This is a genomic window from Sodalis sp. RH16, assembly GCF_047324245.1.
Lineage (GTDB): Bacteria > Pseudomonadota > Gammaproteobacteria > Enterobacterales > Enterobacteriaceae > Acerihabitans > Acerihabitans ligni.
Genome location: NZ_CP178737.1, coordinates 4,424,672 through 4,482,054, shown reverse-complemented (window position 1 = coordinate 4,482,054; position 57,383 = coordinate 4,424,672). Strand labels below are relative to the sequence as shown.

Here is a 57,383-nt window from a genome sequence, read left to right as displayed (position 1 = left end):
TTAATCATGATAATGCCTGTCGCAATAAATCAGCTATGGGTTGCACAAATCTGGCTGGCCTGGATATTTTCCGGCGGCAGTTCATTGGCGGTATAACCATATTTTTGCAATATTTTTAATAGATCACCGGAAGCGCGCAGCTTCGCCAGCTGGACATTGAACGCGCTGATAAACTCCGGGTCGTTACGGGGCAAACCGAACGCATGGTAGTTATAGCTCGGCTTGCCCTGGGCATCGGGAATCTGTTGGAAAGGCAAAGCGCGTTCCACCGACGGATCCGGCTCTTTTTTCAGCAGGCTGATGATTTCCGCATCCGGAAAATACACGGCATCAATACGATTTGCCTTTAATGCCGCCAGCGCCTCGGTATCTTTATCGAATAACACTACGCTGCCGGCGTCTATGCCGCTGTCTTTGGCTTCCTGAATCTGGTTGGTGCCGTTTTGGGTGCCCAGACGAGCCCGTTTATTGGCCGCCACATCTTTTAAGCTGTGCAGATTAAGCGGATTGCCTTTTTTGACGATAAAGGCCCCGCCGGAGCGGGTGACCGGATTGGAGAAGCCAATGACCTGGCAGCGCGAGTGATTGATAAAAAGCCCGGCGCCGATGACATCAAACCGTTTGGCCGCCAGACCCGGCACCAGCGCGCCGAAGTCCACGATGGGCGTATCGATTTTGGTGATGCCCAGAGGCTTGAGCACTGCCCGCAGCACCTCGATATTGGCGCCGGTGGCTTTCCCGTCGGGCCCGATATAGCCGTAAGGCTGTTCATTGGCGATGCCGGCCACCAGCGGTTCCTGGCTCTTTGCCTTATCCAGCAGGCTTTGGGCCGATGCGGATAGGGAAAATGCGGCGCTGAGCAATAAAGCGAAGCTTACCCTTCCGGCGAGGGATAATGAGGTGGTCAATGTCATGGTTTTTCCTAAAAAAAGCGCGATAGCGTTAATTCGGCCATTGAAAGTTCAGGCGGGTGATGTTTTCTCATACAAGCCGGCATTCAATGCGGGTAAAAAATTAGAACACGGGACACCGACATTTTTTAAATAACAATTTCAGCATACTATATATAAAAACTGCGTAACATAATGGCTACATCACCGCCGTTACCCTATAGCTATTTCCCGTTCATCTATTACCGTTTAAATACGTTGTTATTTAGTGCCGTGCATTCCATTTTATTTTCCAATGGGTAGTTATTCATTGGAATAAGGCTGATGGCAACGGTTAAAAAGGGTGCGTCCTACCTGCACGGACAGCAGCGGGATTTTATTCACGGATTATCCCAATCATGGCTGTGGCGCAGCGAACTGCCCACCTGGATCCTGATTGTGACCATTTACAGCGGCTGGTTCGCCGCCCTGGCCTATTGGCGAATCCTTGGATTGGTTCCCACCACTCTTGTCCTTACCTGGTTCACCGCCTGGTATATGTCGTTGCAGCATGAACTGATCCACGGCCACCCCACCCGCAATCCCCGCGTCAATCAGCTGCTGGGACTGCTGCCGTTGGCCATCTGGTATCCCTACGGCCTATACCGCGACTTGCATCTACGGCACCATCGGGAAGAAGAGCTGACGCTGCCCGGCGAAGATCCGGAAACCTATTATTTCTCAGCAGAGCGCTGGGAACGATTGAGCCGCCGGCAGCGGGGCCTGATACGGCTGCACAATACCCTGCCGGGCCGGGTGCTGCTGGGGCCGGCGCTGGATATCGCCCAGGCCATGGTTTGCCTGATTGCCGCATTTCACCGCCGCGACCGCCGGGCCATGGGGATGTGGCTGGCGCACGGCGTGTTGTTGATGCTGGTTATCGCCTGGATACGCTATTGCGGCTTCCCGGTACTCTATTTTCTGCTGGCGGTCAGCTACCCGGCCCTGGGCTTGACCAAAATCCGCTCCTTTATGGAACATCAGGCGGCGGACGATCCCAAGGAGCGCTCGGTGATCAATGAAGCCGCCCTGCCCTGGCGCCTGCTGTTTCTCAATTTGAACTATCATTCGGTACACCATGATTTGCCGGGTGTCCCCTGGTATGCTCTGCGCTATATTTATCTGACCTATCGGCACAGCTACCAGCTGCAAAACCGGGGATTTGTCGTGCGAGGGTATTTCGAATGGTTAAGCCGTTTCCTGTTAAGACCTGTGGATGTCAATGTTCATCCGGCGTCGTTCACCGGTGAAAAAAAACCTGATGGCCCCGGCTGATAGCGTCTCCCTTCCCATGTATGCCATTAACCGGGCCGACGTCGACGCCCAGTGGCAACATCTGCGCCGGCTGCTGGCCGAACAGGGCGTAGCCGCCGCCGGTCTCGCCCTTAGCTGGCCGGCGGATCTGGCGGCCCATTGGCAAGATCCCCAACTGCTGCTCAGCCAGACCTGCGGCTATCCGTTCATGACCATGCTGCCGGACGTCCAGCCGGTGGGCTGTTTCCATTATGATGCCCCTGGCTGTGAAGGCATCGGCTACCGTAGCTTCCTGCTCGTCCGTCAGCGGGAGACAGGGGCTGAGCTCCGGGATTTCAGGCAGCGGCGGGCGGTCTGCAACAGCGCCGACTCCTATTCCGGCTACCATGCATTACGGGCCATGACGGCGCCGATGGCCGCGGGAGGTCATTTTTTCAGCCAGATCATTTTCAGCGGCGGCCATGAACAATCCCTGATAGCCCTGCAGCGGGAAGAGGCGGATATCGCCGCCGTCGACTGCGTCACCTATGCCCTGCTGCAACGCCATCGTCCCGAACGCATCCGCGGCCTGAAAACCATCGGACGCACCCCGCTGGCTCCCGGCCTGCCCTTGATTACGCAACGGCACACCTCCCCCGCGACGCTGGCGGCCTTACGGACGGCGCTGCTGGGGCTGGTGAGCGCGCCGGAACACCGCGAGGTTTGCCGCGCCGTGCTTATCAAGGGCTTCAGTCCCGTCAGCCGCCGGCAGTATGATGTTATCCTGCAAAGCCCCGGCAACGGCATCTAGCGGGCCGGGGACGCACCTACGCGCCGCCCCGGCCGGGCACAATATCAGTCCATGAATTTATAGGGCCGATAGAAGCCTTCGCCGAGCCATTGATAATAGGCATGGGTCTCCAGCAGCGGCCTGGGACTATAGGCCGGCGTTTCGGCCCGATCGCCTTTAGCGAGGCCGTACGCCGCATAATAGGGATACGGGAACACCGGCCGTGACGCCGCCTTCCCAGGGATGGTCTGCGTTCTCAGAACCGGCGGCGCCGGGTTTTCGTTCGCAACCGGCTGGCCAAAACCGCTTTTTTCGGTATCCGGCGCCTGCCAGGTGGCGACACCGTCCGGCGGGACGCCTTTTTCCACCCAGATCATCAGCGGCGTCAGAAAATCAACCAGGCTTGGCCCCTCCCCGCCGGCGCAATGATAAACGCCCGGCAGCAGATATAACCGCTCGAATCTGTCCCGCCTGGCCGTGCCCATGTATTGCGCCAGGGCATTGTGGTAGGCGATGGAATTCAGCGGGGAAATATGCGGGTCCGCCCAGCCATGCCAAATAATCAGTTTGCCTCCCGCCGCCGCAAACGCGCTCAGATCGGGATTGGTGGCATCATAAAGCGGATGAAGTTTCTGCAACGCCTGGAATGTTGCCCCGTTGAACTTCAGGTCTTTCAGACTGAAGGTCCCCGGCGGGTTGGTGGTAAAATTCAGGTACCTCAAGGAGGACAGTGCGATAAGCCGGCTGAAAATCGGGCCATCGGCGGTTTGCGGCACAAAGACGCCGGCCCAGGCCAGTTCCGAGCCATACTGCGGCCCGCCGACGGTCATTTTTTTACCGGTGTCGGCGTCTCGCGGCCCGTCGTATAGGCGACGCAGCGCGGTAAGCTGGATATCCGTCAGACATTGCCCGCCGCTGCCCGCCTTCACCCCATTGCATTTTAATACGCGCATATTGAAATGGCAGGCCTGGGGATCGGAGATCAGGCCGTCTTTCTGTCCGTCAATCCCATCACACTGCGCCAATACCGCCCGATGAATCAACGGAAGCTCGGCCGCGGTGATAATGGCCTTGCCATCCGGGCCGGTATTGCTGACGGCCTGCCAACTGTGATAAAGGGCATTCTGCGCCTGGAAATTCATCGCCGCCGCGCCGGCGATAATGCCGTCGAAATCCTTCGGGTACCGCTGCGCCTCCATCAAGGCTTCGCGACCGCCGTCAGAGCAGCCGTTAAAATAGGACCTGGCCGCGGGTCGCTGATAAAACGCCGCCACCAGCGCCTTGGACGCCAGCGCGGTAAGGTGCACCGAACGGTAGGCGAAATCCCTGCGCTTTTGCGGATCGTTGCCGAAATCCTGCTCCGACGCGGGATGCCCCATATCGGTGGCGGCCAGGGCAAACCCGCCGGCATTCAGCACGGCGCAGCCGGCCGCCGCTCCCACCTGAAGATTGACCTGGCCGCATAATCCTCCGCAGCCCAGCTGCATATAGCGCTGGTTCCAGCTGGCCGTGGGCAGCATAAGCGTAAAGTTGATTTCCGGCGCCAGCACCCCTTCCACGGCGCAAAACGCCGTGCCGCCGGCAGACACCTCTTTCGCCGACACCACCCGGCTGCCTTGGCCGCCGATAACAGCTAAATCCACCTGCATCAGTGCAGAACAGGCTATGGCCGGTTTAACCACCGCCAATACGGCCGGTTTGCCCGACTCGGCGTTTCGCGGCATGAGCCCAATGCCCGGTAATGCGCCCCGCCCGGTCCCTGGCGCCGCGAGCGACAGGGCGGAAAATAGCAGCAGAGCGGCATATAACAGCCTGCCGCAATAGAGGGGGCTAAGAATAGGCATGGAATCGTCCTTTGAAGGGTATTGGATGAATATCTTTTAGCTCCGTTCGATTTCTTTGGCGGCGTTATCCAGCGCATCGATAATGTTATAAAGCGTCTGTTGGGATATTTTCCCTTTGGCGAGGCGCAGATTCAAAGCCGTCCGGATATTATTAATCGCTCTTTGCATTTCAGGAATGCTTCGATTATTGGAGAGTATCGCCATGGAATACAAACGGTCGATAATCCCGTTCAGGTTGCCACGCTGGACATCGAGCAGCGATTGGCCCTCCTCCGTCAGCCGGTACTGTTTCTTCCCCGCCCCGTCATAGACTGGGGACGCCATCCCCTGCTCCTCCAAAAAGGTCAGGTTGGGATAAACGATGCTGGCGCTCGGCGTGTATTCGCCTTTGGACAACTCCTGTATCGCTTTGATCAATTCATAGCCATGGGCGGGCCCCTGCGCTAAAAAATGCATGATCAACAACCTGATGTCCGCGCTGTCGAACATGCGTTCGCGGCGATGCTTGCGCCCCCCGAGACAATGTTCTTTTCCCCCTATCGCCGCGGGGCGCTGTTTATCGCTATCTAACGGTTCCTGCTGCCTGTAGGGCGGCGTTTTTTTCATCGAAATCATCGTAGGGGGTTCATTATAGGATTTTTCAAATATATCGCTTTATAGCACGCCGTACAGCACATTATTTATCATGCCAATAGGCGACAGCCCTGACAAAATCCGGCTCAACGCCGCATTGTACGGTGAAAAAATCCCCGATGGCTTTCACCAGCCCACCTTCGCCGGTGGCCCAAATGAAGCAATCCTTACCGGAAAGGGGCAATGCTTTCACGCTTGCCAGCACAGCGTCATTGTCCGGCCGGCGGCCCGGGGCTTCGCCAATAATCCACTGGATATGCATATCATTATGGTCAGCGAGATACTCCCGGCATCGGGCATCCCGGGCACTCGCCAAAATCACCGCGTTCCCGGCCGTGCCGGCGGCGTTAAGCTCCCCGCAGCGCCGCTTGATGGCCGGCAAGCCCGTTTCATCGCAGAGATAGAGTTGCCTGGCATAATCCGTCGGTATCAAAAGCGATCCCCGCGGGCCCCCCATGGCGAGCATATCCCCCGGCTTCGCCTTGGCGGCCCACTCGCTTGCCACGCCGCCGTCATGCAAATAAAAATCCAGCGTCAGTTCATTTTTTTCCGCGTTGAAAGACAGCGGCGTATAATCGCGGCCAATGGGCCGTGCTCCCTCCGGCCATACTATGCCCTCCTCGGTGATGCGCGGCGGTGTGACGGACTTCCCCGGCGCCGACGGGAAAAAAACCTTGATATGATCGTCAAACCCCCGTGAAACGAACCCGCCGAGCTCTTCTCCGGTAAAAATAATGCGTTTGAAGCAGCCGAACAGGTCCTCACAGCGTTTGACAATGATTTCCCTGAATTTCAATTCATTTTTTACTCTCACCGGCCGTTTATTATTTACATTGTTCATGGGGTTATTCTCCATATTTCTCTCCAATTTCTTTTTTATTCTTCGATACATAGTGATGCAGACGTCTGCGCAGAGGAGGTATACCAGCGACATCAGCCGCGCATGATGCCGCCGCCCATGACATCCCCCGCCATGGACATCCCATGCTCAAACGGACCCCACTGATGGAAAAACGCCCCCAGGGCAGTGCGATCGCAAGCATCCAGCGCGACGGCGAGGACCAGGATTCTTTTATCAGATAAATTATCCATCACCCTTCCCGATGAAAATTTCGGGTGAGAAAACCTCAGGAGATTGACGTTTTAAAGATATATCTTAGAAATATTTTAAGCAACCACTGAAGGCGGCGCCGGCGAAGGATTTTACCGGTGCCCATGCCTTAAGAGGCAGCGCTTATAACCAGCGAGAAGCCTCTAATAAGCATAAGATTTTTCAGTTTCCGCTATGGCCGCTTATAATGGACTGTTTAAAATCGGATTATTATCATCTTATAAGGCAAGAAAAATGGATTTCAGGAAAACCTCTCTCGTAGTGCTTATGGCCGCCCTGCTGCCGGCCGGCGCGGCCTTGGCCGCCGACAACAGCGTTCTGGTCTACTGCTCCGAAGCCTCGCCGGAATCGTTTAACCCGCAAATCGCCAGCTCCGGCCCCTCATTTGTCGCCAGTTCCCAGGTGCTCTATAACCGGCTGGTGGCCTTCCGGGAAAGCGATAATTTGCCGATACCCTCCCTTGCCACCGCGTGGGAAATCAGTCCGGACGGCAAAACCTATACCTTTACTCTGCGCCAGGGCGTCAAATTCAACAGCAATAAATATTTCACTCCCAGCCGTGATTTTAATGCCGACGATGTGATTTTCTCCGTTTTGCGGCAGAAAGACGCTAATCACCCCTACCATAAGGTGTCCCAGGCCACCTATGAGTACTTCAATGACGTCGGCCTCGGTTCGCTTATTCAGGACGTGAAAAAAATCGATGACTATCACGTCCGGTTTACCCTGACAAAACCTGATGCCACCTTCCTGGCGGATTGGGGCATGGATTTTGCCTCCATTCTCTCCGCGGAATACGCCGACGCGATGTTAAAAGCCGGCACACCGGAACGGGTGGATACCGATCCCATCGGCACCGGCCCCTATAACCTGCAGGAATATAAAGTGGACTCCATTATCCGCTATCAGGCCAATCCCCATTATTGGCAGGGAGAGGTGCCCACCAAGCGACTTATCTTTTCGATTACCCCCAACGTCAGCACGCGCCTGGCCAAGCTTGAAAAAAATGAGTGCCAGATTATTCCCGCGCCGAGTCCGGTTAATTTTGACGAGATCAAAAATAACAAAGCGCTGGCCCTTCACAGCGTGGACGGCATGAATGTGGGTTACCTGGCGTTTAATACCGTCAAAAAACCGTTCGACAATGCCCTGGTGCGTCAGGCGTTGAATTATGCGGTGGATAAAAAAGCCATCGTCGATGCGGTATTCCTCGGCTCCGGATCGGTGGCGAAATCCCCCATTCCCCCCAATATGCTCGGCTTTGATAAAGATCTGGCGGACTACCCTTATGATCCGGCCAAGGCCAAGGCATTGCTGAAACAGGCGGGTTTTGAACAAGGCTTTACCACCGATTTATGGTCAATGCCGGTACAGCGCCCCTATAACCCGAACTCACGCCGCATTGCGGAGATGATCCAGAGCGATTGGGCCAAAGTCGGCGTCACGGCGAAAATCGTGAGCTATGAATGGGGCGAATACCTGGCCGGCATTCGCAAAGGCGAACACGCCACCGCGCTGTTCGGCTGGATGTCGGATAACGGCGATCCGGATAATTTCGCCAATACCCTGCTGGGCTGCGACAGCGTCAAAAGCGGTTCCAATGCCGCGTTCTGGTGCGATAAACAGTATGACTCGCTCATTCAGCAGGCCAGAATCATCAGCGACCCGGCCCAGCGCGCCGCCCTGTATAAACAGGCCCAGCAGGTGTTCCATCGGCAGGCCCCCTGGATACCCCTGGCCAACGGCAAAACCTTTTATGCCACCCGCAGTAACGTCAGCGGCTATAGCGTCAGCCTCAACGGCAGCGATTTTTCCAAGGTCAGGCTGAACTAAGGAGAGACGGCGGCCGGTGGGCAATACCTGCCATCGGCTGCTTATCTGCTATATTGTCTCGGCGGCAGATAAGCTAAACAATACGTATCGTTGAATAAGCATTAAACAGCGCATATCAACCGCATTTCCCATCGTAAATTAAACGTACTGCCGTAATATCATCCTTTGTCATCCGTTGTTAAACGATATCAATATAATCGTTGAATTTTTCGTGCACCCTTGATACAAAAAAACTTATTCACTGATGAAGATAATCACCACTCCACTCATAACTGGATTCATATAATGCGAAGAGTATTCCCTTATTGCCTGCTCAGCTTGGTATTTTCCTCTGCGTGCAGCACTCACGTCAGCCCCTTGCCAAACCCTCTACCCTCTCAAGTTTTTGCGCCGTTGGATGACAAGAAAATGCAATATGCCCAGGACATAAAATCAGCCGTTCAAATAAAATTCCATCCTGAGAAAGAGTTTAACGGAAAGCAATGTACCGTAAGCTTTAATATATCCAAAAAGGGCGCCACGCATGGCGAATTCAATACTGAAGGTTATAAACCGCTTTGTGCAGCGGCTGTTAAAGCCATTCAGGATGCGGATATACCGGCGCCGCCGGACAATGAAACCCACGAAATTTTCAAAAATTCGGCAATCGTTTTTAAACCATATTAATTTGGCACTTATTACAGCAAGCAATATTCCTGCGATTTAGTATGCACGCCAATCGACCTTTTTAAGATTACGGGAGGGACCAGCTTGAATCCCAGCAAAAAGGAAGAAAATCCTCCCCTCCAGAGAGGATACGAGAGCGTCCTGGATGTGCCAATTGATGCTTTAACCGTGGACGATATTTGCCGTGCTATCCGTCAGAAAATTTGCATTGATCAGCTGATGCCAAGAGCTCTTGCCTTAATGAAGGAAGATCCACTGGTAGGTGAGAATTATGGCGGCGAGCTTATAGCAGCCTTAGCGACGATAAAGGGTGAGGAGCTAAGCGAACATAAAGATATATTCATTGAAATAATGCATATCCTAAATAATCTGGATACTTCAAAAATGAGTAATAATGTAAAGATTGATATACTAAAACTTAACCAAATTATTGTATAAACAAATAAGCCATGCTCGGGTTCCGCTCGAGCATGCCGGGTTGCTGATAATCATTTACATCGAAATGAATCGATAATAATAGTACCTACAATTCCGTCCCCCAACCTAGATTGAATATTTCATTCCTAATTATATACTCACCTCATTAATTAGTTATCAATTGATGATATTTTTTTGTTTCGTTTAAGATTTTTTTAGTTTTTTTATGATTAATTACTTACCACCTTTTTATTTGTATTTTGCGTGTTCTTTTTATGCGGCTGGTTCTTATCTGAAACTATTTACCACATGCATATTAGTTAACCTCTTATCAATTAGTTTACGGAAATAATTTTAATGCTTAAAAAAAACGTTGCAGTCATGATTGCTGTTCTGGCCACCGCTCCATCCGCATTGGCGCACAAGGTTCGCTTCGATGCTGACAGCATAAAAGCCAGCGCAGCCATGGGCTGGCTGAACGGGGAATCGAATAAGTATTCTTATAATCCCTATGATGGCCATAAAATCAGTGAATTAATCTGGCAAATCAAAAACGCCGCCATCTTCAGAGGGGATATTGCCTGGGATGCCTCTGATTCTCTGACGCTGAACGTCAAGGGATGGACCACCCTGGCTTCCAGCGGGGCAGGAATGGATGACTACGACTGGAGAAATCCTGGTCAGTCCCACTGGACAGACTGGTCCACGCATCCGAATACCCGGCTCAAGCATGCCAATGAATTCGATGTGAATGTCAAAGGGTGGATGCTTAACACACCGGAGTATCGTCTGGGGACAGTGCTTGGCTACCAGCAGACGCGATTCAGTTGGACAAGTTTTGGCGGGAATTATAACTATGACAATGGAAATGACGTTGGCGAATTTTCCCGGGGCGGGCGCACCATCGGCTACCGACAGAAATTCGCCATGCCCTACCTCGGCATGGCCGGCATGTATCGTTATCAAAAGGCGGAATTCAACGCGTTGCTGAAATTCAGCCCCTGGGTTTCGGCCAAGGATAATGATGAACACTATCTGCGGCAAGCCACATTCCGTCATAAGGCGAACAACTCCCACTATTACTCCGCTGCCGTGGATGCGGGATACTATGTTACCCCTAACGCAAAGATATTTGTTGAACTGAGTTTTAATAAATATGAACAAAAAATTGGATATCTTACAAAGACAAGTACCAGTAGCGTAGAAAAAAACTATAGCGGGAATAACTCTGCCGGTATGAAAAACAGGCATTATACTGCCTCCGCCGGCGTGCAATACCAGTTCTAACGAGCGGTTACCCATACAATAAGTGACAGTCTCTGTTTATCTGCACTATGTCCCTTATTGCGGCGGATAAGGGCATAATAACGAGGATGTAGGCGCCCCCGCTTGTGGAGTGTTTTACTCCCAATCGCGCTAATTTCTAAATATGTCAATGTATTTCATATTTAACAGTTTTGCGTGATGATATATTACGTAAGCACATTATCTCGCAAAAAAAACGATAACGTTCTCGATTTCATAGCTTATATCAATCGTTGACCACAGGACAGGTAAAAAATGTTTTTTTCAGTAAAATCCTAGTCAGGATGTAAATCCACGCAGAATTTCGATAAATAATATTTAATTTCAATAGCTTAAATGCATGCTTATCAAGCCATGTCTACTGCTCGTAAAAAATGGTTCCTGAAGGAAAATATTGTATAAAAATACCAGCAATGACATTCTTGCTTGTACAATGATTCTGTAAATAAATACAGCCATTAATCCTTTAATATTAAAATGTATCTAATTATTTCACAACCTTGCACAGGTACACAACTTTACATTACTATCTTTTCAAGGATAATTTATATGAAGTTATAGCCGCGAATGATGACTGTATTTAATTCCAGGCATAGTAAAATTCCAAGTTCCCGACAATTTGTGTCAAAAGTTAATATAATTTATTGCTGTTTTTATTTAATGGCGAAAGAGGATTAATGATGCCGAATCGTCCGTTAACTAAAAATATAGTCATTCTTGGTATACCTCCTGTCGATTTGTTAAATATCGCCGGGCCGACGGAGGCATTTCGAATCGCCAACACCCTTGCGGATAAATATTATCCTTATCAGGTGGAACTGGTCTCCCCCGGCCCGGATAAGGAGATCAAAAGCGAATCGGGTATCAGCGTGCTGGGACAATCCGTGCTGGCGGATAAAAAATGGCGCACTCCCAATATCGATACGCTGATCGTGACGACCAATATCGCTTCTTTCGGTTTGTATCCGGCGATGGCCATTGAGTGGATGCGCACCCAGGCAAGCCGGGTTCGCCGCATCTGTACCGTATCGTCAGGCATTTTCGCACTGGCGCAAACGGGCATGCTGGAAGGCAAACGCGTGGCCACCCATTGGCGCGTGATGGAGGAGTTCAGCAAACTCCATCCGGGCGTACATGTGGAAGAACGGCCGATATGGGTCAAGGACGGGAAAATCTACTCCTCCGCCGGAATGTCCGCCGGGATCGATCTGGCTCTGAACCTGATTGCCGACGATCACGGCGAGGCATTGGCGGGAGAGGTGACCAAGGAACTGGTGCTTTTTTTACGGCGCCCCGCCGATCAGGCCCAACTGAGTTATTCGCTGCTGGCCCAGTACTCCGGCCAGCGGAGCATTAAAGCGCTTCAGCCCTGGATTCATGAACATCTCTCCCAGGAACTGTCGGTGGATGTACTGGCGGACCGGTTGGCCATGAGCCGCAGCACGCTGATACGGATTTTCAAGCATGAGCTGAACACCACGCCGGCAAAATACATTGAAAATATCCGCATGGAAGCGGCGCAGCGATTTCTGCAGATGACATCGATGAACCTGGACAAGATCGCGATGAAATGCGGCTTTACCAGCGCGGACGTTTTCCGGCGCGTATTCCAGCGTAATCTGGGCATAAGCCCCCTGGCCTACCGTGAGCAGCACAGCAAACAGGAGTAGCGCCGTTTCGTCTTGCTCCCCGGCCTGGTTGCGGGCGCGTTATGCCTTATCCGCGCCTTAGCGTACCGGGAGGTCGGCCCGCGCCAGCGGCAAGGAAGCGGCCGTGCGCTTAACCAGGCGCAGGTTTTCCGCTTGCCTGATTTGCGCTAAATCCTCTCCCTGCAACTCCTGGTTAATCCAGCCCGCGATATTCTGATAGGGAACAAAAATGCTTTGGTCCCTTTTCGGGTGAGTTGCGGTAAATACGCCGATAACGGCGCCGTCCACACCGTAAACCGGCCCGCCGCTCATGCCCTGTATGCCGCCGGCGTCGGTGAGCCCCACCAGGCAGCTGGTGTTGGGTTTATCCCACCAGCCGAATTCCTTTAATGTGCCCGATGATGAGGTGGGTAATGCGGTATAGGCATTATATCCATAAAGATTTACATGCTCACCCTTTATGGCGGATTCCACCTTGGGTAATACAGCGCCTTTATTATTATGATAGATAATGGCAACATCGCATAATGGATTATAGGCTTTCACTTTCACCATCATTATCTTGGCAACATGCCCGGCGGTCAGGCTGTAATGCTCCGTAAGGGGAAAACTGGAGCCCACAGCCCCCGCCAATACCGGAATACCAATGAAATGAAAATCCGCCTTGGCGCTTGCGGTTTTATCCACATTATAATGGCCCACCCCGCTGCAGCCACAGAGAGCCAGCGCCGATATTAACATCAATTTTTTCATTTTTGCCTACTTGTAAAATAAATGTTTTACCCTAAATAATTCGAGTTGCAGGAAAGCCAAAGCACCTGAAACTTGAAGTATGGCGGGTATTAATGAATAGCGTGATAGCAGCTATTACCTCTATGCCTTATTTCCCAATGCGTTATTCAGGAAATAGATATCGCAGAAGTACTTATTTATTTACAAGTACGCCTGGATTCCGCTCATGTCATTATTTCAACAGCAGAACAATGGCTTGATAACCGGCCTGTTCAGCGCATAATAGTCTCCGCCAGCCGTCATATTTGAAATGAACGCCATAATTTAGTCTTTTATATCAACAAGTTGATAGAATCAGACAGTACTGTTTTCTCTTTGATATACGATAATTCCATCAGGCCGCTTTGCTGATCCTTCCTCCTTGATGAATGGATGAAACAGGATTGCCGGCGTTATTCCCAACCGAATGCGGCGGCATAACCGATGTGAATAACTTGCCATGGCGATAGTGCGTTTTTCTATGTGAATGAACGGTTTTAGGCAATGTCCGGCTATTTATAAATTTTATATGCCGATAAAAACTATAAACCATCAACATGTTAAGAAATAGATACGAAATAATTAAATTCATTTTATAAAGACCACGCTACCTGATATTTTTTACACCGCGCTTTATGGCCGGCCTGTTTTCACATAGTGCCACCCCTTTAGCGCATATTATTTATATGAACATTCGAATTGGAATTGTCATTAAAAGACACCGAGATATTACTTCATCATAACCTCCCATTAACCGATGGTTTGTAAAAATAATGTTATTAATTTATTTCCAGTAATAATAAAATAACGATTTTCAGCCATTCAGCTGAAAATAATATTTCCTTTATGCGTGAGTATAATAATGAGCTAGGAAAATTCCTATGTACCATTCTTACGACGAAACAATCCTTTTTTGCTACTTTTTTAGACAGGACTGCCCGTTCCGATTCTTGACAAGATTCACGCTTTACCAGACCATAAACATCCATCTCCCTGCTCGAGTCCGCCTATGACCACGCTTCCGGCCGTCACCATTCGCTACTGTTCACAATGCAATTGGCTGTTGCGCGCCGCATGGATGGCGCAGGAATTATTGCAAACCTTCAATACCGATCTTGCCTCCGTCACGCTCGTTCCAGGCTCAGGGGGCATCTATGAAATCACGGTGGAGGGGGAAGTGCTGTGGGACAGGAAAACCGACGGCGGTTTTCCCGACGCGGCGCAGTTGAAACAGCGTTTACGTGACCGCTGTTTCCCTGAACGCGCATTAGGACATGCGGATAAAAATGCCGGTGGAAACCACTCCCGCAAGAATTGAGCAATCGGCGAACTCTCCGGGCGCATGCCGGCGCCCGGCCCGGTAAAATTGCGCCAAGCGCCGGCCCCGGCAAAGCGGCATTGCGGTCCGGCAGCGTACAGAGGTGCCCGAGCATGGGGCGGCGGCGTAAACATGCCCCATACCCATAGCCCCTAACGAGGGGTGATCTTCCGCGTCAACGCGTCCGCTGTACTGCATCAAATTTGGATCCGCGAATGCATAACTTGCCTTCGCCGGTTTTCCACAGCTGTTTGGATTCGTGCATGACCCCCAGGGCGCGGGCAATGGTGACAAAGCTGTACTGAGAGAACCGGCCCGCCACCTCCTGGTAATACAAGGGGGTTTTTTCAATAAGGGCATGTATGGCCGCCGCGGCTTCTTTCACCTTGGCCGGATCCGTCGCCACCGCGGGGTCCTGTTTGCCCGCCAGGTAATCGTCTATCTTTGCCGTGTCGGCATAAGCATAAGAGATGCGTTGGTAGCGTTCATGGGGGATCCCTTCCGGAATGGTGGCGTCGATACCGACCTTCGCCCCGGTGGGCACTTGCCCCGGCGCGGTAATTTGCAGGCTGGGATCGAGGGGTTTGGCGCGCGCGCCGGGAATTATCATCACATCCCTGTCGCCCTGCACCCGGGTGGCAATGGCCCATTCCACTTCTTCACCGTTGAAGACGTCGATGTCATCGTCCACCACCACCACATGTTTGATATCCATGACCGAAAGCGCCGCAAGCAGCGCATTCTTGCCCTCTCCCGCCTGTTTTTTGATGGAGACCACCGCATGCCAGAAGGCCCGCCCCCCCAGTGTCATATTGATATCCTTGACCTGCACGCCGGCGGTAAGCAAGGCGCGGCGAATGGCCTGGTAGCGGGTGGGGGCCGCAAGCCAGGTATTCTCCCAGGGCATGTGCAGCGCGTAGTACATGGCGTCGCGCCGGTGCATGATGGCCTTGATTCGCACGTTGGGATTCCAATGCAGGCCGCCCATGAGCGCGGTAAACTCGCCAAAGCGGCCTTCGGGTTCGGTCCAGCCCACCGGCAGGATTTCCGCTTCGATCACCAGTTCGGAATCGGCAAGATACGGCAGGTCCACCGTTTCGCACATGGCCAACTCCACCGGCGCGCCCAGGATTCCGCCGGCAATGGCCATTTCGTCGACGCCGATGGGGGCGCGATAACCGGCCCCCATGATTTCGATGGGATGATTGCCGATGGAAATGGAAATGGGCAAAGGTTCTCCCCGCTCCAGGGCCCGCTGGGCGAATAAGCGCATATTATTCGGCGTCACCAAATCGATGCCGGTCAGGCCCTTTTCTTTCACCATGAATCGGTATATGCCGGAATTAATGCCGTATTCCGGATCTTTCGCCATTACGATGCCGGCGGTAATCATCGGCCCTCCGTCATAAATAGACGACAGGGGAATGGGTATGCGAAACAGATCGATATCCTCACCGGTCAAGATGACTTCTTTGGTGGGGGACGTCTCTACATATTTCGGCGGGATGGGGTTGTCTATTCCCCGCTGCAGCTTTTTCTCGATTTGCGAATACTCGGTACAGCCCATGCCCATGATAGTCCGCTGCCGGGTACGGATAATGCCGGACAGCAGCGGCATGTCATAGCCGATAACATCGTGAAACAGCAAAGCCTTGTCGCTTTGATCCACCAGGGTGCTGATATGGCGGATGTCCACCGGCTGCCTGATATCCACCAATTCATCCGCGGCCCTTAATTCATCCAAAAAATTCCGGAATAATTCACTCATAAATCCACTCCTGAATAGGTCATTTATTTAAACGTCCCGGCATCTTCTTCTTGCCAATACACCGGCGCGGAGCATATGCCATAAGTAATTCTCTAGGTTAAATACATTAAAAATCGTATTGCACCGCCAGCCGGTTCTGCCAAAAATTCTTATCATAGCTGGAGGATGTCTGAACGCCGGCGGAATCGGTCAGACTGAGGCCTTTTAAAAGCCGTGTTAATTTCCAGGTGAAATACACCAAATATTCTGACTGATTGATGCTGGCGGCCTTGGCCGAGGGTTTGAGATCCATAAAGGAATAACGCGTCCCCACCAGCAGCTCTTCGCTGGCTCTATAGCTGAGGTTGGTGGAATAGGCGTTACCGCTGCCTAAATCTTCGGTGCTGGTAAAAAAGGGCTGGGCAAAATAGGACCCCGAGGAAGCGGAATGGGCATAAGGCGCCACCAGTGCGCCATTCTTCCAGGAGTTAGGGCTGGCGGCGATGTGATCGTAATTAAGTTTCCACTCCAGTCTGGGAATTATCGCCAGGCCGAATTGCAAACCATAGGAAGTATTGTCGACTTTGCCGGCAAGGGCCCGGCCCTCGCTGGTCCCCCGGATAAACTGCGCCCCGATTTCCGGCGCATGGGGCATGGCGGGGAATCGTAAATGGCCTTCGCTGTAGAAAATATTGGTATAATCATCATAGCTTTCATACCAAACCTGGCCCTGGAGTTTCTCCGCTCCCAGCTCCACGCCACGTCCCGCCCCCACCGCCCACATGCCGTTGGTGGGTTCAGTCACGTTGGTATAAGCGCTGGTGGCGATAAACTGATCCGTGGCCCAGGGTTTGTAGCGCCAGACTTTGGTTGCGTGCAGGAAATTGATTTTATCACCGTAATTGGTATCGATTCCGCGGAACAGAATAGGCGTCACGCGGAAATCATAATCAGAGGCAAAAGGAAGATTGATTCTCTGGTCGCCGGCGGTGATCTTGAAATTCTCATGCTGCCAGCTGAGATACGCTTCGCCGAAATTGGTTTGATTGTTGGCAAGGGCGCCGACGGTGCGCGACGGGTCCGGATGATCGATACCCCGCAGGAAAACCCCGCCCAGGGCGGCGCGAAAGCCATACAAGGGCGCGGTTTCATATTTTACGTTGCCGCCATAACTTACCGTATCCTGACTTTTTCCCGTGACGAATAAGGTATTGTGCGAAGAGTAATACAGGGTGCGTAAGCTGCCGCTCACCGTGCCGCATTGTAAAAAATCCGCGACATTATCCACTCCGCCGTCGCCATACGAACAGGATGACTTTATATTACTGACGGCGGCATGACTCACCAGGGGCATCGCTGTGATCACGACCGCAGCGAAAGGTGCCAATTTTTTCATTGTTCCCTCTGCAAAATTTTCAAAAAAAAACAATCATTACCAGTGAAAGCCATATCCAGGACGAAATAAATGTATTAGTCTGGGATGCTCACTGGAACCTCTGATAATAAATTTGCCGTTATGGAATGATTTGAGCATTGCCATAATAAGCAGGTACGGTGAGGCCGATGAACGATACGATGCCCATCTTATTCTGCATAAAATGTATTTTGTAATTCGGTTAATCTCCGGGGTTCAATAAACAAATTCTTTCCTATTGTTCTTAAGAGAACAATATTCATCTATACCCGTCATACTTCAAATTGCAGATACGTTGGCTTTCCTGCAACTCGAATTATTTAGGGTATAACTCATTATTGAATTAACCGGAAAAGCGTTAGCTATCGCATAATATTTTCTCCACCTGGCAAAAGTTAATAGAGCATGGTCCGTGTCGATCGTATGCCGACGGACAATCTGTTATTTCAAGGGCTATGCCAACGCCGACAGCCGGCCTCGCACCCGGGGCAGAACGTGCTCGCCAAAACGCAGCGCCTCCTCCAGATGGGGATTGGCGGCCAGTATAAATGTGCCGAACCCCGCTTCGATATACTCCAGCAGGCGATCCGCTACCTGATCATAGCTGCCGAAAATACCGATGGTGGGGCCGGGGCGGAAAAGGCCCAGCCCCGACCATAGATTCGGTCCGATGCAATGGTCTTCAAAACGACCGGATGCATTCTCGCGTATCGCCGCCTGCCGCCGCGCGCCGACGGAGTCTTCACCGCCGGAGCTGGTCATGGATTTTGCCTGCCGGGACTGATTCACCTCAACCGTCTCCCATAAACGGCGGGCTTCATCCCACGCCTGCGCTTCGGTTTCACGGGCGAATATATCCACGCGCAGTCCATAGCCCGGCCGGCGGCCATGGCATTCAGCCATCCGGTTCAGCCTGAGCATGACGGCCTGCATGTCCGCCAGGGGCTCAAGCCACATCAGGTAATGATCCGCATGTTTGGCGGCCACGCTCAACGCCGCGTCGGACGAGCCGGAAAAATAGATACCGGGCTTGCGGGTATAGACCAAAGGCGCCGCCAAACCGCCGTCGTGGATATCATATAGCGCCCCCTTATGGTTAAAAGGGGCGCCCCGCCAGTAACCCGCCGCCACGTCCAGCCACTCCAGGGTGCGGGCGTATCGGTCATCATGGGGTAAGCTATCGCCGTAAGCACGCTGGGCAAGGGCGCTGCCGCCGGTAATAATGTTCCATTCCAGCCGATCGTGGCTGATGCGCTGGAGGGTGGCACCCATTTTGGCCGCGTAGGCCGGAGTGATGAATGCCGGCTGAAAGGCCGTTATAAATCGCAGCGTGCGGGTTTCCCGCGCCAGCGCGGCGGCGATCATCAGGGGTTCTTCGCTGACAAAGGCGGTAGGCACCAGCACGCCGTCAAATCCCGCCAGTTCACAGGCTTTGGCCACCTGGGCCATATAATCAATATAACCGTAGCCATCCGGCCGGCCGTCAGGCGCTCCCGGCGCTATCACACCAGGCGCGGCCGGCTGCCAATCCCCGCGATTCCAGGACGAGGAAGAGACCGATCGACCGTCGCCCTGGGTGGGAATTCGCCAAAAAAACTCTGCGGTTTTACGTTCGCCCATTACTGTATCCCCTGGTATGCGTCGCCAACCCATCCAGTTGAAACGGAAGCATTGATTGCGAAATATCCACAGGCTGCTTTAACAGTCCGTGTTTAAACAATAAATCGGCCTCGGCCTGCTGTTCGGTAAAAAACTGCCGGTCGGGAGGCAAGATGCCCCAATCCCGGCTTTTCAAACCCTGCGTCCAACTGGCGGCGGATAAGCCATTGGCGATAACACTGGAGAACAGTTCCCCCGCCTGCCCGAGGTGGCCGCCAATCCAGGCATCCGTCGCCACCAGGGTGTTAAACAGCGTTTGGATCACCTTTGGTCCCGCGGCGACCACCTCGGACAGGACCCAGAACACCGAACGGTTGGCAATCAGATCGCCGCAATCCTGGATCTTTCGGATGTCGCCGCCTTCCAGGGCATCGCTCAGATAAGGATCCATCGCCACCCAGGCATCGATTCGCCCGGCCCGCAATGCCGCTAATGATTCACCGGGCTTCAAATTTATCCCGTGAATGGAAGTATAATTCAGACCCACCCGATCCAGGGCCGCCAGCAGAAAATAGGTCTGGAAGGAGCCCTCGATAAACCCGATGCGCTTGCCGTCGAGGTCCCCTGCGGCCACTATGTCCGACCGCGCCGGCACTACGATGGAGGACCAGCTCAGCCGGGGTTTGGAGGCGCCGATATAGGCCAGGATGACACCATCCGCCTGCGCGGTGATGGCGCGGGTGGTGCCGGTGCCGATGACGTTCACTTTCCCCGCCACCGCCAGCGCATGCATCATGCGCCCTTCGGGATACCAATAAAATTCTGGCGACAGCCCGGCATCCCTAAGTGGCTGCTGTAACGGTTGATAATGCGTCAGCGCGGTCAACGTCAAATTGGAAGGATGGGCGCCGATACTGATTTTCATGCTTCAAATCCTTATTCGTAAAGCCGATAACCGTTACAGACCGGTGCCTGACGGCGCTATCAGGTGCCTTCCGTCTCTTCGAGATCGGCCCAGATAGCGCCGCACAGGGCGGCGAAGTGCGCATCGCCGCGCAGCAGCCGGGGATCTCTGGGGCGCGGCAGATCTACCGGATATTCAGCGGTAATCCGCCCAGGCCGGGGGCTCATCACAATCACCCGGTCAGCCAGCGACACCGCTTCTTCAATATCATGGGTTACAAACACGATGCTGCGGCGCCGGGTTTCCCATATGCGCAACAGTTCGCGGCCCATGGAAATTTTGGTTTGGTAATCCAGGGCGCCGAACGGTTCATCCATGAGATACACGTCGGGTTCATAGGCCATTAACCGCGCCAGGGAGACGCGCTGCCGCATGCCGCCGGAAAGGGCTTTCGGGTAATGGGACGCGAATCCATTGAGCTTGATAAGATCGATAAGTTCGGCGATGCGCTGCCCGTGCAGTTTGCGGTCAAGTCCGGACAGCTCGCAGCCCACCGCGATATTTTCCGCCACCGTCGCCCAGGGCAGCAGGGTGTCCCGCTGGAACATAAAGCCGAGTCCTGGAGGGGGTTCCGTCACCGTCCGGCCATCAATGGCGACGCTGCCTTGTGCCGCCTTCATCAATCCGGCGATAACGCGCAGCAGAGTGGATTTTCCACAGCCGGACGGACCGACGATGGCGACAAACTCGCCGGCGGCGATATTCAGCGATACATCGTCAACGGCGGTAATTTGCCCGGACGCGCCGGCAAACCGCACCGACAGATGGTTAATGGTTATCTTTGACTCGGTTGATTCGCTCATTGCCGCCATTCCGTTAAACGATGGAAAATCCGCGTCACGATCAGATTCGCCACCATGGCCAATATCAATAAAATGATGATGCCGGTGAAAACCCCGGTGGAATCCAGCTGTCCCGCCGCGTTTTCGATATACCATCCCACGCCGCGGTTGGATCCGATAAGTTCCCCCACCACGGCGCCCACCATGGCCAGACCGACGGCGATACGCATCGCCGCCGCAATCCACGGAACGATGGCGGGCAGCAGTACCCTGCGCAGGATATAGGCGCGGCTGGCGCGCATGGTTCTCAGCAGGTCGATATGATCGCTCTCCAGCGAACGAATCCCCTCCAGGACATTCAGCATAAACACGAACAGCACCATGGAAAACGCCATCATGACCTTGGCCGACAGGCCGATGCCGAACCAGAGCACGAACAGCGGCGCCAGCGCCACGCGCGGCAGGCTGTAGAGTCCCATAAACAGCGGTTCCACCACCCGTGCGGTGCGGGTAAAACGCGACATCGCCAGCCCAAGTGAAATGCCCACCACCGCGCCGAGTATCAGCCCCAGGCCGGCTTCGGACACCGTGGCGTCCACATGGCGCAGTAAATCGCCGTTGCCCGCCATCTGCCAAAGACGGCGGCAGATATCGCTGGGCCGGCTGCTCCAGAAGGGATCGATAAGCCAGGTCCCCGCCGCTTCCCATAACAGCAGCAGTACGCAGATAAAGGCAAACTGCTGGATAAAGACCCGCGAGGACGCGCGGGAAAGCGGACCGGCCAGATGGGAAGCCTGCCGTTTCTTTCTCTTGGCGGTCTGCAAAATAAGATTCGTCACGTTATTTTTCGCCATGGTCAATAATGAGTTAGTGCACAATAATGCTGTTGTAATCAGGGGCAACCAGCGTCGGGTCGGTTACCTTGAGCATTTTCACCATCAATCCATAACCGGCCGCAGACATCGTGCCGTCGGTAGACAGCAGCTTGGGTGCCTCGGCCACCAGGACCTTGCGCAGATCGGGGCTGAGATTGGGGTACATTTGATCAATACCCGCCTGCACCGCCGCGGGATCGGTCTGGATGAGCCGTTCAGCCCTGACCACGGCCTTGATAAGCTTATGGGCGATATCGGGATTTTTGTTCAGCCAGCGGTCGATGACCACCAGGTCAAGGGCCGGGTATTGCAGATTGCGAAAATCCTGCACCAGTTTAAAACGCTGGTTATCCGCCAGGGCCGCCTGCACATCGGGGGTGGTTAACATGCCGGCGGCCACAGAGCCGGTTTCCAGGGCCGCGCGCATGGCTCCGCCGGTGCCGATGCCCACCAGTTTATAGTCCTGATCGGCGTTCAGGCCCTTTTCAGCAATGAAGTAGCGCAGGGTATTATCCGTCAGGCTGCCTGGCGAGGTGATGCCCACGTATTTGCCGCGGAGATCGTCTAGCGTGTTGACCGGCGATGAGGCAAGGGCCACCAAACCATAACCGTGATGTTCCGTTAGCGCCACTAATACACGCCCGCCCAGATGACGGCTGGACAGCCGCACCGCATGATCGGCGGCGCAAATACAGGCTTCCACGCTGCCGCCGGCCAGGGCCTGGACCGCCGGGGCGCCCCCTTTAAAGGAAATGGTTTCGATGGCGATGTTTTCATCGGCAAAGAAGCCCTTCTGCTGGGCAATGACCAGCGGCAGCGAACCCAGGGAGTTCTGGGCGGCGGCCAGCCTGACCGCCGTTTGGGCGGATACGGCGAATGATAGTGAAAACATCAGGAAAAACGTTACAATGTGGCCTCTGCATTTCGTCAAAACACCCATCCCAAACCGCCTCGAAAGTTTTATAAAATATATTTTGTATTTTGCTCAGAAAGTGCATAGTTAAACAACTCTGAATAGGCCGCATCAACATACAAATTTCTTATAAGGAAAGTTAATTTCATGCTTAAGAAACCCGTTGACATCTTTGCCCCCGCCACCCTGCTGGCAAAACGCATCAGGGAGGGAGAAATCACCTCCCTTGAACTGGTCACGGCCTGTCTGGAGCAGATAGAAAAACATAACGGGGTGGTGAACGCCGTGGTCATCCTGCTGGCGGAACAGGCATTGGCCCGTGCGCATTCCGCGGATAAGGCCCTGGCCGGCGGCGAAGTATGGGGCCCTCTGCACGGCGTGCCGTTAACCGTTAAGGAATCATGGGATGTCAAAGGGTTGCCCTCCACTTTCGGGCTGGTATCGCTGCGGGACAATATTGCCGGGGAAGATGCGCTTGCGGTCAGCCGCCTGAAAGCGGCCGGCGCGATTCTGGTGGGGAAAACCAACGTTCCGCCGCATTTGGGGGATTGGCAAACCATCCATCCGGACTATGGCACCACCCGCAATCCCTGGGATGTGGCGCGCACACCCGGCGGTTCGTCAGGCGGTTCGGCGGCCGCGCTGGCGTCCGGGTTTTCCGCCCTGGAGATCGGCAGCGATATCGGCGGGTCAATACGTATGCCGGCGCATTATTGCGGCGTCTACGGCCATAAGCCCAGCTATGGTCTGGTGCCCGGGCGCGGTCATGGACAGCCCGGCAAATCCGCGCCGGCGGATATCACCGTCTACGGACCGTTAAGCCGCAGCGCCGCCGATCTGGATCTGGCATTGGGCCTGCTGGCGCAACCCGATACGCAAGCCTGGCCGGCCTGGCGGGTAGAGTTGGACAGCCCGGCTCCCCGGATGGGGAAACATTTCCGCGTCGGCGTGTGGGCGAATGACAGCCGCTTTCCGGTGGACAATGAAATCAGCGCCGCGATACTGGAGGCGGCAGAGTCGCTGCGACGCGCCGGCGTCGAGGTGGAGCCCTTGGCCCGCCCCGATTTTACCAGCGGTGAATGCTACGAGGTCTATGTTCATTTATTACGCGGCGCCACCAGCGCACGGCAAAACGACAAAGAGTTTGCCGCCAACCGGGCCGCGGTGGCGCAGCTGGCCGCCGATGATAAAAGCTATCGGGCGTTGTCCCTGCGCGGCAATGTGCTTACGCACCGGGATTGGCTGGGGTATCAGCAGCGGCGTTATGGTCTTATCGAGGCGTGGCGCGCCTATTTCGCGCGTTTTGATTTTCTGCTTTGTCCGGCGGCCTCCACGACGGCATTTACCCTGTTCGACAACGTTCCCAAAGAGGCGCGCTACCTGGAGGTCAACGGACGGCGGCAGCCTTCGGCCAATGATTATTTCTGGCTGGGCCTCTCATCGGCGGCCTATCTTCCCGCCACCACCCTCCCCATTGCCCTTTCCTCGTCCGGGCTACCCATCGGCGCGCAGATTATCGGCCGATTCGGCGCTGACAGGGCCTGTATCGCCCTGGCGGATATAGTGGAGCGGGTCCACCACCGGTTTGCCACGCCGCCGATGTTCACTCAAACGGCGGAATAAAAACCCCATCGGCGTTGGTTGACAACGTGCCCGGTGGGACAGCACGTTTGTCAGCAGTCTGGTCAGGCATCTTTTTCCGGTTCAGAATCGCTTTGGCGCAGGCGGTCGAAATATTCCCGCGCCCGATCGGCGGCGTGCCCTACATGCCCCGCCATCAGCGCGGAGGCTTCATCGGGCTTGCCGTCCCGGATCGCCGTCAGGATATCCGCATGGGATTTAAGAATGGCGGGCGCGTTGTCATAGAGTTTCATCCCCTGCGCGGGCAGGGCTTTCCATAACGACGAAATGAACTCAATGAGAAAGGATGAACCGCTGGCTTCGGCGATTTTCAGATGGAAGAGTTCGTTATATTTGCTTAATTCCCGGGTATTCTGATTTTTTGCCGCGTCGAGGGACGCTTGGTAGGCCTCGGCGATTTCATCGATCTGGGCCGGGTTCGCATACATGGCGGCCAGCCTGACGGCTTCCGGCTCGAGGATGGCCCGCAGCAGCGAAACCTCTTCAGAGCGGCTGGGCTTTTTTTTGGCGATCACCGCCGCATGGTGGGGCGTGCGTTCGATAAGCCCCTGCTCCGCAAGCAGGGTGAAGGCATCCCGTACCGGCGTCAAACTCATTCCCAGGCGAGCCGCAAGCTCATTCAAGGTGACTTTCTGTCCTGGCTTCAGTTCACCTGATTGAATGGCACTCAGCAGCGTTTGGTATGCCAGTTCACTTTTGGTCAAGAACGTATGGACACGCTCAATCATATTGGTTCTCGTTAGCCTTTATAATAAAAAATTGCCAGGTCTTTAATTTATAATGAGCATCTCACTGTGAGCATCTTACGACATGGGGTACTTTCAGGCTAGTCTCTCGCAGAAATACACTGGCGAAGGCCGATCGGCCCGTGCGGGCGACGGGCCGCCGGATAACGTGCCGGAAGCGGGAGAAGCGGGAATAGAAAACATCGGGGCCGGCGGTGATTTGTTAAAGCCGGCAATGGGGTGGCTATCGGCCACTGCCGCCGGGATGATATTGCCGTACATGACTATCAACGCGGGGTTTGAGATGCCTCCCCCGCCGCTACCCCGCTATCCCTTTCGGGCAGGGCCGCGAGCAGCGTTTGCGTGTAGGGATGCGCCGGGGCGGTAAAAATCTGCTCCCGGCTGCCGGTTTCCACCAGGCGCCCCCGGTACATCACGGCAATGCGCGGCGCCATATAACGCACGACGCGCAAATCATGGGAAATAAACAGATAAGCCAGCCCGTATTCCTGCTGCAGCCTGCGCAATAAATTGAGGATCTGCGCCTGTATCGACACGTCCAGGGCCGATACAGGCTCGTCCAGGATAAGCAGGCGCGGGCTAAGGGCCAGCGCACGCGCAATGCCGACGCGCTGGCGCTGGCCGCCGGACAGCTCCGACGGATAACGGTGAGCCAGGCCCGGATTAAGCCCCACCAGGCTCATCAGCTCATGAATGCGCTCTTGCCGCCCGGCCCCGTTATGGACCCGATGCACAATCAGCGGCTCGGCGATAATATCAAATACCGTCATGCGCCGGTTAAGGGAGGCCATGGGGTTTTGGAACACGATCTGCAAATCGCGGCACAGCCGGGGATGGCGGCGACGCTTCAGGACGGTAATATCCTCGCCATCGAACCATATCCGCCCGGCGGAAGGCGACGCGAGCCCCATCAGCATCAGGCTGAGGGTGGATTTTCCGCAGCCCGACTCCCCCACCAGCCCTAATGTTTCGCCGGCGCCCAGCGTAAAGCTCACCCCATCCACCGCATTGACGCCGCCGCCGGAGCGGCCTAACCAGCCGGTGGCGCCGGGGTAGCGTTTCCCGAGTCCCTCCACCCGCAGCAGCGGCGTTAAGGCGCTTATCTCCTTGGCGGGTTCCGCGTTTACCGTCATGCTGATTCCTCCCCCGCGCCGCCCTGGTGATGGGTGGCATGCTGATGCCCGCGCCGCATCGGACCGGCGATCATCGGCATACGGATATCCTCCCCGCGCCGGCCGGCAAGGAGAGCTCATCGGCGAAATGGCAGGCGCTCACGTGCCCTGACGCCTGCCCATCCGCCCGCGGTAGCGGCACCTCGGTGGCGCAGGGGGTACGGTTACGGCACAGCGTGCAGCGCGGGCGGAAGGCGCACCCCGAGGGCAGCCTGGCAAAATCCGGCGGTTCGCCGGCAATGGCCTCAAGCTCCCGGTGGACGTCGGTATCCAGACCGGGAATACTGCCGAGCAAGGCGCGGGTATAAGGATGCCGCGGCGAGCGGAAAACGTCCTGAACGTCGCCCTGCTCCACAATGCGTCCGGCATACATGACCGCCACCCGATGGGCATATCGCGCCACCAGCTTCATATCATGGGTAATGAGCAGCAGCGCCGCGCCGGTTTGCTCGCAGGCGTCGCGCATGCTGCTCATCACCTGGGCCTGCACGGTGACATCCAGTGCGGTGGTGGGTTCGTCGGCAATGATAAGCCGAGGATGATTCGCCAGGGCGATGGCTATCAATACCCGCTGGCACAGGCCTCCCGACAGCTGGTGGGGATGGCGTCGCATAATGTCCGCGCCCCGGCTGATGCCCGCCAGCGCCAGCGCCTGTTCCGCCCGGCTCTCACGCTGGGCGCGGGTCAAAGACGGCTGGTGGCGGGAAATGCTTTCGGCTATCTGCCGGCCGACGGTCAGCACCGGATTGAGGGATGACATGGGATCCTGGAAAACCATGGCGATTTCGTCGCCGTTAAGCCGCTCGCGGCTCTCGGCGTCCAGGGTCAGCAGGTCGCGGCCATTGTACATTATCCCGCCGCCGGCCACGGAAATCCGGGGCGGCAGCAGCGACATCAGCGACAGCGCCGTCAGGGTCTTGCCGGATCCCGATTCGCCCACGATACACAGGGTTTCCCCGCGCGCCACGGTGAAAGACACATCGGTGACGACCCGCCGGCCGCCGCCTTTGACGGCGATCATCACGTTGAGCCCTTTCACCTCCAGCAGCGGCGGTGAAATATCATGATCAGGCATCATTATTCATCCCCCGCCGAATCCAGCGATTTTTGCATGGCGTCCCCAAGCAGGTTCAGGCCCAGCACCAGTAGCATTAACAGCAAACCCGGCACCACGGCATAGAGCGGCGCAACGGTGAGATAATCCCGGCTGCCGCTGAGCATGGTGCCCCAGGAGGCGGACGGCGGCCTGATGCCCAGGCCGATAAAAGAGAGGGACGCCTCCAGCAACACCCCGTGGCCGGCCGCCGAGGCCAGCTGCGAAATCACCACGCCGATACCGTTGGGCATGACGTGGCGCAGCATGATGCGCCACAGGCCGGTACCCTGCGCCACGGCCGCCTTGACATAGTCGAGTTCCCGTTCCCGCAAGACCGAGGCGCGCATCAGGCGGGCAAACAGAGGAAGATTGACAAAAGCTACCGCGATGCATATCTGTATCAGCCCGGGACCCAGGATGGCCACGGCAATCACCCCCAGCAGGATGCCGGGATAGGCGAGCAGAATATCGCAGGCGCGCATCAGCAGGGTATCCACAAACCGTCCCCCCATGCCGGAAATCAGTCCGACGATAATGCCGAGGCCGGCGCCGGCGGCGACGCTGACAAACCCCACCAGCAGTGAAATGCGCGCGCCGAACAGCACGCGGCTAAGCAGGTCACGAGACAGTTCGTCAGTACCCAGGGGATGGCCGGCCGTACCGGCCGCCGCCAGCCGCAGCCCGGCGAACTGGGTAGCGGGATCGCAGGGGGCCAGCCAGGGCGCCAGCACCGCCGCCAGGGTAATCAGCGCCACCACGGTGAAACCGAACAGGCCGGACGGCCTTGCCATCACGGCCTTTATCAGCCTGAAGCGCCGGCGCGGCGCACGGATGTCGTCGCGCTCCAGGGATGCCACACTCATCAGCGATGGCTCCCTGTCAGGCGGATGCGCGGATCGATGGCGCCGTACAGCAGATCCACCACCAGGTTCAGCGCCAGGAAAAACAGCACCAGGATAATCAATATTCCCTGCACCATGCCGTAATCGCGGTTGATAATGGACTGCACCAGCAGCCGGCCGATGCCCGGCCAGGCGAATACCGATTCTATCACCACGGCGCCGCCGAGCATGCGGCCAAGCAGTACGCCGGTCATGGTCACGATAGGCAGCATGGAATTACGCAAAACATGGTGGTAGACAAGGGTCCGGTGACGCAGTCCCTTGGCGCGGGCGGTACGGATGTAGCTCTCCCCCAAGGTCTCTATGACCGCATTGCGCGTGGAGCGCATCAGCACCGCCGCGCCGTGCAGCCCCAGAGTCAAGGTGGGCAGCACCAGCGAGCACAAAAAACCAAAGACCGACTCATCGGTGCTGGTCAGTCCGCCGGGCGGCAGCCAGCCGAGCTTTACCGCGAACAGCATGATTCCCAGCATGCCGAGCCAGAAGCCGGGGGTCGCCACCGCCAGGGAGGAAAAGAGCGACGCTCCCCAATCGATGATTTTACCCTCGCCAAGCCCGGCGGCCAGACCGAAAGGCACGCCGACGATCAGGGCGGTCAACAGCGACGTGGCGGCGATCAGCAGCGAAAACGGCAGGCGGCTGAAGATCAGCTCGCTGTTATCCCGGTGATAAATGTAGGACACGCCGAAATCGCCCCGGCCCATATGCCTGAGCCAGGCCATATACTGTACCGGCAGTGAACGGTCCAGGCCGTATTCCGCCCGGATGCGCTGCACGTCCGCCTGGGTGGCGTCCGGTCCGGCTATGATATCCGCCGGGTCTCCCGGCATGGCGCGGACTACCGCAAACACGATAATGCTTGAAATCAGCAATACCGGAATCCACTGGAGGATTCGGTTGATCAGATAGGCTGCCATCAAAGCGCCCTCCGGGTTAAGGGACGTTATTTATCCAGTTTCGCTTCCGTCAGGATGGGCATGCCGTCAAGGTTGAATCGCAGGCCGGCGAGACCCTTGGCGGAGGCCCATAACACCGGCAGCGTCGCCACCGGCAGCACCCAGTTCTCCTTGAGCATAAAGCTGTCGATGCGCTGCCATGCCTGGTCGGTATCCGGCCCGGACGGCCGGCTGGTGACCAGGGCGATGTCGTCGCTGTACTGCTGCGAGGAAATTTGCGCCGGGTTATCACTGGTGCGGAAGATTACCGCCGACAGCAGGATGGTGGACGGGCCGCGACCGGCACGGCCATAGACATGGGCCGCCAGTTGGAAATCTCCTTTACGGAAGCGGGAAATATAGGCGGCCTCGGACATCTCAACTATAGTGGCCTTCAGGCCGATATCCTGCAGCGCCCCTTGCACCACCTGCGCCATGGCGCCGATTTGCGGCTCCGACTGGCTGCGGGACATAATGGTAATCTCGGCGCCGGCGGCGCCCGCCCGGGCAATCAGGGCTTTGGCCCGGGCCGGATCGTAGGCGCAATCCTTCTCATGGCCGGCGGCTTCCCGCTGGCTGTACCGCGGCCAGGGCAGGCATTTCACCAGCGAGGAGGGACCGGCGATATCATGGGCGATACGCACGCGATCCAGCGCCAGGCCAATGGCCTGCCGCACGTCGGGTTTATCCAGGGGCGGGACCTTGGTATTAAAGGTGAGATCCAGCACCCGCCCTTCGGCGGTGGCGGCGCCGGTGGCAAAGCCCGCCCCGGCGAGCTGGCCCGCGGCCTCGCGATCGATGGAGGGGAGAAAATCCACCGCGCCGGCGCTCATTTGCATCACGCCGGACTGCTGGTCAGGGATGATTTTGATGATGACCTTTTTAAGCGCCGGCTTACCGCCCCAATACCCATCGTTGCGGACGAAAACCGCGTCCTGCCCCGGCTCGTAGCCGGCGAGCTTGAATGGGCCGGTACCGTTGCCGCCGGTTTTGACCTTTTTAGGCTGGCTGCCGTCGATGATAAAGGCCAAATCCAGCAAATCGAATACCGCATCGGATGCGCCGTCAAAATGCAGGATAACCGTATCCTCAGCCGGGGTGTCGATACTTTTGATCATCTTCGCCAGAGGCAGGATATTGGCGCCGTTGGCGGGATCTTTGGCATAGTTCAGGCTGAAGGCCACATCCTGGGCGGTCAGCGGCTTGCCGTTATGGAAGGTGACGCCTTTGCGAAGCGTGAAGGTCATGGTCTTGCCGTCGTCCGAACGCGTCCAGGATTGGGCCAGTTCGGCGTGGGGCTTACCGTCGGCATCCAGCGCGATGAGCGTATTATAGAGCAGGCGGTTCAGGACAAAGGTGCCCATGCGCAGTTCGGTGGGATCAAACGACGTGATATCGGCGCTTTGCCCGATGACCAGCGTATCGCGCTGGGCGGCGCAGACCTTCAGACTCCCCGGCCCCAGACTTATCAGCAACGGCAGGATAAACACAACGGCTAGGGCCCAGCGGCTGAACGGCTTCACTCTCATACATTCCCTCATGGCGCTTTATGGTGTTATGAACGTCAATCACGATATTTGATCAAATATTCTATCTGTTAGTTCGAATACTATTGAATAGTGGCGATATATAAAAGAAAATAACCCCACAAGTCATATATTTTGATCAAATATGGTTATGCGGAAATTAGATATAGAAAGTAAAGCCGGCGAAACCGAGATCACCGACCGGCTCCGGGACGCCATTATCAATCGCCAGGAATTCGATGCCGGCGCGCCGCTGCGTATCGATGCCCTGGCGACGCGTTTCGGCGTTTCCCATATGCCCATACGCGCGGCGCTGCACCGGCTGGAGAGCGAAGGACTGATTGTCGCGCAGCCGAACAAGGGCGCCCGGGTGGTGGCGGTGGATGAGATTTTTGTCGGCCAAATGCTGGATATCCGCATCGTCATTGAAAGCTATCTGGCCCGCCGCGCCGCCGAACGCATGACGGCGCAGGATTTATCCCATCTGGAAACCCTGCGGGCGCGGCATGAGGACGCGGTGGCCCAGGGAGATGCCGCCCTGGCTTTACTGGCAAACCGGGAATTTCATGCCGCCATCCATCACATCGCCGATAACCGCGATGCCAATCTTATTCTGGAGCGGCACTGGCGGCTGATAAGCGCGCTGTGGCGCCGCTACGGCTATGAATCCGATCGTTTTGCCGGCGTGGTGGCGGACCACCGCCTGTTGCTGGCGGCCTTCACCGCCGGCGACGGCGAATCGGCGGCGGCGGTGACCGCCGCCCATACCGCGCGGGCTAAGCTGGTGTTGCTTAACAGAATGCGTAAAGCCGCCCTTTCCTCCCACCCGCAACCTGCCGGGGAGCAGCATGACGATGTTTCACGATAATGGCCGCAATAATGACCGCATTGAGGCGCTGGAACTGCTGCACTGTCCGGTGACGGAAAAAACCACCTGGTCGTTTATCAAACTGCATATGTCCGACGGGGTGACGGGATGGGGGGAAGCCAGCTGGGTGCGCAATCCGGCGGCCCTCGACGCCTTTCACGCCCTCGCCGGGGAGCGGCTGCTGGGACAGGATTGGAACGGGTTGAAAAAGTACCTGTCCGCAGACGCCGGCACACTGCCGCAGGCGGCAATCCACAGCGCTCTTGACCAGGCGATGTGGGATATTCGCGGCAAACGGCGCGGCTGTCCCTCCTGGGCGCTGGCGGGCGCAGCGCATCGCGGGCGCATTCCCCTTTACGCCAACGTTAACCGCAGCATTACCGATCGTTCAGATACGGGATTTAGGCTTGCTGGGCAAAAGGCCGCCGCCGCCGGTTTTAACCGCATAAAAATCGCGCCGTTTGACGGCCTGACGCCGGAAAACGGCTCCTCCCCCCTGGGGAAGGCATTACTGGATCAGGGACTGGCACGGGTAGCCGCCGCCCGATCGGGCATCGGCGCCGCCGCTGATTTATATGTTGACTGCCACTGGCGATTCGATGAGCGCTCCGCCGCGGCGGTGATGAAAGAGCTATCGGCCCTGGGGGTGAGCTGGTTTGAGTGCCCGTTGCCGGAAACGCCGGAAAACATTCCCGCCCTGAAAAGGCTGCGCGGCCAGGCCAACGTGCTGGGCATGCGGCTTGCCGGCCTGGAAGAGCTTACCGGCCCGGCGCTGTTCATGCCCTGGCTGGCTGCCGGCGCCTATGACGTGGTGATGCCGGACGTCAAATATGCGCGGGGCATCAGCGGCGTGCTGGAGGTGGCGGCCCTGGCCGCCTCATACGGCATCGGCTGCGCGCCGCACAATCCCAGCGGGCCGATTTGCCATGCCGCCAGCCTTGCGGCCTGCGCCGCCGGGCAGACCATCGAGCTGTTGGAGCACCAGTTTGATGAAACGCCGGCCTTTTGGCGGATGATCGCGGATGATTTCCCTCGGCCCAGCAATGGCGAGAGCCTGTTGCCTTCCGCCTGGGGATTGGGAACAGCGCTGCGGCGGCTGTCTGATACACGTTTATGACAGGCAACTACGTTGCCAAGGGTTTCCGGTAAAGATTGGCTCCGTTTTAAACCAATTGCCTAATTTCCCGTATCGACATCCGGAAAAGGATAGCCTGTCTGCACGATATCCATCAGCTCCTTCATATAGGATGCCACCGACATTTTTACCACCGCCGGGAAAAAAATCTGTGGCGCCGAGAGAATATCAACAACATGGCAATTATCGAGCTTTGCGGGATCCACTTCAGAGGCCGGGAGCAACGCCGCGGCTTCAAGGCCGGATTGCAGCCAGTCAAGGATGACGCCGGGCTGGGAAATATTCATAATGATTTTTGGATTAACGCCCCCCTTGCGAAAATGATCGGTAATTAATTCGTAGGTTCCCGCATCCCTGGATCGGCGCAATAACACCAGCGGGAATTTCCCCAGGGATAAAAACGGTATGGGATTGGCGGGAATTTCCGCAGAGAGCTTTTTATTGATTACCGCCACCAGGTTTATGGGGGCAAAAGAAATACAATCATATCCCTCGCTGTGAGAAGGCTTTTGAATCAGGGCAATATCAACCAGGCCATTTTGCAGCAATGATTCCAGATTACTGGAATCGGAAACAGAAACGCTGATTTCTACATTTGGATTAAGCCGGTGCAATTTCAGGATCAATGGCTTGAAATAGGACTGGAATAAGTGGGTAAGACCAATGCGCAGCAGCCGGCTCTCCCGGTTCTTGATCAGGATGATTTCCCGTTTGGTATCCTCCACGTCGCGTAAAATGGCGCAGGCATTTTTATAAAGATGATAGCCTGACTCGGTAGGCTCAAGCCTTCTGCCGTTACGCAAAAATAACGGAACATTGAGTTCTTCTTCCAATTCCTGTATACGTTTACTCAGCGGCGGTTGCGCCATATTCAAAATACGGGCCGCCTGACTGATGGTCCCCTGCTCAAAGACAACGCAAAAATATTTCAACCTTTTAAGATCCATAAAACCCTCCTTGTTCAGGTTAAAATTAAGCCTGCCTCGGAATAGTGACGCATATCATTTTTTAGTCAAAGAAAAAAAACCGTTTTGGTATGAGATATAGTATCAAAATGGTATTCGTCGATTTTTTATAATAGGCGTATTTTCCTTACAAAATTCCATATACTCTGTAGGGAACATATATGTCTACTCAAAAAAATCATGCCGATGTTAATCCGGTGCACGATCTGCGTTCCGCCCTTGCGCTTTTAAAAACCCTGCCCAATGAACTGGTCACCACCGATGTGGAAGTCGATCCCAACGCCGAGCTGTCGGGGGTCTATCGTTATGTGGGCGCCGGCGGCACCTGCATGCGTCCGACCCGCAAAAACGGGCCGGCCATGGTATTCAACAAGATCAAGGGCTTTGACGATATCAGCGTCGCCATCGGCCTGGTGGGCTCCCGCAAGCGCGTGGGGCAATTTTTAGGCTGCGCGCCCGATAAGCTCGGCTTTTTATTGCGCGACTCGGTCCATACGCCTATTGCGCCCGTCACTATCGATGCCAAGGGCGCCCCGTGCCAGGAAGTGGTGCATTTAGCCACGGACGCCGGTTTCGATTTGCGCACGCTGCTGCCGGCGCCCACCAATACGGAAGAGGATGCCGGTCCCTATGTCACCATGGGCCTGTGTTACGCCTCCGACCCCGACACCGGCGAATCGGATATCACCATCCACCGTCTTTGCGTGCAAAGCCGCGACGAACTCTCCATGTGGCTGACGCCCGGCCGCCATATCGATGCCTTCCGGCAAAAAGCGGAAGCCGCGGGGAAACCGCTGGCGATTTCCATCAGTATCGGCGTGGACCCCGCTATTGAAATCGCCGCCTGCTTCGAGCCGCCGACAACGCCGCTGGGTTTTAACGAACTGAGCATCGCGGGCTCGCTCCGCGGCCGCGCGGTGGAAATGGTCCAGTGCAAAACCATCAATGAACGCTGCATCGCCCATGCCGAGATTGTTATTGAAGGCGAATTATTGCCGAACGTACGGCTGCGTGAAGACCAAAACACCGATACCGGCAAAGCGATGCCTGAATTTCCCGGCTATACCGGCGGCGCGAAAGCGGCCCTGCCGGTTATCAAGGTGAAAGCGGTCACCCATCGCCTGCACCCCATCTGGCGCACCACCATCGGCCCTGGGGAAGAACACGTGAATATGGCGGGTATCCCCACGGAAGCCAGTATCCTCGATTTGGTTAACCGCGCCATGCCGGGCAAATTGCTTAACGTCTTCGCGCACTCCGCGGGCGGCGGCAAACTGCTGGCCGTCATGCAGTTCAAAAAATCCGCCGCGGTGGACGAAGGGCGCCAGCGCCAGGCCGGCCTGCTGGCCTTTGCCGCCTTCCCGGAATTGAAGCATGTGATCCTGGTGGATGAAGATGTGGACATTTTTGACAGCGACGACGTGATGTGGGCCATGCAGACCCGCTATCAAGGCGATGTGGACACGGTCTTTATTCCCGGCGTACGCTGCCACCCCCTCGATCCGTCGCAGGTCCCGGCCTACAGCCCCAGCATTTTGCAGGAAGGCATGTCCTGCAAGACCATTTTTGACTGCACGGTTCCCTTCAGCATGAAGTCGCAGTTTGAACGTTCACGCTTTAAAGAAGTGGATGTTAAACGCTTCCTGCCGGATTTTGAGTAAGGGATAGCATGATTTCACGGCGCATTATCATCGGCATCAGCGGCGCTTCCGGTTTCCAGTATGGCGTCAAAGCCCTGGAACTGTTGAAGGGTCTGGATCTGGAGGTCCATCTGGTGGTCTCCCGGGGGGCGGAGAAGACCTGCCGACTGGAAACCGATTATCGGATGGACGAGGTTATTTCACTGGCGGATAAGGTTCACCCCATCGAGGATCTCGGCGCCTCTATCGCCAGCGGCTCCTTCCACACCCTCGGTATGCTGGTTGCGCCCTGTTCCATGCGCACTCTGGCCGCCATAGCCCACTGCCTGACGGACAATCTGCTGACCCGCGCCGCCGACGTTGTGTTGAAGGAGCGACGCCGTCTGGTGTTGATGGCGCGGGAAACCCCGCTGAATCTGGGGCATTTGCGGAATATGCAGCAAGTCACGGAAATGGGCGGGATTATATTCCCTCCCGTACCGGCGCTTTATCACCGGCCGCAAACCCCGGACGATATCATTACCCACAGCGTCGGACGCGCCCTCGATTTACTGGGGATCGAAATCAAGAATCTGCCTCGCTGGGGCGATGGCGACACCATAAAAACACCGCACGGCGAACCGGCGGATGATTCATTTTAAGGAATATAAATGTTAATTGGACCCTATGTTAACGGGATGGCGGTGGTGATCGGCGGCCTGGTGGGCGCTTTTCTCGGCACGCGTTTGCCTGAGCGCATCCGTTCGGCCTTGCCGCTGACCTTCGGCCTGTGCTCCATGGGCCTGGGCATCATGCTGATCGTCAAAGTGAAATATATGCCCGCGGTGGTGCTGGCCATGGTTATCGGCGCCATGCTGGGAGAGCTGTTCTTCGTGGAAAAAGGCATCGGCAAAGCGGCAGGTTATACACGTGGCATTGTGGATAAATTCCTGCCGCCGGCCCAGGGTTTGACCCATCAGGAATTCATGGATAAATTCGTGGCCATCGTGGTGCTGTTCTGCGCCAGCGGAACCGGTATCTTCGGCGCCATGCATGAAGGCATGACCGGCGATCCCTCTATCCTGTACATCAAGACCGTACTGGATCTGTTCACCTCGGCCATTTTCGCGACGATATTGGGCTATGCGGTAGTGGTCATCGCCATCCCGCAGTTGGCTATCCAGCTCGCGCTGGCTACGCTGGCCGCATTTATCCTGCCCATGACCACCCCTGATATGATGTTGGACTTTTCCGCCGCCGGCGGCCTTATCATGCTGGCCACCGGCCTGCGGATATGCGGTATCAAGCTGTTCCCGGTGGCCAATATGCTGCCAGGGCTGTTTCTTATCATGCCGTTCTCCTTTCTGTGGGCAACCTATATCGCCTGAAAAATCCAGTTCCGGCGGAACGCGTGTTAAAGGGAGACCGCGGCAGTGGGGCCGGAGCGGCCATAGTCGGCCGCGAAGCGCCCCATGCCACGGTAGGCCCGCTACCTCCGACGTACAGCGGGCCTGTCAATGGGAGACCGGGGCAAATCAGAAATCGATATTCATCCCCACCTGGAAACTCCGGCCCGGCATCACCGCCAGCGCTTTATCATAGGCATCCTGATTGCTGCTTTCGGTAAGATCCCTGCTGCTGAGGTAATCCCAGTATTTGCGGTCGGTAATATTGTATACGCCGCCGCTCAGCTTCACGTTCTTCGCCACTTGCCAATACCCGGTCCAGTCCAGCAGGCCATAGCCCGGCACGTTCATATATTCAGTGGTGGCATCGGTGATGGCCGTACCGCTGTTGCTGTAGGTTTCCCGGTTGGTATCGGTAGCGCGTTTACCGTGCACAAAGGTCGCGGTCAGCGCGGTACCGTAGCGTTTCGCCGGATCATCCCAGGCTACCCCGACGATAGCCTTCATCGGCGCTACGCTGTCGATATCCACATATTTATCGCCGAGATAACTGGATTTGGATTTACCTTCGTTATAGCCAAAGGCCAGGGTTGCGCTCAAACCATTAACCTCTTCGAACCAGGTGCCGAAATTGACCTTGACGCTGGTTTCCCCACCGTAGATGTATGCCTTATCACGGTTTTCAGCCTCATAGGTGATGTAGATATTCGACGGAACGTTGGTAAAGGCTTCCGGATTGCCGGAACGGGTGTAGCGGTTATAGGCGATGAAATTTTTATAGGTATTGTAGAAAACGGAGGTATGCATCGTCACCCCGTCAGCCACCTCTCCTTTTACTCCCCACTCCAGGTTGTTGCTGGTTTCGGTTTTCAGGTCGGGATTCCCGATCAGGGCATATTGTGACGTGCCGGCATAACTCGACCCCAGATTCCAGGAACTGTACAGCTGGCTGGGATTCGGGAACTGTGCGCCTCGTTTATACTGCAAATAGGTCATCAGGCGCGGCGTAAGATCATATTGAAAAACCAGTGACGGCAATACCTGAGTGTCAGAATTACTCTTGCCATACAGCGACGCCAGTTCAGACTCGTCCAAGGCCGTGCTGCCGCTGGCCAGGCTGGAAAGATTCTGCGGTTTGGTGGACTGATGAGCCACCCGTACGCCGGGAATAATGGCAAAATGCTTACCGCCAAGATCAAAGTTGATTTGATCTTGGGCAAAGGCCCCCAGCGCAGTGGTTTTGCTGTCCGCCTGGGGTTGCATAATGATGTTATAAACACTCTGGGCGGGCACCTGGGTGAAGGGCCGTTTCGTGGTTGTCAGGCTGGCGTTCACCCCGGCGCTCAGGTCATGGCGCCCCAGGGTTTTGGCCAGCGCATTATTAAAACCTACGGTATCCGTATCGTAATTGGATAAGACCGTTTCCATGCTGGTGGTGCTTTCAGGCATATAAGTCCAGTCATGGGCCTCAGTATGCTGGTAATAGAGCTTCGAAGACATGCTGTCGATAATGTCGTTAAACGGCGTCCAGTCGTCTTTCAGGCTGACGCCGTAGCGGCGGGTCTGGCTGGTCTGATCCGTGGTGCCGATAATGGCGCTTCCCGCTGAATTCCAGCCATCATAATGGGTGTGGTTGGTCTTATTATAATAATCGAAAGTCCCGGTCAGTTTATGCTGATCGTTGGGCTGCCAGATACCGGACGTCATAAAGGCATCGGAATGCCAGTTGGCCGGATAGGCATCCACGGTACCGCTGTTATTGCGGGTCTGCTGACCATCCCGGCGGCTGTAAACAAAGATCCCGCGTAACGTTTCGTCGCCGCCGGCGGCGGTAATGCCGTTATGCCAGCTGCGATTGGAAGAATCATAATCGCTCTGGTAGCCAAAATAGGTTTGCCGGGTGGGGGAAAGATAATAATCAGCAGACTTTGGGTTAAAAGAGACGGCCCCGCCAATATAAATATTGGGGTTATCAATGGAGGTCGCGCCGGACTGAATATCCACGTTGCCATACATATAGGGGTCGATATAATCGCGGCCGATACCGAACGTATTTAATCCTGCGCGACCGACGTAACCGCGGCTGGTGGCATCCGGCTGCGGAATACCGTCCACATCGATGCCGACACGGTTGCTCTCAAGCCCGCGGATATTATAGCCGGTGTAACCGCCGCGATCGAAGCCGCTTTTTCCGGCGCCGGATCCGCCGCTGGCACCCGTGGCGCTGATAAGCGGCTGATAGCGCATGATAGTGCCGAAATCAGTGCCGCCGTTTTTTTGCAGCTCGGCGGCGCTCAGGGTTGTCTGGGACCCGGCCTTATTTTTGATACGCGGCGCGGTGACGGTAAGCGTTTCCTGGTTTTGCTGTTTAATAGCCGATTGTTCCGGCGCGGCCGGTTTATTGTTCTCTTTGGCCGTAGCGTCCTGTGTATTAAGAATAAGGGCGTCATTATTGTCGGCATAACTTTCCGTTGATAATACGCTTACAATGGCACCGGTTAATACGCTCGTCAGAAAGAATTTATTGAAATTGACGCGCATCCTTTTTTTACTTGGCGGAAGCATATAATTCTCTCACAATCTATAGTGATTATAGGGTGCTCAGCCATTGCTATCAGTATTGAAATTACCATTCCCAAAAAAATTAAAATCTCTTATCAAGATAAAGGTTATTTTGTTATTGCCACAATTATTAAAAGGATAATGGCAATATTTCTCTACGTCCGGTGATGGCCGGCAAGATCTATTTTATAAATGACGTGTCTGAGATGAAAGATAGTAATGATAATGATTTTCAATATCAATCTCAAAGACGATTTTTTTACGCTTACCGTTTTCTTGCCGTTACTTATCGATAAAACAACAATGGTTACATTCAGACATCATTTGTGATGTATCCGGCGCTGGTGCCCTCTCGCTGGCAGAGGCCTACCGATCCGCTTCGGCTGCCAGCCGCGGTATCAGCAGCCGCAATGCCTGTAATAGATTATTGGCCCAAAAACGGCCGTCCACCGTCAGGCGCATACAGGAAGAGTCGTCCACGATAAGCCCCGCCCGCTGCCACTGGCTCAGCAGCGGGCGCAAGGCACCGCTGTGGTCGGTCAAGGCGGATAGCGCCACCCGGCCGGTTTCGATGCCGCCCTGAAGCTGGTGCTGCCAGGGTTCAGGCGCATGGGGGGCCGTCATCATGGCGATGGGTTTTTCTCCTAGCCGAACCCGCTGATAGTAGCGTTCCAGATTACGTTCCAGCATATAGGCCTGTCCGTCTAGGCTGCCGCCGGCGCCGCTGCCCAACGCCAGGTAATCCGCGCCCTGCTTGATCAGCAGGTTGTACAAATTACGTTCACGACTGGTCTTCGCCCAGTGGCTGTTGCTTAGCTGATGCCACCCCTGCCCGGCCAGCACATCGGCGCCGGCACGGTAAAAGGCCAATCGCTCCGTCACATCCGGCAGGGTGGTCCGTCCATTTTCCACCGCTTTATACAGCGGCGTGCCGGCCAATACATTCAGGGCATACAAATCCACGCCATCCAAGGGTAATTCACTGATAATCTTCAGGTCATCCCGCCAGCCCGACAATGTTTGCCCCGGCAGCCCGAACAGAAGATCGCACACCACCGCCGCCCGATCGCGCCGGCACAGCCGTTCAAGGAACGCGATGGCCGTCTCGCCATCGGAGATGCGCCCCATCCGGCGGCGGATGCGGGTGTCGAATGTCTGGATGCCGATGGAGAATCGGTTGACGCCCGCATCCAGACAGGCATCCAGGCGTTCATCATCAACATTGAGGACACGGCCTTCGACGGTAATTTCGCAATCCGGCGCCAGGGGCAGACTGTGGCGAATGCGGCGAATCACCCTGTTCAACTCGGCGGCGGTGAGCGCGGTGGGCGTACCGCCCCCCAGATAGACCCCGTGGATGGGTGCGGACTGGTGCAACGGGCTGTCCGCTTCCAGCTGCAGTTCACTCAGTAAACATTCGGTATAGACGGCGGTACTGTCCGATTTCAACGGATTTTGATAAAACCCGCAAAACGAGCAATGGGTGGCACAGAACGGAATATGGATATAAAGCAGACGCTTACGCGCCGGCAGCGTGCGTTGCTGTAATTGCCGCCATCCCTGGCTGATACTGTCGCCGTCCAGCGGGCGTTGATTGCGCCAGGGCATCGCCATCACCCGGTTATCGAACGGCTGTTGGCCTTCTCGGGCAAAGAAAGGGGTTAAATCCATCGACATCTTGTTATCCGATCATATTTTATGGAAATTGAATGATAATCATTATTATTAATATCCCTGATTGCAAGAGGATTCTCCTTCAACCGGGCGCTAAAATGCCCTTTATTGATCTGAGATACTTTTCACGCCGCGACGGAGCCTTGCACGCTCCATGACAAGAATAGACTGATAATCTAAGAGCTTAGCTAAAGCGCATGTTACGGTTTTTTAGCGTTATCACGACACTCTCCTGTCGATATCCCCACTGATTTCTTACGATGGCCGAGATTGACAATGATAATTGTAATCATTATCATTAAAATTATTATCTTGAAACATTCCCATAACATTTGCCTTTTTTTACTGTCGGCGTTGCCCTCGGAGGCTGCCGGTTAATGATATTCATTGAGCCATTTACCGTCCGTTGCGACGGTCCCTATGAATAAAGGACGTTGTCATGAACCATCGCTATCAGACCTATCTGCAACTCAAAGCGCTGCATCCGCATAAATACGCCCGCGATGTGGCGCGTTTGATGAATATCAGCGAGGCCGAGCTGACCCATGCCCGCGTCGGTACCGAAGCCAGACGGCTTCGCCTTGATGTGCCCGCGATGCTGGCGGCCCTGGAGGCCGTGGATGAGACCAAGTCCATTACCCGTAATGAGTACGCGGTACATGAACAGATTGGCCGTTATCAGCACTGGCGGATAGGTGAGCACGGCGGGCTGGTGCTCAATCCGCGGGGGTTGGATCTGCGACTGTTTCCCGCGCAGTGGGCCAGCGCATTTTTTGTCAACGAGCAAACGGCGCGGGGTGAGCGTCAAAGCATTCAGTTTTACGATGGTCACGGCGACGCGGTGCTGAAAGTCTATGCCACCGCGCAGACCCGCATGGCGGACTGGGATCGATGCATCGGCCGGTTCTCCTCGGCGGACAATCCGCCGCTGGTCCTCGCTCCCCCGCCCGCCGCCAATGAACAGGCCGAGGCCCCGCCGCAGCTGGAGCGGGAGTGGCGGGAGATGACCGACGTCCATCAGTTTTTCAACCTGCTCAAGCGGCATAACCTGACGCGCCAGCAGGCGTTCCGCGCCGTATCCGAAGATCTGGCCTGCCGGGTGGACAACCAGGCGCTGAGGGAAATTCTTGAGGCGGCGCGGCAGGACGGCAACGAAATCATGATTTTTGTCGGCAACCGGGGCTGCGTGCAGATCTTTACCGGCGTGATAGAGAAAGTGACCCCCTGGCAGAACTGGATCAACGTCTTTAACACCGAGTTTACCCTGCACCTGATGGAAGACCGGATCGCGGAAAGCTGGGTCACCCGCAAACCCACCGGCGGCGGCGTGGTCACCAGCCTGGAACTGTTTGCCGCCGACGGCACGCAGATAGCACAGCTTTTCGGCCAGCGCAGCGAAGGACAGCCGGAGCAAACGCGGTGGCGGTCGCAAATCGGGTTATTGACCGCCCGGGGAGCGGCGGCATGAAAGGCTGGCTGCTGGTCCTACTGGCGTTGCCCTGCTCCCTGCTGGCGGCGCCGCGTATCGTCACCATCGGCGGCGATGTCACCGAAATCGTGTTTGATCTCGGCGCCGGCGACGAAGTCGTGGCGCGGGACAGCACCAGTCTGCAGCCGGAAAAGGTGAAGACTTTACCCGATATCGGCTATTTGCGGCAGCTGAACGCCGAAGGGATCCTGGCCATGCGGCCGACGCTGGTGCTGGTGAGCGAGCAGGCCAAGCCCTCCCTGGTGCTGGAACAATTGGCGGACAACGGCGTGAAAGTGGTCACGGTGCCGGGAGACGCTTTTGCCTCGGCCATTGCCCACAAGATTGCGGTGGTGGCCGATGCGTTGAACCGTCCTGAGCAGGGCAAGGCGCTGCAACAACAGGTGCAGGGGCAACTGGCCGCCATTCCTGCGTCGCCGCTGCCGGTGAAAGTGCTGTTTATTCTCAGCCACAGCGGGATGACGGCCATGGCGGCCGGCCAACAGACCGCGGCCGATGCGGCCATTCACGCCGCCGGTCTGCAAAACGCCATGCAGGGATTTGTTCATTATCAAACCCTGTCCCAGGAAGGGGTTATCGCCAGCGCGCCGGATCTGGTGGTCATAAGCCGCGACGGCATCGACGCCCTCGGCGGCGAGGCGCAGCTCTGGCGATTGCCCGGACTGGCGATGACCCCCGCCGGTAAACAACATCGGCTGCTGGCGGTGGATGACATGGCGCTGCTGGGCTTCGGCCCGTCAACGCCGGCCGCCATCGCCCGGCTTCGCCGCAGCGCGGAAGCCATACGATGACGCTCCGCCGTCTGTTGCTGCTGCTGTTTATGCTGATTTTGCTGATGGCGGCGGCGGCAAATCTGGGGGCGGTACCCATCTCCCTGCCGTTATTGTGGCGCACTTCGTTTAACGATGCCACGTGGCACATCTGGCTGAACATCCGTTTACCGCGCGTACTGCTGGCGGTGCTGATCGGGGCGGCGCTGGCGATGGCCGGCGGCGTGATGCAGGGATTGTTCCGCAATCCCCTGGCGGATCCCGGTTTATTGGGCATCAGCAGCGGCGCGGCGCTGGCGGTGGCCTGCTCGGTGGTATTGCCCCTCTCCCTGCCGCCGCTGGTGGCCTTGTATTCTTCAACCCTCGCCGCCTTCTGCGGCAGCCTGCTCGTCACGCTGGTGATATTTTCCCTCAGCCGCGCCGGCGGTGGGACGCTGTCACGTTTACTGCTGGCGGGTATCGCCATCAATGCGCTGTGCGGCTCGGCCACCGGCGTCCTCTCCTGGCTCAGCAGCGATCGGCAACTGCGGCAGTTATCCCTATGGGGCATGGGAAGCCTCGGCCAGGGACAATGGACCTCCCTGGCTGTTCTGGCCACGCTGCTGGCGCCCGCCATGCTGGTTATCCAAAAACAGGCCCGCCGCCTGAATCTTTTGCAACTGGGAGAAGAAGAAGCCCATTATCTCGGCGTCGACGTGCGGCGCACCCAGCGCCTGCTGCTGCTGTCCAGCGCGCTGCTGGTGGGCGCCGCCGTGGCGGTGAGCGGCATTATCGGTTTTGTCGGACTGGTGGTTCCCCATCTCGTCAGGATGTGGCTTGGCGCCGATCATCGCTGGCTATTGCCGGGGTCGGCGCTGGCCGGCGCCCTGCTCTTGCTGGCGGCGGACACCGCCGCGCGCACGCTGGTACTGCCGGCGGAAATGCCGGTGGGTTTGCTCACCAGCCTGCTCGGCAGCCCCTGGTTTTTATGGCTGATCCTCAAGGAAAAACCCCTTCGCCATGCCTAAGTCGCCGACCCTTTCCACGGACAGGCCAGCCCTTGGCCGCGCCGACAGCCCATCATCCACGGACATGTCAGACCTTGGCCGCGCCGATAGCCTCCCAGCCATTGACATATCCGGCGGTTGCGACACAGACCGTCCTCTGCTCAAGGCCGAGGGCGTCGGCTATCATATCGCCCGGCGCACGCTGTTAAGCCAGGTATCGCTGACGCTGGCCCCCGGCGAATTCGTCGCGCTGATTGGCCCCAACGGCGCGGGAAAATCCACCCTGCTGCGGGTCTTGACCGGTTATACTCCCCCCAGCGAAGGCACCTGCCTGCTCAATAACACCCCGCTCCACCAGTGGCCTTCGGCGCAGCTGGCCCGCCAGCGGGCGGTTATGCGCCAGCAAGGCGCCCTCACCTCCCCTTTCACCGTCGCCGATGTGGTGTCCATGGGGCGTGCGCCCTGGTCCGCCGCCGCCGATGCCGACATTGTTGACGACGTAATGGCCCTCACCGGCTGCCGGCCGCTGGCGCAAAGGGAATTTCGCCAACTCTCCGGCGGCGAGCAGCAACGGGTCCGGCTGGCGCGGGCTTTGGCGCAGCTTTGGCAACAAGACGGCCCGCGCGGCTGGCTGTTTCTGGATGAACCCACCTCCGCGCTGGATCTCTATCACCAGCAGCATGTACTGCGTTTGCTCAAACGTCTGACCGAGGACGGCAGGCTGGCGGTGTGCTGCGTACTGCACGACTTGAATCTGGCCTCGCTATGGTCCGACCGGATCCTGCTGCTGCACGAAGGCCGCCTGGTTGCCGCCGGCACTCCCCAAGACGTGTTGACGGAACCGCAGCTACGCCGCTGGTATCAAGCCGATGTCAGCGTACAGCTCAATCAGGAAAACCAAAGACCGCAGATCTTCTTACAGCGCTGAGCCTCGACAGGCCGGCCCGCTATCTCCCATCGTGCAACGAACCTGTTAAAGGGAGACCGTGCCAATACCTCTTCTTGTGATGCGAACCACAGAATGTTCCGTGAGCTCCACTATAATTGTTCTATCAGATGATATTGAGTTCTATCAGACAGAACAAATGGAGTCTCACAATGGCCGAAAAAGCGGAAAATACCCCGCAGCCCATAGGCGTAACCCCCAGCGGCGTAGACGTAATCGATCGGGCCGTAGCGCTGCTTTTTGCCTTTAAAAAGCAGGACAGCTCGTTAACCCTCACCGAACTCTCCAAACGCACCGGCCTGTACAAAAGTACGGTCCTCAGGCTCACCGCCGCACTCTGCCATCATCGCTTGATGATCCGCCTCGAAGACGGCCGCTTCAGCCTGGGATCGGCCACCTTCTCCCTGGGCACCCACTACCTCGCCAACCTCAATCTCAGCGATGTCCTGCTGCCCCTGATGCGCGAATTAAATGAACAGCTCGGTGAAACCGTCTCTTTTCACATCCGCGAAGGAGATCATCGCCTGTGCCTGTTCCGCATCAATTCGCAGTTTTCCGTGCGGGTCAATGTCCAGCAAGGCGACATACAGGCATTGGATCGCGGAGCCGGCGGGCGCGTGCTGCTGGCGTTTTCCGGCGAACCCGGCGAACTCTACGACCGTGTTCGCCACGTCTATACCTACGCCTCGGTGGGGGAAAGGGATGAAGAGACCTCCGGCATATCGGCCCCGGTGTTCGGTTCGGATCAAAAGCTCATCGGCGCGGTAGGCATTGTCGCGCCGGTGAGCCGTTTGGATATGGCGCTGATGACGCAATATCGCCCGGCGCTGCTTGATATCGCGGCCCGTGCCACCGAACGGCTAGGGGGCGACGGCTCGCCCATGCTGGCCGCGATAAATATCCCTTGTTGAAACGTGCTTAGGCGGTGGGAGTTCGATACAGAGCGAAGCGGTATCCACGCCGTTGTTAAGTAAAACGACATAACCTTGGAAAATTGCCCTCGATAGCGGTGAAGCGATGCCTGACTCTGGCACGGCTCTTGAGGCAAGTAAGGCGGGAATAATGATGTTTCAATGGTTCACATCCCTTAATAAAGTGGAAAAACGCACCTTCTGGGCCTGCTTCAGCGGCTGGGGGCTTGATGCCATGGACACGCAGATGTATGCCCTGTCCATCCCGACGCTCATTGCCTTATGGGGCATGACCAAAGGCCAGGCCGGCATACTGGGCACCACCGTGTTGATCATGGCGGCGCTGGGGGGGTGGGTTGCCGGCATTCTGTCCGATCGCTACGGCCGGGTCAGAATACTGCAGGTAACCATCGCCTGGTTTTCACTGTTCACCTTCCTTTCGGCCTTTACCGACTCGTTCTGGCAGTTGCTGCTGACGCGTAGCCTGCAAGGACTGGGGTTCGGCGGCGAATGGGCAGTGGGGGCGGTGTTGATAAGCGAAACCATCAACCCGCAGGTACGGGGCCGGGTGGTGGGGGCGTTGCAGGCGGGATGGGCCCTCGGCTACGGTATCACCGTGATCCTCGCCACGCTGCTGTTTGACTACTTTCCCGCGGCTATCGTGTGGCGCATCCTGTTTGCTCTGGGCATTCTTCCCGCGCTGCTGGTACTGTGGATTCGGCGCAATATCGAAGAAGCGCCGATTTACAAAAAAGAGCAGGCCGCCGAAAAAGGCCAATCCCGGAATATCTGGGAGGTATTCGCCCCCTCTTTTCGCGGAACGACCTTCAAAGCCATCCTTTTGACCTTCGGGATCTATGGCGGTAATTACGTCATGATCACCTGGCTGCCGGCCTATTTGAAGCTGGTTTTACATCTGTCCATCAACAACGTCGGCGGTTATCTGGCCATCAATATTCTCGGGTCATTCGCCGGCGCCTTCCTGAACGGCTGGATGGCCGACGCCCTTGGGCGGCGCAAAACCTTTATTATCATCGCCTGTCTGCAGGCCATCGCGGTGGGCGTGTATACCATGGCGCCCATCAATCTCACCATCACCCTGCTGCTGGGATTCGTGCTGGGGACCCTGCAATCGGGTACCGCGGCCGGCACCGGCGCGTTCATCGCCGAGCTTTTCCCCACCCGCGTCCGCGGTTCGGCCCAGGGCTTATGCGGCAACGCCGGCCGCGCGCTGGGTGCGGTCATGCCTACCCTGGTGGGGCTGCTGAGCATCAAGATGGATCTTGGGCCGGCCATGGGTATCTGCGCCTGCGCATCTTATGTGATTGTCGTGATCGCCGCCATGCTGCTGCCGGAAACCCGCGGACGCGACCTGAGCAATATCGTGATGGAGAGTGATAAACCTACTGCTATGGAACGTATTCAATGATTATCGATATCCACGGACACTATACCACCGCGCCGGAGGGACTGGAGACATGGCGCAAACGGCAAATCGCCGCCCTCACCGACCCGGCCATCACCATCGATACCGCGGATGTACGGATTTCCGACGACGAAATCATCAATACCCTCGAGAGCAACCAACTGCTCAAAATGCGTGAACGGGGTATTGATTTGACCATTTTTTCGCCTCGGGCCAGCTTTATGGCCCATCATATCGGCAATGCCGCCACCAGCGCCGCCTGGGCCTCGGTCTGTAACGAATTATGTTACCGTGTCACGCAGCTTTATCCGGCGTATTTCGCCGGCGCCGCCATGCTGCCGCAGTCCCCCGGCGCCGATACCCGCACCTGCCTTAAGGAAATGGAGCGCTGCATCAGGGATTACGGTTTCGTGGCGGTGAATCTCAGTCCGGATCCCTCCGGCGGCCATTGGACGGCGCCGCCCTTGTCCGATCGCTACTGGTATCCGATTTATGAAAAAATGGTGGAATATGACGTGCCGGCCATGATCCACGTCAGCACCAGCTGCAACCCGGCGTTTCACACCACCGGCGCGCATTATCTTAACGCCGATACCACGGCGTTCATGCAGTGCCTGACCTCGGATCTGTTCACGGATTTTCCGACGCTGCGCTTTATCATTCCCCACGGCGGCGGCGCGGTGCCCTACCACTGGGGCCGCTTTCGCGGTCTGGCGCAGGCCATGCACATCGATGATATCCACAGCAAGCTGCTGAAGAATATTTTCTTCGATACCTGCGTCTATCATCAGCCTGGCATCGATCTGCTGACCCGGGTGATCCCGGTGGAAAATGTACTGTTCGCCTCGGAAATGATCGGCGCGGTGCGGGGCATCGATCCCCTTACCGGTTTTGCCTTTGACGACACCCGGCGCTATATCGACTCGGCGGCGCTCACCGCCACTGAAAAAAAACTCATCTTCGAAAGCAATGCGCGCCGGGTCTATCCCCGGCTGGACTCATTACTGTCGGCCCAGGGCCGATAAGGAAAGACTATGCAAACCCGTGTGAATGCCTTGGGCATCGTTAAACGCACTATTGAACGTACGGATCCTGCGGTAGTCGAGCGGCTAAGTCACTTTGGCGTGGCCACCCTGCACGAGGCCATGGGGCGGACCGGGCTGATGCGATCCCATATCCGCCCCGCTTACGCCGGTGCCCGCTTATGCGGCAACGCGGTGACGGTGCTGGCCCAGCCCGGCGATAATCTGATGCTGCACGTGGCGGCGGAACAGATCCGGCAAGGGGATATCGTGGTGGTGGCCTGTACGGTGGAGAATGGAGACGGCATGTTCGGCGAGCTGCTGGCCACCTCTTACCGCGCCCATGGCGCCGGCGGACTGGTGAGCGAAGCCGGTGTCCGCGATGTGGCCGCATTGCGTGAAATGGGCTTTCCGGTATTTTCCCGCGCCATCAGCGCCAAGGGCACCGCCAGGGCGACCCTGGGATCGGTTAACGTGCCGGTTATCTGCGCCGGCGCGCTGGTGAACCCCGGAGACGTGGTAGTGGCCGACGACGACGGCGTGGTGGTGGTGCCGAGGGAAATCGCCGCCCAGACCGCCGATGCGGCGCAAAAACGCGAAGATAACGAACAGGGAAAACGGGAGCGCTTCGCCAAAGGGGAGCTAGGCCTGGATATGTATCAGATGCGGGACATGCTGCAACAGGCCGGGCTTAAATACGTCGATTAAGACAATTACCCGCGCGCATCAAAGCCGGCTAAGCCCGCTATCCCCGGGTCAGTCGGCTTAAAAGATATTCATGTCAGCCAAGGGCAGCGCCACAGTTGACGCATTTTTATGCGTCGAGATTTGTCAGTAGGCAGAGTTCGGTATGACTTAAGCCGGTGGCACGTTCCACCGTAGATTGCGCTGGGGTTATTTTGCTATTCTGCCGTCTGCCATATAAATAATCCGGTCAGCGGCAGAGAAATACCGGTCGTCATGAGAAATGACGATAAGCGTTTTTCCCCTCCGTTTGAGATCGGGCAGCAGTTCAGTGTAAAACACCTGCCGAAACACCGGATCCTGGTCCGCCGCCCATTCATCAAACACGATAACCGGGCGATCCTCGAGATAGGCCTGCAGCAGGGCCAGCCGCTTGCGCTGGCCGGTGGAGAGGTCCGTGGTGGAAAAACGCCCGTTTTGAATCCGGACCTTGCGGGCAAGATCCAATCGTTCCAGATAACGCTGGCTCTCCTGCGCCCGAACCGGGTCCACCAGGATTTCGTCAAAAAGATAATAATCGGCGAACACGGTGGTAAACAGCCGGCGATACGCATCCCGGCCGGCCGCGGTTACCGGCTGCCCGTTATACAGGATCCGACCCCGGTCCGGGGCGTACAGCCCCAGCAGAAGCTTAATGAGGGTGGTCTTGCCGGAGCCGTTTTTACCGACGATAAACAGAATCTCGCCGGCGCGGATATCCAGGCTCACCGGTCCGAGGGAGAAACCCGTCCCGCCGTCCGGCAAGAAGGTATACCCCACCTGTTCGAGAGCAAGGCTGTTCATCGATAACACAGGCTCCCCCACCTCCTGCGGCGCCAGCGAGATATCCGGCTCGGGATTACTGAATGCCGCGGACAGCGCCGCCAGTTTTTTCATCGAGACGAAGGCCTGCCCCATGACCGGCAGGGCGCCGGCCAACTGTTCCATCGGGCCTTTGATAAACAACAGGACGATGACCGCGGCGCTGACATCGGCGGAATCAATTCCCAATTGCCGGCGCGCGGTCAGCATGATGCCGATAAAGATAAACAGCAAGGCGGTACTGGCGCCGCTCATCAGCCAGTACCGGCCCATGGCATGGCTTTTCAGCCGGGCGATGGCGTCCACGGCGCCGCCAAGCTGGATGCCGAATACCCGCGCCCGGCGGTCCTGGTTGATGCGCAGCTCTTTTGCGCCTTCGATGATGGCGCGGTACTGCTTTTGCAAATCATCCTGGGCATCCCGCACCCCTTCATAATCCTTCATCCAGCCGTGGCGCGAAAACGCGGTCAACAACATCCCGGCGACAAGAAAGGCCACGGAGAAAACAAACAGCGTCCGGGACAGCCATAACAGATAGACCAGTCCTCCCAGCGCCATCGCCAGCGCAATGGCATAGGTCGAGAAATTAAAGGTGAAGGCGCTGACGGTATCGATGTCATTATTCAGCGTGGCCAACAGCCGGTGGGAGCGGTAACGCTCGATGGCATCCAGCGGCGCGCGCAGGATGCGCGACGAAATGTCCTTGCGCAGCGAGGCAATGATTTTCTGGCCGATCAGGCTGTTCAGGACGCCGGCGACGGAGGTGCCCGCCACGCTGACGGACAGCAGTCCGGCGAAGTCCAGCCAGAAGCCCGGCGTCAGTTCGCCCCGCTGCAGCGTCTGGTTAATGCGTCCCAACAGGCCGGTGGCGGTCAGCCCGCCCACAATGCCCAGCAGGGTCGCCGTGGCCACCACCGGCCAGAAGGGTTTAAGCAATCGTAATACTTCCGCCATCATAGTTGATGCCGGAGCGCCGGTATCGGCTTCCTTCATTTTCAGCTCCTGATAGATTCTCGGTAATGTGACGATTTCAACCAAGGCAATCTCTTAATGACGCCCCGCATGCCAAGCTGCAGCCGGGTGAGCCCGTTCCCCGTCAGCGCCGCCGCATCAATAGCCACATCAAATAGGGCGCGCCCAGCAGCGTCGCCACCAGGCCTGCCGGCAGTTCCCTGGGCATCAGCAGGGTGCGTCCCAGCCAGTCGGCCGCCACCAGCATCAGAGCCCCCAGCGGCGGCGCCAGCAGCAGTTGGTGCGTTGGCCGCCGCGCGCCCATCAGCCGGGCAAAATGCGGCGCGGTGAGGCCGATAAACGACACGGGACCGACAACCAGCGTCGCCGCCGCCGTCAGCAGGGCAATCAATCCCAACACCGCCAATCTGGCCTGGGGCGTCGCCACGCCCAGCGCGGTGGATGTCATTTCGCCAAGGGGTAAAATGGTCAGCCAGCGATGGCAGCACGGCGTCGCCAGGCACAGCAGCAGGCAGAGCAGCAGCGCATTCCGCGCCTCGGCGGGGCCGATGGAATAGGTGGAACCGGCAAGCCAGGCGATAAGCGCGGCGGCGCGATCTCCTCCCCCCGCCACCACCACCGCGACAACGGCCTGCAGCAACGCGCTGACGGCAATGCCCGCCAGCAGGATGCGCTGGGGTGAGAACCGCGTTCGTCGCGCGAAAGAGAGAATGGCCAGCAGCGCCGCCAGGGCGCCGAGGGTGGAGACCGACAGGCGCAAGATAGGCAATGCGTCCCCTTGATACAGCAACAGGGCCACCAGTCCGAGGGCCGCTCCCGCGCTGACTCCCAGCAATTCCGGACTGGCCAGCGCGTTGCCCGTCAGCCGCTGGATTAAGACCCCCGCCACGGCCAGCATCGTGCCTGAGGCCATGGCGGCCACCGCGCGCGGTACGCGCCAGAGGGACACCTGCGGCAGCGCATGCAAGGCGGTGAAATGCCATCCGCCCGGCGTGCGGCCAAAATCAAGGGAGAGCGCCATCGCCAGCGCCAGCAATAACACCAGCGCCGCAAAGCGGCGATAAATACCCGGATCCCCAGGCCGCTGAAGAGAGGCGCCGGCATAAGGGGGTTCCACGCCGGACGTCGCCGGCTGAAAACGCGCCAGCAACAGCAGCATAAGCGGGGCGCCGAACAAGGCGGTGGCGGCGCCGGTGGGAATTTCTCCCATCATGGCTGAAAACCGCTGCACCGTCTGGTCGGTCAGCCAGAGCACCAGCGCTCCGCACAGCGGCGCGGCAATCAGGCGCTGCCTGAGCCGCCGCGCGCCCGCCAGCCGGGCAAGGGCCGGCGCGGACAGCCCGACAAAGCCGATAACGCCCACCGCGCTCACCACGCCGGCGCTGAGCGCCACCGCCAGGGTAAAGCCGGCGATCCTTATGGTTCCCGATCCCAGTCCCAGGCTGCCGGAGTGGCCGTCCCCCAGCGCCAATACCGTCAGCGGCCGCAACAGCAGAAAGGCGAAGCACATTCCGGCCAGAAACTGCAGGCCCAGCACGGCGACATTGCGCCAATCCTGCTGCAGCAGCGAGCCGCCGCCCCAGATAAACAGGCTGTGTAGGTAGGGCGTATACAGCAGTTGCAGGGCCATGATGACGGAGCCGCAAAACAGGGTGACCACCAGTCCCGCCACCGATACCGCCGAGGGCTCATACTGCCGTGGCCGGGATAGCGCCAGAACGATAAAAGCCGCCGCCAGGGCGCCGCCCAGGGCCGCCCATTGCGGATGATGGAGCATGACCGCCGGCGCCCACAGGGTAAACAGGGTGAGCGCCAGCTGCGCCCCTGCGCTCACCCCAAGGGTCATGGGTTCCGCCAGCGGGTTTTTCAGCACCTGCTGGAAAAGCGTGCCCGCCAATCCCAGCACCGCGCCGCACAAGACGCTGATAGCCAGCCGCGGCAGCCAGCCGTCAAAAACCATGATATGTCTGATATCCTGCCCCGGCGTTGAAAGAAAGGTCTGCCACCAGCGCGAAACAGGTAGAATCAACGACAGGTTTTCCAGGCTGAGAACCGCGCCGGCGGCGAAGGCCAAAACCATCAGCAACAGCGGCCACGGCCTGGATATCCGGAGGGTACCGGCACGGAAAACGCCGCTCATTTCGCGGTTTCTCCCACGGCGCCCGGGCTGTTATCATTCCCCTGCGCTTTTAGCGCCGCCGCCAGCTCCCGGGCGAAACGGCCGGCGGAAGGCAGCATGCCGAATCCCCAAAACGGCGCCAGCCCATAAACCCGACGCTGTTTTACCGCCGGCAGCGCCTGCCAAAGCCGGTTGCCTTGCAAACCCGCCGCCACCGGCGCCGGCAACGGGGTGAAATAGACAATGGCTGCTTCCTGCCGCGCCGCCAAGGCCTCCAGTCCGGCGACGCCGATGCCCCAATAGTCCGTCGGGCCGCGCCAGGCGTTCTTGACGCCCAGCGCATCCATGACGTCCTGAAAAAGGCTGCGCTCGCCGTAAATGCCGATATGCAGAGCATCGAAAAATCGAATCAGATAAATGGGCTCCGACGCCAGGCGCCGCCGAGACGAATCCAGCTCGGCGCCGGCGCGGGCAAGGGTTTGGCGGGTCTGGGCAATCAGTTCGCCGGCCGCCGCTTCCCGCCGGCATAACCGTCCCAGTTCAAGGGTAATCCGCTGCGCATGGGACAATGGCGCGCCCTGGTCGGTATAAACCGCAAAGGCGCGCACCGGGCAGATGCGCTCCAGCATGGCCCGCTGCGCCTCCTGGCTTGAATTGATCAGGATGAAGTCCGGCGCGAGCTGTTGCAGCCACTCGAGGGAGGGCGCGAGGCGCAGCCCCACATCCGCTACTCCTGCGGGTATGGCGGGGATTACCACGTTATCGCGGTAGCCATCGATCTCAGCCACGCCCACCGGCGTTATGCCCAGCGCCAGCACCGTTTCCGCCAGGCCCCAGTCCAATACCGCCAGCCGGGGCGCCGGCGACGTGACGTCGCCCGCCGCCTGCATCCCGCTCCAGGCCCGCCGTGGAATGGCCGGCAGCGTCAGCAGCCACAGGGCCAGCGTCTTGATGAATCCGCGCCGCAGCATGGTCTCAGCCCGCCGACGGCTGAAGGCGGCGCGCGCCGCCGCGGGGGAGCATCGCCCTTACCACCGGTAGCGGGCCGTGGCCAGCACTTCCGCGCCGTCGCCGTAGGTACAGGTATTGGCGCTATAGCAGGAGGCGACGTAATGGCGGTCGAACAGATTCATGGCGTTCAGCGATAACAGCCAGTGTTGTCCCGTGTCATAGTGCACGCCTGCGTCGAACAGGGTCACCGAGGGCACGCGGATGGTGTTCGAGGTGTCATAGCTCGCGCTGAGGTAGCGCACCCCGGCGCTGGTGCCGAAGCCCTGCAGAATACCGTTATGGAAGCTGTAATCCAGCCAGGTGGATACCGTATTGCGCGGCATGCCCCATATTCGTTTCCCGGCCAGCGGCGTGCTATCGCCGTCGAGGGTGGTGGCAGAATCGTTGGAGTCGACCGTCACGGCATGAAGATAGGTGTAAGACGCTATCAGCTGCAGGTTGTCGGTGAGTCGGGCATGTTCCTCCAGCTCCAGTCCTTTGGATCTCACCTTGCCGGCCTGGGTGGAAAAACCCGTATGTTCGGCGTCGGCGGTCAGGACATTTTCCTCGGTAAGATCAAAAAGCGAAGCCGTGGTAAAACTCTCGGAGCCCGCCGGCTGGTATTTGACCCCCACTTCATACTGATTGGCGGTGGTGGGTTTCGCCATACCGCCGCCATAAAGCTCGCCCACCTGAGGAGTAAAGGACTTGGCGAAACTGGCATAAGGCGCAATACCGTTGTCAAACAGGTAAACCAGCCCGGTGCGCCAGGTGAAGGCACGGGAAGACTGCGCGGTGGAGGAAGCGGTGACGGGATTGACATCGTCGGCGTCCGCCCAATCTTCACGCACGCCCAACAGGTAGCGCCAGTTGCCGAAGCTCATCTGATCCTGGCTATAGGCCCCGAGCTGTTTTTGCCGGATAAAATCGTCCGATGACGTGGCCGGGGCGGCGATATCGCCATAATCCGGCGAGAAGACATTCAGCGTCGGCGCGGCCCCCAGCCCTACGGTTTCCCGGTATAAAATGCGCTGGAAATCCACGCCGGTAAGCAGGGTATGGGATACCGGACCGGTATCGAAATCCGCCAATACCTGATTGTCGATGGTGAAAACCTTGGCATGCTCATCATTGAAAAACGCATAGCGATTCACCGTATCGTCGGATCCCGCCGCAAAGCCGTTGCTGAATACGTTATCCAAATCATCTTTGACATAGCTGTAGTGGGTATTCTGCCGCAGGATGAAAACATTATTCAGGCGGTGTTCAAATTCGTAGCCTACCGAATATTGCGTTCTGGAGTGATTATCGAAGCCCGGCGCGCCCATATTGGTATGGGGTGATATCTTGCCGTCGGCGGCGTTGAACAGACTGCCCGCCGCCGGGACGAAATTATAATAGCCGACGTCGGGATCGCGCTGGTATTTGGCCAGTATCGTCAGAGACGTATCGTCATTGGGCCGCCAGGTCACGGCGGGGGCGATATACAGCCGTTTCTGCCGGGTATCCTTCACCTGGGTATCGCTGTCCAGTCCCGTGCCGGTAAGCCGATAAAGCAGCCTGCCGTCATCGGTGAGTTTTCCCCCCAGATCAAAACCGGCCTGGTAGCGATTGTGGCTGCCGATGGTGGTAAAAACCTCATGTACCGGCGTCGCGGTGGGACGCTTGCTCACCAGATTCGCCACGCCGCCGGGATTCACCTGTCCGTAAAGAACGGAAGCCGGTCCGTGCAGGATTTCGATACGTTCCAGCCCGTAGGGATCAAAATTGGCAATGGCATAGCCGAAACTGGTGTCGCTGGGCATTCTCGAACCGTCGAGGAATTGTTCCAGATAAAAGCCCCGGCTAAACAGGTAAGGCGCGCCGGCGGTGGAATCCCCGCGGATTTCGGATCGCACCCCCGCGGTATAACGCAGCGCCTGGGCGACGGTCTGGGCGTTTTGCGCCGTCATCTGTTCCTTGTTCACCACCGAGACGGATTGCGGGATTTCAAGGAGGGGAGTATCGGTCTTGGTGGCGCCCGTCGCCGATTTCGCCACCGGTATTGACGTACCGTCAGGTTTACCGGTCACGACCATCACGCTGGCTGTATTGCCCTCGCCGCCGGTCTGCTCGGCGCCGAATGCCGGTGCGCCGGCCAGCGCCAGGGCCAGTGCGCTTAATTTAAATCCTACCGTCCATTGCCGCCGGGGCCGGAACCCCCCGGATTGCCTTGATGTTAACTTACTCATGCCTTCAACCCTGCCTGATTCCTGCCTGTTTAAGAAAAGAATGCTCACTGGCGTACAGACTCTGCGGCCCGTTGTCACAGCCTAGACTTGAAGGCGAATGATAATGATTTTTCTTCTTATTGAAAGGTGAAGGTTGTCCGTTGTAAGGTGTGTTCCGGCGCCACCCTTTTTTCAGGACGAAAGTTGTCCTAAAACCTGCGCCGCCGGACAAAAATTTCAGGCATTATTCAGCGGATTATTCCAGGAGCGCTCTTGAAGGGGCTTTCCGGCGCCGGGGCGGCGGTGTGAAACAACACCGCCGCCGGCCGGTACCAAAGAGGATGTGATGAATCAGCAGCACAATACCGTTAAGGATAAATATCCCCGATCATGAAGAACAACGCGAGCCTTGCAGAGGCGGGGTTACCCGCTGTTCGCCCGTCCGTCCCCGCGGCCTCCGCCGGGGAGTGCGTTTCGTTTATATCCTATCGCTACGCGCATTTGCAATCCGAAGTATGGCATTCCCATAAAACGGCCCAGCTCACCTACGCCAGCCGGGGCTCGATCAAAATTCACACCGCCACCGGCATATGGACGCTGCCGCCCTATCGGGGGCTGTGGATCCCCTCGGAATTGCCGCACCAGATCCATGCGCTGGGCGATGCCGTAACCCACAACCTCTATTTACCGGAAAATCCCGGCCACAAGCAGGTGGAGGATTATTGCGTCATTCTCATCTCGAAGATGGTGCACTACCTCATTGAGGCGCTGACGCCCCCCGACGAACCGGGGGAAATCAATTATCAGCGCCACCGGCTGATGCTGCCGCTGCTGTTTCATGAACTCAGCGCCGCCGCGCCGGCCACGGCGGGTTTCCTCCCCTTTCCCCGCGAGCGCCGTTTGTGCGCCGTTACCCGGATATTAACGGCGGACCTGGGTAACGAGGATACGTTGGAC

50 protein-coding genes (2 of these 50 running past the window's edge) are annotated in these 57,383 nt (G+C 57.2%); 23 read left to right on the top strand and 27 right to left on the bottom strand.

The window, feature by feature from the left end; all coding sequences use genetic code 11:
- On the bottom strand, nt 1-8 hold the beginning of the coding sequence (locus ACL2XJ_RS20515; RefSeq protein ID WP_413724327.1) for a succinylglutamate desuccinylase/aspartoacylase family protein. The gene continues 961 nt to the left of window position 1, outside the view; only the first 8 of its 969 coding nucleotides appear in the window; the start codon lies at nt 6-8; its stop codon lies off the left edge, out of view.
- A 21-nt stretch (nt 9-29) separates the two neighbouring features.
- A complete protein-coding gene (ehuB, locus tag ACL2XJ_RS20510; RefSeq protein ID WP_413724326.1) occupies nt 30-914 on the bottom strand; it encodes an ectoine/hydroxyectoine ABC transporter substrate-binding protein EhuB in 885 nt (294 codons plus the stop codon).
- 300 nt (nt 915-1,214) lie between these two features.
- On the opposite strand from ehuB, the gene ACL2XJ_RS20505 reads away from it, so the two are divergent.
- Together ACL2XJ_RS20505 and ACL2XJ_RS20500 are read left to right on the top strand one after the other, a co-directional pair.
- Nucleotides 1,215-2,204, top strand: coding sequence for a fatty acid desaturase (locus tag ACL2XJ_RS20505; protein ID WP_413724325.1), 990 nt, complete (start codon nt 1,215-1,217; stop codon nt 2,202-2,204).
- A complete protein-coding gene (locus tag ACL2XJ_RS20500) occupies nt 2,176-2,973 on the top strand; it encodes a phosphate/phosphite/phosphonate ABC transporter substrate-binding protein (RefSeq protein WP_341785735.1) in 798 nt (265 codons plus the stop codon). The genes ACL2XJ_RS20505 and ACL2XJ_RS20500 overlap by 29 nt, the downstream gene beginning before the upstream one ends.
- A 44-nt stretch (nt 2,974-3,017) precedes the next feature.
- On the opposite strand, the gene ACL2XJ_RS20495 is transcribed toward ACL2XJ_RS20500, so the two are convergent.
- From ACL2XJ_RS20495 to ACL2XJ_RS20480, 4 genes are all read right to left on the bottom strand, one after another.
- A complete protein-coding gene (locus ACL2XJ_RS20495; protein ID WP_413724324.1) occupies nt 3,018-4,796 on the bottom strand; it encodes a tannase/feruloyl esterase family alpha/beta hydrolase in 1,779 nt (592 codons plus the stop codon).
- Between the two features lie 36 nt (nt 4,797-4,832).
- Nucleotides 4,833-5,411 (bottom strand): PadR family transcriptional regulator, encoded by a 579-nt coding sequence (locus tag ACL2XJ_RS20490; protein WP_413724323.1) that lies wholly within the window; start codon nt 5,409-5,411, stop codon nt 4,833-4,835.
- 61 nt (nt 5,412-5,472) lie between these two features.
- Nucleotides 5,473-6,270, bottom strand: a complete 798-nt coding sequence (locus ACL2XJ_RS20485) for a siderophore-interacting protein (protein WP_413724322.1) — start codon at nt 6,268-6,270, stop codon at nt 5,473-5,475.
- A 92-nt stretch (nt 6,271-6,362) separates the two neighbouring features.
- Complete coding sequence (locus ACL2XJ_RS20480; RefSeq protein ID WP_413724321.1) at nt 6,363-6,521, bottom strand: hypothetical protein; 159 nt, start codon at nt 6,519-6,521, stop codon at nt 6,363-6,365.
- 253 nt (nt 6,522-6,774) lie between these two features.
- On the opposite strand from ACL2XJ_RS20480, the gene ACL2XJ_RS20475 reads away from it, so the two are divergent.
- The 5 genes from ACL2XJ_RS20475 (at nt 6,775) to ACL2XJ_RS20455 (ending at nt 12,431) form a co-directional block, all read left to right on the top strand.
- Entirely contained in the window at nt 6,775-8,373 is a 1,599-nt protein-coding gene (locus ACL2XJ_RS20475; RefSeq protein WP_203521608.1) for an ABC transporter substrate-binding protein, read from the top strand.
- 285 nt (nt 8,374-8,658) lie between these two features.
- Nucleotides 8,659-9,039, top strand: a complete 381-nt coding sequence (locus tag ACL2XJ_RS20470) for a cell envelope integrity TolA C-terminal domain-containing protein (protein ID WP_413724320.1) — start codon at nt 8,659-8,661, stop codon at nt 9,037-9,039.
- A gap of 84 nt (nt 9,040-9,123) precedes the next feature.
- On the top strand, nt 9,124-9,477 hold the full coding sequence (locus ACL2XJ_RS20465; RefSeq protein ID WP_413724319.1) for a contact-dependent growth inhibition system immunity protein: 354 nt from the start codon (nt 9,124-9,126) through the stop codon (nt 9,475-9,477).
- Nucleotides 9,478-9,813: 336 nt separating this feature from the next.
- Nucleotides 9,814-10,743, top strand: coding sequence for an omptin family outer membrane protease (locus tag ACL2XJ_RS20460; RefSeq protein ID WP_413724318.1), 930 nt, complete (start codon nt 9,814-9,816; stop codon nt 10,741-10,743).
- Between the two features lie 695 nt (nt 10,744-11,438).
- Complete coding sequence (locus ACL2XJ_RS20455) at nt 11,439-12,431, top strand: GlxA family transcriptional regulator (protein WP_132921801.1); 993 nt, start codon at nt 11,439-11,441, stop codon at nt 12,429-12,431.
- A gap of 57 nt (nt 12,432-12,488) precedes the next feature.
- Here ACL2XJ_RS20455 and ACL2XJ_RS20450 read toward each other — a convergent pair whose 3' ends face one another.
- Nucleotides 12,489-13,163, bottom strand: a complete 675-nt coding sequence (locus tag ACL2XJ_RS20450) for a trypsin-like peptidase domain-containing protein (RefSeq protein WP_132921802.1) — start codon at nt 13,161-13,163, stop codon at nt 12,489-12,491.
- 1,027 nt (nt 13,164-14,190) lie between these two features.
- On the opposite strand from ACL2XJ_RS20450, the gene ACL2XJ_RS20445 reads away from it, so the two are divergent.
- Nucleotides 14,191-14,499, top strand: coding sequence for a SelT/SelW/SelH family protein (locus tag ACL2XJ_RS20445; protein WP_132921803.1), 309 nt, complete (start codon nt 14,191-14,193; stop codon nt 14,497-14,499).
- 175 nt (nt 14,500-14,674) lie between these two features.
- On the opposite strand, the gene ACL2XJ_RS20440 is transcribed toward ACL2XJ_RS20445, so the two are convergent.
- The 7 genes from ACL2XJ_RS20440 to ACL2XJ_RS20410 form a co-directional block, all read right to left on the bottom strand.
- Nucleotides 14,675-16,267, bottom strand: coding sequence for a UbiD family decarboxylase (locus tag ACL2XJ_RS20440; RefSeq protein WP_132921804.1), 1,593 nt, complete (start codon nt 16,265-16,267; stop codon nt 14,675-14,677).
- A gap of 106 nt (nt 16,268-16,373) precedes the next feature.
- On the bottom strand, nt 16,374-17,642 hold the full coding sequence (locus tag ACL2XJ_RS20435; protein WP_203521613.1) for a TonB-dependent receptor: 1,269 nt from the start codon (nt 17,640-17,642) through the stop codon (nt 16,374-16,376).
- A 471-nt stretch (nt 17,643-18,113) separates the two neighbouring features.
- Entirely contained in the window at nt 18,114-19,280 is a 1,167-nt protein-coding gene (locus tag ACL2XJ_RS20430; protein ID WP_413724317.1) for an LLM class flavin-dependent oxidoreductase, read from the bottom strand.
- On the bottom strand, nt 19,267-20,184 hold the full coding sequence (locus ACL2XJ_RS20425) for an ABC transporter substrate-binding protein (protein WP_413724316.1): 918 nt from the start codon (nt 20,182-20,184) through the stop codon (nt 19,267-19,269). Before ACL2XJ_RS20425 ends, ACL2XJ_RS20430 begins: the two co-directional genes overlap by 14 nt.
- A gap of 59 nt (nt 20,185-20,243) precedes the next feature.
- Nucleotides 20,244-21,026 carry an ABC transporter ATP-binding protein gene (locus ACL2XJ_RS20420; RefSeq protein WP_413724315.1) on the bottom strand — a complete coding sequence of 261 codons (783 nt, stop codon included), beginning with the start codon at nt 21,024-21,026 and terminating at the stop codon, nt 20,244-20,246.
- Nucleotides 21,023-21,844: an ABC transporter permease gene (locus ACL2XJ_RS20415; RefSeq protein ID WP_243701414.1), complete on the bottom strand. Its 822-nt coding sequence runs from the start codon at nt 21,842-21,844 to the stop codon at nt 21,023-21,025. The genes ACL2XJ_RS20420 and ACL2XJ_RS20415 overlap by 4 nt, the downstream gene beginning before the upstream one ends.
- 28 nt (nt 21,845-21,872) lie before the next feature.
- On the bottom strand, nt 21,873-22,772 hold the full coding sequence (locus ACL2XJ_RS20410; protein ID WP_165934110.1) for an ABC transporter substrate-binding protein: 900 nt from the start codon (nt 22,770-22,772) through the stop codon (nt 21,873-21,875).
- Nucleotides 22,773-22,940: 168 nt separating this feature from the next.
- Between ACL2XJ_RS20410 and ACL2XJ_RS20405 the strand changes: the two genes are divergently transcribed.
- Entirely contained in the window at nt 22,941-24,416 is a 1,476-nt protein-coding gene (locus ACL2XJ_RS20405) for an amidase (protein ID WP_413724314.1), read from the top strand.
- Nucleotides 24,417-24,478: 62 nt separating this feature from the next.
- Here the strand turns inward: ACL2XJ_RS20405 and ACL2XJ_RS20400 are convergent, their stop codons facing one another.
- The 6 genes from ACL2XJ_RS20400 to ACL2XJ_RS20375 all read right to left on the bottom strand — a co-directional run bounded on the left by ACL2XJ_RS20400 (nt 24,479) and on the right by ACL2XJ_RS20375 (nt 30,814).
- Nucleotides 24,479-25,162: a GntR family transcriptional regulator gene (locus ACL2XJ_RS20400; protein ID WP_413724313.1), complete on the bottom strand. Its 684-nt coding sequence runs from the start codon at nt 25,160-25,162 to the stop codon at nt 24,479-24,481.
- A gap of 284 nt (nt 25,163-25,446) precedes the next feature.
- The gene (locus ACL2XJ_RS20395; RefSeq protein ID WP_413724312.1) at nt 25,447-26,313 is read right to left on the bottom strand and encodes an ABC transporter ATP-binding protein; all 867 of its coding nucleotides are present in this window, start codon (nt 26,311-26,313) and stop codon (nt 25,447-25,449) included.
- A 70-nt stretch (nt 26,314-26,383) separates the two neighbouring features.
- A complete protein-coding gene (locus tag ACL2XJ_RS20390; protein ID WP_413724311.1) occupies nt 26,384-27,430 on the bottom strand; it encodes an ABC transporter ATP-binding protein in 1,047 nt (348 codons plus the stop codon).
- The gene (locus ACL2XJ_RS20385; protein WP_203521621.1) at nt 27,430-28,311 is read right to left on the bottom strand and encodes an ABC transporter permease; all 882 of its coding nucleotides are present in this window, start codon (nt 28,309-28,311) and stop codon (nt 27,430-27,432) included. The genes ACL2XJ_RS20390 and ACL2XJ_RS20385 overlap by 1 nt, the downstream gene beginning before the upstream one ends.
- The gene (locus tag ACL2XJ_RS20380) at nt 28,311-29,267 is read right to left on the bottom strand and encodes an ABC transporter permease (RefSeq protein WP_413724310.1); all 957 of its coding nucleotides are present in this window, start codon (nt 29,265-29,267) and stop codon (nt 28,311-28,313) included. Before ACL2XJ_RS20380 ends, ACL2XJ_RS20385 begins: the two co-directional genes overlap by 1 nt.
- 26 nt (nt 29,268-29,293) lie before the next feature.
- Nucleotides 29,294-30,814 carry an ABC transporter substrate-binding protein gene (locus tag ACL2XJ_RS20375; protein WP_203521623.1) on the bottom strand — a complete coding sequence of 507 codons (1,521 nt, stop codon included), beginning with the start codon at nt 30,812-30,814 and terminating at the stop codon, nt 29,294-29,296.
- 148 nt (nt 30,815-30,962) lie between these two features.
- Between ACL2XJ_RS20375 and ACL2XJ_RS20370 the strand changes: the two genes are divergently transcribed.
- Nucleotides 30,963-31,679 carry a GntR family transcriptional regulator gene (locus tag ACL2XJ_RS20370; protein WP_165934112.1) on the top strand — a complete coding sequence of 239 codons (717 nt, stop codon included), beginning with the start codon at nt 30,963-30,965 and terminating at the stop codon, nt 31,677-31,679.
- Nucleotides 31,660-32,796 (top strand): mandelate racemase/muconate lactonizing enzyme family protein, encoded by a 1,137-nt coding sequence (locus ACL2XJ_RS20365; RefSeq protein ID WP_413724309.1) that lies wholly within the window; start codon nt 31,660-31,662, stop codon nt 32,794-32,796. Before ACL2XJ_RS20370 ends, ACL2XJ_RS20365 begins: the two co-directional genes overlap by 20 nt.
- Nucleotides 32,797-32,855: 59 nt before the next feature.
- Here the strand turns inward: ACL2XJ_RS20365 and ACL2XJ_RS20360 are convergent, their stop codons facing one another.
- Nucleotides 32,856-33,761, bottom strand: coding sequence for a LysR substrate-binding domain-containing protein (locus ACL2XJ_RS20360; protein WP_413724308.1), 906 nt, complete (start codon nt 33,759-33,761; stop codon nt 32,856-32,858).
- A 179-nt stretch (nt 33,762-33,940) separates the two neighbouring features.
- Here ACL2XJ_RS20360 and ACL2XJ_RS20355 point away from each other — a divergent pair, with 179 nt between their 5' ends.
- From ACL2XJ_RS20355 to ACL2XJ_RS20345, 3 genes are read left to right on the top strand one after another with little or no spacing between them, the layout of a single operon-like run.
- A complete protein-coding gene (locus ACL2XJ_RS20355; RefSeq protein ID WP_132921821.1) occupies nt 33,941-35,440 on the top strand; it encodes a UbiD family decarboxylase in 1,500 nt (499 codons plus the stop codon).
- 8 nt (nt 35,441-35,448) lie between these two features.
- Nucleotides 35,449-36,060 (top strand): UbiX family flavin prenyltransferase, encoded by a 612-nt coding sequence (locus ACL2XJ_RS20350; protein WP_132921822.1) that lies wholly within the window; start codon nt 35,449-35,451, stop codon nt 36,058-36,060.
- A gap of 9 nt (nt 36,061-36,069) precedes the next feature.
- Entirely contained in the window at nt 36,070-36,786 is a 717-nt protein-coding gene (locus ACL2XJ_RS20345) for a DUF554 domain-containing protein (RefSeq protein WP_413724307.1), read from the top strand.
- A 147-nt stretch (nt 36,787-36,933) separates the two neighbouring features.
- Here ACL2XJ_RS20345 and ACL2XJ_RS20340 read toward each other — a convergent pair whose 3' ends face one another.
- Nucleotides 36,934-39,345, bottom strand: coding sequence for a TonB-dependent receptor domain-containing protein (locus ACL2XJ_RS20340; RefSeq protein WP_132927760.1), 2,412 nt, complete (start codon nt 39,343-39,345; stop codon nt 36,934-36,936).
- 387 nt (nt 39,346-39,732) lie between these two features.
- On the bottom strand, nt 39,733-41,043 hold the full coding sequence (gene hutW / locus ACL2XJ_RS20335) for a heme anaerobic degradation radical SAM methyltransferase ChuW/HutW (protein WP_413724306.1): 1,311 nt from the start codon (nt 41,041-41,043) through the stop codon (nt 39,733-39,735).
- Nucleotides 41,044-41,479: 436 nt separating this feature from the next.
- Between hutW and ACL2XJ_RS20330 the strand changes: the two genes are divergently transcribed.
- From ACL2XJ_RS20330 to ACL2XJ_RS20295, 8 genes are all read left to right on the top strand, one after another.
- Nucleotides 41,480-42,508 carry a hemin-degrading factor gene (locus ACL2XJ_RS20330; protein WP_413724305.1) on the top strand — a complete coding sequence of 343 codons (1,029 nt, stop codon included), beginning with the start codon at nt 41,480-41,482 and terminating at the stop codon, nt 42,506-42,508.
- The gene (locus ACL2XJ_RS20325) at nt 42,505-43,320 is read left to right on the top strand and encodes a heme/hemin ABC transporter substrate-binding protein (protein WP_413724304.1); all 816 of its coding nucleotides are present in this window, start codon (nt 42,505-42,507) and stop codon (nt 43,318-43,320) included. The genes ACL2XJ_RS20330 and ACL2XJ_RS20325 overlap by 4 nt, the downstream gene beginning before the upstream one ends.
- Entirely contained in the window at nt 43,317-44,306 is a 990-nt protein-coding gene (locus ACL2XJ_RS20320) for a FecCD family ABC transporter permease (protein ID WP_413724303.1), read from the top strand. Before ACL2XJ_RS20325 ends, ACL2XJ_RS20320 begins: the two co-directional genes overlap by 4 nt.
- Nucleotides 44,299-45,213: a heme ABC transporter ATP-binding protein gene (locus ACL2XJ_RS20315; protein ID WP_413724302.1), complete on the top strand. Its 915-nt coding sequence runs from the start codon at nt 44,299-44,301 to the stop codon at nt 45,211-45,213. Before ACL2XJ_RS20320 ends, ACL2XJ_RS20315 begins: the two co-directional genes overlap by 8 nt.
- A gap of 170 nt (nt 45,214-45,383) precedes the next feature.
- Entirely contained in the window at nt 45,384-46,142 is a 759-nt protein-coding gene (locus tag ACL2XJ_RS20310; RefSeq protein WP_413724301.1) for an IclR family transcriptional regulator, read from the top strand.
- 151 nt (nt 46,143-46,293) lie between these two features.
- Complete coding sequence (locus tag ACL2XJ_RS20305; protein ID WP_203521633.1) at nt 46,294-47,571, top strand: MFS transporter; 1,278 nt, start codon at nt 46,294-46,296, stop codon at nt 47,569-47,571.
- Complete coding sequence (locus ACL2XJ_RS20300) at nt 47,568-48,593, top strand: amidohydrolase family protein (protein WP_413724300.1); 1,026 nt, start codon at nt 47,568-47,570, stop codon at nt 48,591-48,593. Before ACL2XJ_RS20305 ends, ACL2XJ_RS20300 begins: the two co-directional genes overlap by 4 nt.
- Before the next feature lie 9 nt (nt 48,594-48,602).
- Nucleotides 48,603-49,298: a 4-carboxy-4-hydroxy-2-oxoadipate aldolase/oxaloacetate decarboxylase gene (locus ACL2XJ_RS20295; RefSeq protein WP_132921830.1), complete on the top strand. Its 696-nt coding sequence runs from the start codon at nt 48,603-48,605 to the stop codon at nt 49,296-49,298.
- Between the two features lie 186 nt (nt 49,299-49,484).
- Here the strand turns inward: ACL2XJ_RS20295 and ACL2XJ_RS20290 are convergent, their stop codons facing one another.
- From ACL2XJ_RS20290 to ACL2XJ_RS20275, 4 genes are all read right to left on the bottom strand, one after another.
- The gene (locus tag ACL2XJ_RS20290; RefSeq protein ID WP_413724299.1) at nt 49,485-51,128 is read right to left on the bottom strand and encodes a cyclic peptide export ABC transporter; all 1,644 of its coding nucleotides are present in this window, start codon (nt 51,126-51,128) and stop codon (nt 49,485-49,487) included.
- Between the two features lie 103 nt (nt 51,129-51,231).
- Nucleotides 51,232-53,247 carry a Fe(3+)-hydroxamate ABC transporter permease FhuB gene (gene fhuB, locus ACL2XJ_RS20285; RefSeq protein WP_413724298.1) on the bottom strand — a complete coding sequence of 672 codons (2,016 nt, stop codon included), beginning with the start codon at nt 53,245-53,247 and terminating at the stop codon, nt 51,232-51,234.
- On the bottom strand, nt 53,244-54,197 hold the full coding sequence (locus ACL2XJ_RS20280; protein WP_132921833.1) for an ABC transporter substrate-binding protein: 954 nt from the start codon (nt 54,195-54,197) through the stop codon (nt 53,244-53,246). Before ACL2XJ_RS20280 ends, fhuB begins: the two co-directional genes overlap by 4 nt.
- Before the next feature lie 57 nt (nt 54,198-54,254).
- Nucleotides 54,255-56,447: a TonB-dependent siderophore receptor gene (locus ACL2XJ_RS20275; protein WP_413724297.1), complete on the bottom strand. Its 2,193-nt coding sequence runs from the start codon at nt 56,445-56,447 to the stop codon at nt 54,255-54,257.
- A gap of 369 nt (nt 56,448-56,816) precedes the next feature.
- On the opposite strand from ACL2XJ_RS20275, the gene ACL2XJ_RS20270 reads away from it, so the two are divergent.
- On the top strand, nt 56,817-57,383 hold the 5' portion of the coding sequence (locus tag ACL2XJ_RS20270; RefSeq protein ID WP_413724296.1) for an AraC family transcriptional regulator. 252 nt of this gene lie beyond the right edge of the window; the window shows 567 of its 819 coding nt (coding positions 1-567); its start codon is at nt 56,817-56,819; its stop codon lies off the right edge, out of view.

What these genes read in the sequence shown, in the direction of transcription:
- ehuB (WP_413724326.1), bottom strand. Translation starts at nt 914, where the DNA reads ATGACATTGACCACCTCATTATCCCTCGCCGGAAGGGTAAGCTTCGCT.
- ACL2XJ_RS20505 (WP_413724325.1), top strand. Translation starts at nt 1,215, where the DNA reads ATGGCAACGGTTAAAAAGGGTGCGTCCTACCTGCACGGACAGCAGCGG.
- ACL2XJ_RS20495 (WP_413724324.1), bottom strand. Translation starts at nt 4,796, where the DNA reads ATGCCTATTCTTAGCCCCCTCTATTGCGGCAGGCTGTTATATGCCGCT.
- ACL2XJ_RS20490 (WP_413724323.1), bottom strand. Translation starts at nt 5,411, where the DNA reads ATGATTTCGATGAAAAAAACGCCGCCCTACAGGCAGCAGGAACCGTTA.
- ACL2XJ_RS20485 (WP_413724322.1), bottom strand. Translation starts at nt 6,270, where the DNA reads ATGAACAATGTAAATAATAAACGGCCGGTGAGAGTAAAAAATGAATTG.
- ACL2XJ_RS20480 (WP_413724321.1), bottom strand. Translation starts at nt 6,521, where the DNA reads ATGGATAATTTATCTGATAAAAGAATCCTGGTCCTCGCCGTCGCGCTG.
- ACL2XJ_RS20475 (WP_203521608.1), top strand. Translation starts at nt 6,775, where the DNA reads ATGGATTTCAGGAAAACCTCTCTCGTAGTGCTTATGGCCGCCCTGCTG.
- ACL2XJ_RS20470 (WP_413724320.1), top strand. Translation starts at nt 8,659, where the DNA reads ATGCGAAGAGTATTCCCTTATTGCCTGCTCAGCTTGGTATTTTCCTCT.
- ACL2XJ_RS20460 (WP_413724318.1), top strand. Translation starts at nt 9,814, where the DNA reads ATGCTTAAAAAAAACGTTGCAGTCATGATTGCTGTTCTGGCCACCGCT.
- ACL2XJ_RS20455 (WP_132921801.1), top strand. Translation starts at nt 11,439, where the DNA reads ATGATGCCGAATCGTCCGTTAACTAAAAATATAGTCATTCTTGGTATA.
- ACL2XJ_RS20450 (WP_132921802.1), bottom strand. Translation starts at nt 13,163, where the DNA reads ATGAAAAAATTGATGTTAATATCGGCGCTGGCTCTCTGTGGCTGCAGC.
- ACL2XJ_RS20445 (WP_132921803.1), top strand. Translation starts at nt 14,191, where the DNA reads ATGACCACGCTTCCGGCCGTCACCATTCGCTACTGTTCACAATGCAAT.
- ACL2XJ_RS20440 (WP_132921804.1), bottom strand. Translation starts at nt 16,267, where the DNA reads ATGAGTGAATTATTCCGGAATTTTTTGGATGAATTAAGGGCCGCGGAT.
- ACL2XJ_RS20435 (WP_203521613.1), bottom strand. Translation starts at nt 17,642, where the DNA reads ATGAAAAAATTGGCACCTTTCGCTGCGGTCGTGATCACAGCGATGCCC.
- ACL2XJ_RS20430 (WP_413724317.1), bottom strand. Translation starts at nt 19,280, where the DNA reads ATGGGCGAACGTAAAACCGCAGAGTTTTTTTGGCGAATTCCCACCCAG.
- ACL2XJ_RS20425 (WP_413724316.1), bottom strand. Translation starts at nt 20,184, where the DNA reads ATGAAAATCAGTATCGGCGCCCATCCTTCCAATTTGACGTTGACCGCG.
- ACL2XJ_RS20420 (WP_413724315.1), bottom strand. Translation starts at nt 21,026, where the DNA reads ATGAGCGAATCAACCGAGTCAAAGATAACCATTAACCATCTGTCGGTG.
- ACL2XJ_RS20410 (WP_165934110.1), bottom strand. Translation starts at nt 22,772, where the DNA reads ATGTTTTCACTATCATTCGCCGTATCCGCCCAAACGGCGGTCAGGCTG.
- ACL2XJ_RS20405 (WP_413724314.1), top strand. Translation starts at nt 22,941, where the DNA reads ATGCTTAAGAAACCCGTTGACATCTTTGCCCCCGCCACCCTGCTGGCA.
- ACL2XJ_RS20400 (WP_413724313.1), bottom strand. Translation starts at nt 25,162, where the DNA reads ATGATTGAGCGTGTCCATACGTTCTTGACCAAAAGTGAACTGGCATAC.
- ACL2XJ_RS20395 (WP_413724312.1), bottom strand. Translation starts at nt 26,313, where the DNA reads ATGACGGTAAACGCGGAACCCGCCAAGGAGATAAGCGCCTTAACGCCG.
- ACL2XJ_RS20390 (WP_413724311.1), bottom strand. Translation starts at nt 27,430, where the DNA reads ATGATGCCTGATCATGATATTTCACCGCCGCTGCTGGAGGTGAAAGGG.
- ACL2XJ_RS20385 (WP_203521621.1), bottom strand. Translation starts at nt 28,311, where the DNA reads ATGAGTGTGGCATCCCTGGAGCGCGACGACATCCGTGCGCCGCGCCGG.
- ACL2XJ_RS20380 (WP_413724310.1), bottom strand. Translation starts at nt 29,267, where the DNA reads ATGGCAGCCTATCTGATCAACCGAATCCTCCAGTGGATTCCGGTATTG.
- ACL2XJ_RS20375 (WP_203521623.1), bottom strand. Translation starts at nt 30,814, where the DNA reads ATGAGAGTGAAGCCGTTCAGCCGCTGGGCCCTAGCCGTTGTGTTTATC.
- ACL2XJ_RS20370 (WP_165934112.1), top strand. Translation starts at nt 30,963, where the DNA reads ATGCGGAAATTAGATATAGAAAGTAAAGCCGGCGAAACCGAGATCACC.
- ACL2XJ_RS20365 (WP_413724309.1), top strand. Translation starts at nt 31,660, where the DNA reads ATGACGATGTTTCACGATAATGGCCGCAATAATGACCGCATTGAGGCG.
- ACL2XJ_RS20360 (WP_413724308.1), bottom strand. Translation starts at nt 33,761, where the DNA reads ATGGATCTTAAAAGGTTGAAATATTTTTGCGTTGTCTTTGAGCAGGGG.
- ACL2XJ_RS20355 (WP_132921821.1), top strand. Translation starts at nt 33,941, where the DNA reads ATGTCTACTCAAAAAAATCATGCCGATGTTAATCCGGTGCACGATCTG.
- ACL2XJ_RS20350 (WP_132921822.1), top strand. Translation starts at nt 35,449, where the DNA reads ATGATTTCACGGCGCATTATCATCGGCATCAGCGGCGCTTCCGGTTTC.
- ACL2XJ_RS20345 (WP_413724307.1), top strand. Translation starts at nt 36,070, where the DNA reads ATGTTAATTGGACCCTATGTTAACGGGATGGCGGTGGTGATCGGCGGC.
- ACL2XJ_RS20340 (WP_132927760.1), bottom strand. Translation starts at nt 39,345, where the DNA reads ATGCGCGTCAATTTCAATAAATTCTTTCTGACGAGCGTATTAACCGGT.
- hutW (WP_413724306.1), bottom strand. Translation starts at nt 41,043, where the DNA reads ATGTCGATGGATTTAACCCCTTTCTTTGCCCGAGAAGGCCAACAGCCG.
- ACL2XJ_RS20330 (WP_413724305.1), top strand. Translation starts at nt 41,480, where the DNA reads ATGAACCATCGCTATCAGACCTATCTGCAACTCAAAGCGCTGCATCCG.
- ACL2XJ_RS20325 (WP_413724304.1), top strand. Translation starts at nt 42,505, where the DNA reads ATGAAAGGCTGGCTGCTGGTCCTACTGGCGTTGCCCTGCTCCCTGCTG.
- ACL2XJ_RS20320 (WP_413724303.1), top strand. Translation starts at nt 43,317, where the DNA reads ATGACGCTCCGCCGTCTGTTGCTGCTGCTGTTTATGCTGATTTTGCTG.
- ACL2XJ_RS20315 (WP_413724302.1), top strand. Translation starts at nt 44,299, where the DNA reads ATGCCTAAGTCGCCGACCCTTTCCACGGACAGGCCAGCCCTTGGCCGC.
- ACL2XJ_RS20310 (WP_413724301.1), top strand. Translation starts at nt 45,384, where the DNA reads ATGGCCGAAAAAGCGGAAAATACCCCGCAGCCCATAGGCGTAACCCCC.
- ACL2XJ_RS20305 (WP_203521633.1), top strand. Translation starts at nt 46,294, where the DNA reads ATGATGTTTCAATGGTTCACATCCCTTAATAAAGTGGAAAAACGCACC.
- ACL2XJ_RS20300 (WP_413724300.1), top strand. Translation starts at nt 47,568, where the DNA reads ATGATTATCGATATCCACGGACACTATACCACCGCGCCGGAGGGACTG.
- ACL2XJ_RS20295 (WP_132921830.1), top strand. Translation starts at nt 48,603, where the DNA reads ATGCAAACCCGTGTGAATGCCTTGGGCATCGTTAAACGCACTATTGAA.
- ACL2XJ_RS20290 (WP_413724299.1), bottom strand. Translation starts at nt 51,128, where the DNA reads ATGAAGGAAGCCGATACCGGCGCTCCGGCATCAACTATGATGGCGGAA.
- fhuB (WP_413724298.1), bottom strand. Translation starts at nt 53,247, where the DNA reads ATGAGCGGCGTTTTCCGTGCCGGTACCCTCCGGATATCCAGGCCGTGG.
- ACL2XJ_RS20280 (WP_132921833.1), bottom strand. Translation starts at nt 54,197, where the DNA reads ATGCTGCGGCGCGGATTCATCAAGACGCTGGCCCTGTGGCTGCTGACG.
- ACL2XJ_RS20275 (WP_413724297.1), bottom strand. Translation starts at nt 56,447, where the DNA reads ATGAGTAAGTTAACATCAAGGCAATCCGGGGGGTTCCGGCCCCGGCGG.